This window comes from Stagnihabitans sp., from assembly GCF_964946895.1.
In genome coordinates, this window is sequence record NZ_CBBQHX010000007.1 from 111,748 (window position 1) to 164,906 (window position 53,159).

The window sequence follows — 53,159 nt, forward strand, 5'->3', positions numbered from 1 at the left end:
TTCGGCGTGGAAGCCGTAGGCGTTGGCGACGGAGGCGAAGTCGGGGTTGACCATGGTGGTGCCGAAGACGCGGGCTGGATATTGACGTTCCTGATGGGCGCGGATTGTGCCGTAGATGCCGTTGTCGAGGATCAGGATGATCGGTGCCGCACCGTGCTGCATGGCGGTCGCGAGTTCCTGACAATTCATCTGGAAATCGCCGTCGCCCGCAAAGCACAAGGCCATGCGTTCGGGTGCGGCGATCTTGGCAGCAATCGCAGCAGGTACGCCGTAACCCATGGCGCCCGACTGCGGCGCCAGCAGGCGCATCTTGGGGCCGAAGTGAAGATGGCGGCTGGGCCAGGCGGCAAAGTTGCCAGCACCATTTGTCAGGATCACGTCCTCGGGCAGGTTGGCATCCAGATAGGCCATGACCTGTGCCATATCTACAGGTGAGGGTTGCGCCGGGGCGATGAAGGCCTTGTCATATCCTGCACGGGCGGCAGCGCGCCACTCTGCCCATGGTCCGGAAACAGGCTCCAGACAGGCGGAAAACGCGTTCGGCCCGGCCTGGATTGGCAAGGCGGCGATGTAGATCTTGCCGAGCTCATCGGTCGAGGGATGGACGTGGATCAGGGTCTGTGCGGGCAAGGGAACGGAGAGCAGCGTATAGGCACCCGTCGTCATCTCATCCATCCGCAGGTTGAGGGCCAGGATCACGTCGGCAGCCTTGATCAGGTCCGCCACATGCGGCCACATGCCCACACCAGCCTCGCCCGAGAAGACCGGAGAGTGGTTGTCGATGGCATCTTGGCAGCGAAATGCCGTGATAACCGGGATGTTGGAGCCCTCCGCGAAGGCCTGCAGGGCCGTCTTGCCCTGCACGGTCCAGCCGGTTCCACCTGTGATGATCAGCGGGCGTTCAGCGTTTGACAGCAGTGTCAAGGCTTCAGCCAGCGCATCGACATCTGGGGCGGCGGCGGCGATGGCGGGCATGTGCGCAGTCAGGGGGCCGACCTCGGACAATTCGGCCAGCATATCCTCGGGCAGGGAAATCACCACCGGACCGGGGCGGCCCGATATGGCGGTTTTCCACGCTCGGGCGACATGTTCGGGAATGCGGGCGGTGTCGGTGATCTCGACTGCATACTTGGCGATAGAGCCGAAGACGGCGCGGTAATCGACCTCTTGAAAGCTTTCACGTTCACGGTCAGCGCGCGCGATTTGGCCGACTAACAGCAGCATCGGCGTCGAATCCTGCATCGCCGTATGGACGCCGATCATCGCATTCGAGGCGCCGGGGCCACGGGTCACCATGCAGATCCCCGGTTCTCCGGTCAGCTTGCCATAGGCGGCGGCCATGAAGCTGGCACCGCCTTCGTTCCGGCACAGGATGTAGTCGAACTGGCCCGCTGTGTCGTGCATGGCGTCAAGGACGGCGAGATAACTTTCGCCCGGTACGCCAAAGGCCGTCTTTGCGCCCAAGGCCACCAAGGATTGCACCAGTATCTGCCCGCCGTTCCGCATCGCTAGCCTCCAAATTGCGGGGCGATCATGCGGCGGCGTTCTGCCAGTGTCGAGGTACGAAAAGGCCGGGGCAATCGCTTGCCCCGGCCATAATGTCGCGTGAAGCTTACGCTTTGCCCCACAGCTTGGCATAGGCGTCGCGATAGCCATTGCCCGGGTCGAAGGTGTTCTTGTCGCCGCCGTCAAAGGCCACGTTGTCCTTGGTGACGACGTGCAGCGGTGAGGTGTAGCCGGACCACTTTGCGCCATTCAGTGCGCGGTTCAACTCGTCTACCAACTGCCAGCCTTGCAGGTTCAGCGGTTCCGCCACCGTCACAGCCTGATATTGGCCGGAGCGGATGCGCTGGTAGGCCGACTCAGACCCATCGCCCGCTGCAACCGCCTTCGGAGCGCCGTCGCCTGCGATGCCGGCAGCGGCCAAGGCGGGGCCCATGAAGTCAAAGTAGATGTCGTTGATCGCCAAGGCGTGGGTCCACTTGGCGCCGTACTTCTGGAGGAGCGAAGTCGTCAGCGGCCCCATCCGGTTCGAGGTGTCGGCGATTGGCGTATCGACATATTCCAGCACGGTGCCGCCCAGTTCCTCGATCGTCGCCTTGATCTTGTCGGCCTTGGCGATGGCAATGGCATAGGTCGAGTCGGTGAAGATCACGACGCCGGGCTTGCCGTTTGCATCGACGAAAGCCCACTTTGCGGCGGCGGCAGAAACTTCCATCGGGTCGGTGGAGACGTTGGCGAAGACGCCGCTCTTGTCATCCGGGCCGATGACCGGGCCTGCGTGCCACGACACCAGCGGTATCTTTGCGGCTTTGGCCTGATCCAGCGAGGCCTGTTGTTCCACCGCGTCAAAGCCAGTGATCACAATACCATCGGGTTTCAGTGCCAAGGCCTGCCCGAAGATGGCCGCGCGGTTCTGCACGGAACCAGCGCCATCCAGCGCCGTCACGGTCCAGCCGATCTTGCCAGCCGCTTCGGTGATGCCGTTCACGACGCCCAGAATGCCGCCGTTCTTCATGTCGGCCGCCAGAACGACGATCTTCTTGCCCTCAGCCGCCTTCGGGCCATCCGTCGGGCCATCCCAAGTGGTGACTTTGGTGCCGTACTTCTCGACATAGGCCTTGGCGTCCGCAATCGCGTCGGCAAAGACCGGCGATGCGGCGACAAGTGCCAGAAGCGAGACGGTAAAGGTTCTTCTGTTCAGCATGGTGTCCTCCCGTGGATTGCTGAGTTATTTAGACTTCGCGCCTTTCTTGCGTTGCGCGTAGCCGGCGATGCCGATGGCGATCAGCAGGGTAGAGCCGTTGAACATAGGCTCGACCCAGAAGCTGCCGCCGAATTGTTGAATGCCAGAGATGCCGATGGCGAGGATCATCACGCCAACGATGGTGCCCCAGACGTTGACCCGTCCGGGCTTGATGGTGGTGGAGCCGAGGAAGGCGCCGACGAGGGCCGGCAGCAGGAACTCCAGCCCGACCGAGGCTTGGCCGATGCGCAGCTTGGAGGCCAAAAGAACCCCCGCCAAGGCCGTCATGGTGCCGGATGTGATGAAGGCGCCGATGACGAACTTGCGTGTCGGGATACCGTTCAGCTCCGCCGCACGTTGGTTCGCCCCGATCGCATACAGGTAGCGCCCGATGGGCGTGTATTCCAGGATGACCCAAAGTGCGAAGGTGATGACCACGACGTAGTAGGCCGTGATCGGCAGGCCGAAGATGAAGGTGCCCGACAGGGCATAGAACCCGTCCGGCAGTTGCCCCACCATCTGCCGGCCACCGGTGTGCCACAAGGCCAACGCGTACAGGATGGTGCCGGTGCCGAGTGTGGCGATGAAGCTGTCGATCCGGGCGACTTCAACCAGAATGCCGTTCAGGATGCCCGTGATGACGCCCAAAGCCAGCACGATCAGCACGACGACAGGCCACGGAATGCCGAACATGGTCTGCAGGCTGATCGCAAGGATGTGCCACAGCACGATGCCATAGCCCACCGTCAGGTCGATCCGGCCTGCCACCATCGGCACCATCGCGGCCAAAGACAGCAAGGCGATGATCGCCTTGTCCGACAGGATTGCGCGCAGGTTCAGCAGGGTCGGGAAGGTGTCGGGCAACAGGAGCGAGAACAGGATCAGCAGGAAGAACATCAGGATGACAAGGCCGTAGGTCGGCGCCAGCCGCAGGGCCTTGGCGCCTGAAGACAGGCCTTTCAGCTCGTCCTTCGTGGGTTCTACGGCGTGCGATTCAATTCCGGGCATGGCGACCTCAGGCAGCTTCACCGGCCGAAGCGGCCTGGATCAGGGATTCGGTGGAAAGTTCAACGCCGGTCAGCTCCGCCACGGGCAAGCCACGGGAAAAGACGATGGCGCGGTGACAGATGGCGGCGATTTCCTCGAAATCGGTGGAGACGACAAGGACACCCATGCCGGAAGCAAGGGCTTGGTAGAGCAGGTGATAGATCTCGGCCTTGGCGCCCACGTCGACGCCAGCCGTCGGGTCCTCGGTGATCAGCAAACGACGCCCGGTGTCGAGCCATCGTCCGACGACAACCTTCTGCTGATTGCCTCCGGACAGGGCCTCGATGGTTAAGGTCGGGTCATTCGGCGACAGGCCCACGCGTTTGCCGATGGCATGTGCCATCTGGTCCTCCCGCTTTGCGGGCAAGAAGGACAGCAGCTTGCGACCGGCGGCCGAGGGGTTGATGAAGGCATTCTCACGGATCGTCAGGCCCGGAGCCACGCTTTCGCCAACACGGTCCTTTGCGACCAACCCGATGCCAGACTGCATGGCGGACTGCGCATTGGTCAGATCCGGCGCCTTTCCGTCCAGAGTGATGGTCCCGGCATGGGGAATCACTCCGAACAGTGCACGGCCGATGTCCTCGTGCCCCGCGCCACGCAAGCCTGCCAATCCAAGCAGTTCGCCGCGTTTGATGTCAAAGCTGACCGGCCCGACGGCAGGCGTGGCCAATCCCTGCACCCGAAGGATCGCGGGGCCGTCCTGCACCGGCGGGCGGTTGATCTCGCGCGCCTTGCGACCGACGATCAGGGACACCAGTTCCTCGGGCGTCGTGTGTTCGATGGGCCTCATGCCGACCATCTGCCCATCGCGCAGGACGGCCACTCGGTCAGCGATGCGGAAGATTTCATCCAGACGGTGCGAGACATAGATCATCCCCACGCCTTGCGTTTTCAGCGGTCTCAGGGCCGAAAACAGGCGCTCTACCTCATCTGCCGGAAGGCTGGCGGTGGGTTCGTCCAGCACCAAATAGTCGCATTCGGCAGCCAAAGCGCGGGCGATTGCAACCAGCGATTTCTGGGTCCGCGACAGGCTTTGCACGCGGGCGGTGGCTGGGAAATCGGCCTCGACCAGTTTCAGGGCTTTGTCGGCCATCGCCTCGGTCGCGGGCCAGTCGATACGGCGACCCTTCTTGGCATAGCCTAGGGACAGGGCGATATTCTCAGCCACCGACATCCACTCGATAAGGCCAAGGTCTTGGTGGATGAAGGCGACCTTCTGGCCGCCGGAACGCCCGGCCTCATGGGCATAGGGCACGCCGTCGATGAAGACCCCGCCCTGGTCAGGCCGGTGAATGCCGCCCAGCACTTTGATGAGGGTCGATTTGCCCGCACCATTCTCCCCAAGCAGCGCCACGATCTCGCCACGCGCCACCTTCAGCGAGACGCTCTTCAGCGCCTGCGTGCCGCCAAAGCTCTTGACCACGCGGTCGAAGAACAGGCCGTCGGTGGACGGTTGCATCGAAGGTCTCCTCCCCAGGAAACGATTTCCGGCTGCTTATGGTGCGGTTTACCGGTAACGTAGCCAAGGTGGCCCCGACTCGACCGGGTTGTCAAGAAGAAAAGTTATCGATAACAATTCTGTCGCAGGGGGCAGGATGGAACGCAAGGGCAAGGCCAATCTGGAGGACATTGCCAAGGTCACCGGCGTGTCGAAGATGACCGTCAGCCGGGTGCTGCGCGGCGGTCAGGGCTTTTCGGATGAGACACGGGACAGGGTCATCGCGGCAGCGGATCGGATGGGATATGTGCCCAACCGGCTGGCGGCGGCCTTCAACTCGGTTCAGGCGAGCACTTTGGTCGGGATTTGCGTGCCCCGCCTGACGTCTGGCCTGTTTGGCCATGTGCTGGACGGCGTTGACCGCGCGCTCACTCGGCTGGGTTATCAGGTAATGATCGGATGCAACAATCACCAACCGCAAGAGGAAGAGGCATGGCTGCGGCAAGTGGTGTCGTGGCGGCCGGCGGGGGTGATCCTGTCCGGCCGCAGCCATACGTCGGGCGCGGTGGAACTGCTGCAGAATGCGGGCATGCCGGTGGTAGAGATCTGGGACCTGACGACCTCTCCGATCGACATGTCAGTGGGCTTTTCGCATTATGATTGCGGGGTGGAGATCGGGCAGTTTCTCGTGCGAAAAGGCAGACGCAGAGCCGGATATGTCGGGGCCTCGTCACGGGCCGATGTCATGGGACAGGCGCGGATGGAGGGATTTTCGGCTGCACTGGCCAGGGCCGGGTTTACTTTGGTGGACCGGGAGGTGCTGCTGGACAGTCCGGGCTTCTACGCGGGCTACTACGGGCTGGAAACACTGCTGACGCGCCGTCCGGACCTGGACGTGGTCTATTTCCACAATGACGAGATGGCGATCGGCGGTTTGGCCTATTGCCAGAGCCGCAGCATACGGGTGCCGGAGGATTTGGGCATCGTCGGCTGGGGCGGAATGGAGGCGGCCTCGGTTCTGCCAAAGCGGCTCACGACGACCGTGGTGCCGACGACCCTGATCGGCAAATTGGCGGCCGAGGCCCTGGTCGCACGGCTCAAGGGCGAACCGGTGCAGGACGTGACGGTGATTGCAACGCGGTTGGTGCCCGGCGAGACGGGATAGGCCCCTTGGCCAGCCGCCGGGGGACTTCGCGTCCCCCGGACACCCTGTGGGATATTTATGAACACATGAAATCAGGAAAAGGCGATTTGCGCTTTCATGGCCTGACTGCGGTCGGACGCGAGTTTGAAGGCGTCCTCGGCGGCAGAGAGGGGGATGGTGTGGGTGATCAGGGGTTTGACGTCGATCAGGCACTGTTGCATCAGCCTGACGCCCACCGCGAATTCGGGGTGGAAGCGGAAGGACCCGCGGAGTTCCAGTTCTTTGGCCGTGATGGCCTGGACGGGCACGGTCATGTCGCCACCGAGGCCGAGTTGCAGGATCACCCCGCGCGGACGGAGCGCCGCGATGCCGGCGGCGAGGGCCGGCGCTGCACCGGAGCATTCGTAAAGGACATCGAAATGGCCTTTGTCGGCGCTGTAATGCGCCAAGGCATCCGGCTGTTTCGCCGTATTGATCACGCGGTCGGCGCCAACCTTGGCGGCGAGCGACAGGGTGAAATCGGACAAATCAACAGCGACGATTTCGGCGGCCCCAGCTCGGCGCGCGGCGAGGATGGACAGCACGCCGATCGGGCCGCAACCGGTGATGAGGACCTTCTTGCCCAGCATTCCGCCAGCGCGGGTGGTGGCGTGCAGGGTGACGGCAAGGGGTTCGCCCATGGCGGCCTCACCTGCAGAAAGTCCGGTGGCGTCGACACACTGGCTGGCATCTGCCACAAGGTATTCCCGGAAGGCGCCCTGGATGTGCGGGAAGGGCATGGCTGAGCCGTAAAACCGCATGTTCAGGCACTGATTTGGCAGGCCCTCCAGGCAATAACGGCAGGCGCGACAGGGGCGGCTGGGGGAGACGGCGACGAGTTGGCCTTGGGTGAAGCCGGTGACCCCGGCGCCGATGGCATCGACATATGCCGAGACCTCGTGGCCGAGGATCATCGGCTCCTTGAGCCGCACGGTGCCGAAGCCGCCGTGGTTGTAATAGTGCAGGTCCGATCCGCAAACACCTCCGGTGGCGAGACGCAGGCCAAGTTGGCCGGGACCGGGGGTTTCCGGGGCGTGGTCTTCGATGCGAAGGTCGTGTGCGGCGTGGATGACGATGCTTTTCATGTCAGATCACCGGGGTCAGCAGGGGTTTTCCTGCGAAATGAGCCGTCAGGTTGTCCCGCATCAACTGTCCCATCGCCTTGCGCGTCTCGACTGTGCCGGAAGCATGGTGAGGTTGCAGCAGGACATTGGACAAGGCGAGGAAGCGGGGGTTCAGATGGGGCTCGCCCTCGAAGACATCCAGAGCTGCGCCGCCGAGACGGCCCGCTTCCAAGGCCTCCAGCAAGGCGGTTTCGTCAATATTGGACGCACGGGAGATGTTGACCAGCAAACCTTGAGGGCCAAGTGCGGCAAGGACCTTTGCGCTTACAATGTGGCGCGTTTCGGCATTGGCAAGCGCGGTGACAATCAGCACATCCGACCGCGCGGCCAGCGCCTCGGGATCGGCAATGTAGGTGTAGGGCACGTCCTTGGCGCTACGGGCGGAATAGGCAATGTCCATCCCGAAGCCCTCCAGCCGCTTGGCAACTTCGACACCAATACGGCCCAAGCCAAGGATCCCGGCCTTCAAGCCCGTTACGCGCCGCTGAAGCGGGAAGTTGCCCTTCGTCCAGTCGGTCCGTGCGAAGGCCTCGGCCTTGACGATGCCGCGGGCGAGGGCAATGACCATCCCCACTGCCAGATCGGCACAGTCGTCCGTCAAGACATCGGGCGTGTTGGTGACCCGGATGCCACGCGCCTTGCAGGCCGGTAGGTCAACCGAGTCATAGCCGACGCCATAGATGCTGATCACTTCCAGTTTCGGGCATGCCGCGATGATGGCGGCCGATGCCCCGACACCGCCATTTGTGGCGATGGCGCGTATCCCTGGCCCGACAGCTGCCAAAAAGGCCGCTTTATCCGAAGCGCTGAAGTAGGGCTGCATCATGAAAGCGGCCTCAAGCGGGGTCTGATCCCACTCCGGATAAGACCCCAGTTGCAGCACGTGCGGTTTTGTCATCTCATTCCCTCGGTCAGGCCGCTTGACAGGCGTTGTTATCGATAACATAAACCGAGGACACATCGGCTGTCGAGAGCCAATAGGAGGGTGCAATGAGCATCAAGCTGTTCGATCTTACCGGAAAGCGTGCGCTGGTGACCGGGTCATCGCAAGGCATCGGCTTTGCTCTGGCCAAGGGGCTGGCGGCGGCGGGGGCCGGTGTCGTTCTGAACGGCAGAGATCGCAGCAAGTTGGCAGACGCCGCAGCGCTGATTGCCGGCGCCCACACTTTGGCCTTTGATGCGACCAAACATGACGAGGTTCGCGCTGCGGTTGACGCGTTTGAAGCCCAAGTCGGTCCGATCGATATTCTGATCAACAATGCCGGGATGCAGCACCGCTCCCCCTTGGAGGACTTTCCGCCCGAAGCGTTCGAGCGCTTGCTGCAGACCAATATCGCCAGCGTGTTCCATGTTGGTCAAGCGGTGGCGCGGCACATGATCGGCCGCAAGCAGGGCAAGATCATCAATATCGCTTCGGTCCAGACTGCCTTGGCGCGGCCTTCGATTGCCCCCTATACGGCAACCAAGGGCGCGGTCGGGAACCTGACCAAGGGCATGGCGACAGACTGGGCGAAGTATGGGCTGAACTGCAACGCCATAGCACCTGGCTATTTTGACACGCCTTTGAACGCGGCTCTGGTCGCGGATCCGACGTTTTCGGCGTGGTTGGAAAAGCGGACGCCCGCGGGACGCTGGGGCAATGTCGAGGAGTTGGTGGGCGCTGCGATCTTTCTGTCGTCGGATGCTGCGACCTTCGTCAATGGGCATATCTTGTACGTCGATGGCGGGATTACCGCGTCGCTATGACGCTGCGGGTGGTCATCATGGGCGTCTCGGGCTGCGGGAAATCCTCGGTAGGCGAGGGGCTGTCTGCGCGCTTGGGCGTTCCCTACCGGGACGGTGATGATCTGCACCCGCCCCAGAATGTCACCAAGATGCGCGCGGGCATTCCCCTGACGGATGCGGATCGCAGGCCTTGGCTTGACAGCGTTGCAGGGGTTCTGGCCGACGAGGCGCCGGTCATCGTCGGCTGTTCAGCCTTGAAGCGGATCTACCGCGACCGGATCCGTGCTGCCGGAGCGGTAACGTTTGTCCACCTGGTGGGCAGTCGCGATCTGATCGCGGCCCGCATGGCACAGCGCCAAGGTCACTACATGCCGTTGGCCCTGCTTGACAGCCAATTCGCTGCCCTGGAACCGCCGGGGCCGGATGAAGCGATGGCCATTTCAATCGACCAGACACTGGATCAGATCTTGGATGAGATCCTGCAGAAAGTGGTTCTATGACGGCCAGAAAGCCTCCGACGATGGCTGATGTGGCACGGGTGGCGGGGGTTTCGCCGATGACGGTCAGCCGGGCGTTCAAAAGCGATGCCTCAGTCAGTGCGGCACGTCGTGAGGCGATCTTGGCCGTGGCGGAGGAGTTGGGCTACGTCTTCGACTCCACCGCCTCCAATTTGCGGTCGCAGAAAAGCGATTTTGTGGCGGTGACGGTACCGTCGATCAACAATGCAAACTTCGCCGACACCGTGCGCGGGTTGACGGACGGTCTCAAGGACCGCGGCTTGCAGATCCTGCTTGGCTCCACCGACTACGACATGGCCGAGGAAGAACGGCTTGTGGAACAGTTCCTTCGACGCAGGCCCGAGGCGATTGTGATCACCGGGGGCAAGCATAGTGACCGATGCCGGCGGCTGTTGTCGGCAGCAGGTGTGCCCGTGGTGGAGACGTGGGATCTGCCTGAAGCGCCGATTGGTCATGTCGTAGGCTTTTCCAACGCGGCGGCAGTTCGGGGCATGGTGGATCATTTTGTCGCCAAAGGCCTGACGCGGATTGCCTTTCTGGGTGGTGACGTGGGGCAGGATACCCGGGGCGCAGATCGAAGGCTTGGGTTCATCACCGCCATGCAGGCAAATGGTTTGCCGGCAGATCGCCTGATCGCAGCGGGTCCGCCGCCAATTTCGATGCGTGAGGGCGCGGATGCCATGGCGCGGCTTCTGGCCACCCTGCCTGATACCGAAGCGGTGATCTGCGTTTCTGACCTGTCCGCCTTCGGGGCTTTGAGCGAATGCCAACGGCGCGGTGTTGCGGTACCGGGGCAGATCAGCTTGGCGGGGTTTGGGGATTATGAGATTGGAAGCGTCTCTGTTCCGGCCCTGTCGACAATCAATCCCTTCCCGCGCCAGATCGGCAGCCGGACGGCCCAACTGATTCTGGATGTGCTGGACGGCCGCCAAACAACGCCCGCCCGGATTGAAATCCTCCCCGACCTGCTGATCCGGGACAGCAGTGTCTAGACCTGCAGCCAACGACCTTCGGTCGAGGAACGTTGGATCGCCTCGACCAGCGACTGAATCCGCAGGCCTTTGCGGAAGTTGAAGGGTTCGGGCGCTCCGGCGATGGCGTTGACGTAACCTGCGACCTCAATGGCTTTCAGGTCGTTGAAACCGATCTGATGGCCAGCGGCGACGCAGAACAGACCATAGGGTGTATGGTCTGGGCCAGCCTCGATCCGGCGGAAGCCTTGCCGGCCCTTGGCGTCTGCGGTCGAGAAATAGTGCAATTCGTTGAAGTGTTCCTGACTGAACGACAGCGCGCCCTTCGAGCCATAAATCTCAAAATCATGCTGCATCTTGCGCCCGGTCGAAATCCAGTTGCCTTCAATCGACCCGGATGCCCCGTTCTCAAACCGCAGGAAGGCGCGGCCCAAGTCATCAACCTCCACCGCTTTGCGGCCGCCCTTGCCGTCGGGCCGTTCGGCAATAACGGTGACACAATCGCCCATGACACAGGTGATCGGGCCGACCAGAAACTCTGCCGTGGCCAAGGCATGAGAACCGATGTCTGCCAGCGCGCCACCGCCTGCCGGATCGTGGCGGAAGGTGAAGGGGCCGTTTTCGTCAACCATATAGTCTTCGGTGTGCAGCCCACGGTACCCGCGAATCTCGCCCAGTTCTCCGGCGGCGATCATCTCACGCGCCAGGCTGAACATTGGGTTGCACAGGTAGTTGAAGCCGACTTGCGTTTTCACGGCGGCGGCCTCGGCGGCCAGCGCCATTTCCAAGGCGTCACTGGCCAGGGGGGCCAACGGCTTTTCGCAATAGACGTGCTTGCCCGCTGCAATCGCCTCCAGCGACATCACCTTGTGAAGCGCATTCGGTGCCGTGATCGAGACCACGTCAATCGACGTATCCGCGATGATGTCGCGCCAGTCCGTCGTATGGCCTGCAAAGCCGAAGGCCCGGGCGGCGCGCGCGGCGCTTTCTTCGGTCACATCGGCCACCGTGACCAATTCCAGATCATAGGGCAGGTCGAACACCCGTGGGGCGCTGGCGAAGCCAAAGGCGTGGGCCTTGCCCATGAAGCCGGTGCCGATCAGGCCGATGCGAAGTTTTGGTTTGGTCATGATAGCCCCCTTTTCATGCCGCATTGGGAACAGGCGAAGGGACCCTTCTGTCAAGCAGTCCCGCGCCCGCCATGAGGGTTATTCGTCATCTGTCCGGTCTATCTGGCAATGCCGCCCGGGGCGGTCTAGGGTTGGCTGGCAGGAAGAAGAGGTTGTGCGACATGAACCGGATGGATGGCAAAGTCTGCATTGTGACCGGGGCGACGCAGGGTCTGGGCATGGCCATCGCGCGCCGTCTTGCTGCCGCCGGAGCCGCCGGGGTTGTGGTGACAGGGCGCAACCTGCGCCGTGGCGAGGCAGTTTCCAAGGCGCTGACTGCCGATTTCGGTGTTGAGGCACGCTTCATCCGGGCCGATTTTGCGCGGGTTGACGACTGCCGCCATGCCATTGCCGAGACGGACCGAATGTTTGGCCGTCTGGACGTGCTGGTGAATGCTGGTGCCTCCACCGATCGCGGCACAATCCTAGACACCTCGCCAGAGCAGTTCGACCGCATCTTCAACACTAATGTTCGCGGTCCCTATTTCCTGATGCAGGAGGCGATCAAACTGATGATCCGCGAGGGCACCGAGGGCGCTATCTGTAACATCGGCTCGATTTCGGCGCTGTCGGGCCAGCCGTTCATCAACGCTTACTGTGCGTCAAAAGGCGCCTTGACCACGCTGACCGCCAATACCGCCTTTTCGGTCATGGCCAATCGGATTCGTGTCAATCAGTTGAACGTCGGCTGGATGGCGTCCGATCACGAGCGCGAAATACAGGTGGCCCAGTCTGGTGATCCGGATTGGGAGGCCAAGGCAGGCGAAAAGCTGCCTTTCGGCCGGCTGGTTGATCCCGAAGAGGCAGCGCGGGCCGTGAACTTTCTGGTCTCCAGTGATGCGGGTCTGATGACCGGGGCCATTGTGAACTTCGACCAGTCAGTTTGGGGCGCCGTGGCCGGGGGAATGCCGGTGCCCGATGGCCCGATGCGACTGGTCTGACCCCAAGTCACATTTACATCTCTGCATATCAGCGTATTCTCAGGGCGGGTTTCATACGGGAAATGGCAAGATGACCGCGCCGGTACCCAGCAGTTTTGCGCAAAATGGACAACATGAGGCCCTGCCTCGTGCGGTCGCCTTTCTGAAAGTGCTGGGCCATGAGGGCCGATTGGAAATCCTTTGCCATCTGATTGACCGATCCTGCAGCGTGGGCGAGTTGATCGTGGCGACCGGTGCCTCGCAACCGGCGGTCTCGCAGCAGTTGATGCGGCTGCGCGCCGAGGGGCTGGTCAGGACAGAGCGGCAGGGAAAAAGTGTGCTGTACTCGATTGCGCGGCCAGAAATCGGCAAGGTCGTTGCCGCCCTTCGGGACGCATTCTGCGCCCCAGCCTAGCTGATGCAGGAGTTCCGCCTATCGTGCTTGGTTTGAGGTGTAGGCGTTCAGCGCTGCCTCTGCCTCGGCCCAAAGCGCGGCGGTTTTTTCGCTGACAAGCGCGGTTGCGGCGGCGATATTCCCTTCGCGGCACAGGTTTTCAGCTTTGGCAAAATGGCGATGCAGGGCGACGGTGCCCACCATCGCCGATGCCCCGGCCCCCTCATGGCAAACTGCAATCAGCTTTGGCGATCCTTCTGGTGTGCAAGCGACTTGCAGCCGCGTCTGCAGGTCCGCAAAATCGGAGGTGTAGCGGGCAATCATCCGGGCCAGACCCGCAGCGCCAAGCCCGTCGCGCAGGTCCTCCAGCCGTTCGATACTCACCGCATCCGATGGCGTCGCCGGCGGAAGTTGCGGCCCCTCCGGCTCTGCGACCAGTGCCGCCCGCAGGTCTCGGACGGTGATCGGCTTGGTCAGGCAGCCATCCATGCCGGCTTCCTTGAACCGTTGCAAATCGGCTGGCAACGAGTGTGCCGTGACGGCGACGATCCGGCTTTTGGTGGACTGGCCTTCCATCCGGATCAAGGATGTGGCGGTAAGCCCGTCCATCAGCGGCATCGAGATGTCCATCAGGATCACGTCGAAATGGTGGGCGCGCGCCAGTTCCATGCCTTTGCCGCCATCATCGGCAAGCGTGACGCGGTGCCCCAGTTGCAACAGCATTTCTTCCAGCACGATGCGGTTCGTCGGGTTGTCTTCAACGACAAGCACGTCAAAGTTTGTCAGCTGATCGTCCTTGCCGGTCTTGGCAAAGGCCGCGGCGGTCTGATCCTCCGCGATGGTCAGCGGCAGGCGCATCCAGAAACAACTGCCTTCGCCAAGTTCGCTTTCAACGCCGACCTCTCCACCCATGGCGTGGGCCAGTCGGCGCGAAATCGCGAGGCCCAGTCCGGTGCCGGCACCCGTGCGGCCATAGGAGGGGTCCACCATAACAAAGTCATCAAAGACCCGCTCTTGATCGGCTTCAGCAATTCCAATCCCGCTGTCGGTCACCCGCACTTCGATGACAGAGGTCGAGCCGAGGCGTTCCTGTTCTTCGACCTCCACCGAGATCTCGCCTTCATCCGTGAATTTGATGGCATTCGACAGAAAGTTCTGGATGATTTGGCCAATGCGGAAGGCGTCGCCGTGCAGCCTTGGCAAGGGCGTCAAGGCGTGCAGCGTCAGTGTGGTTCCGTTGACGCCAGCCATATGGCCCAGCGTCACGACAAAGTTCTGCAACATTTCGACCATGTCGAAATCTTCCAGCGTCAGATGCATCTGGCCCGCTTCAATCTTCGAAATGTCGAGCACGTCGTTGGCATGGCGCAGCAGTTGCCGTGCCGAAGATTCAGCCAGATCAAGGAAGCGCTTCTGTTTTTCGTCTACCGCCATCCCGCTGGCAATCTCCAGCGCCGCCATCACCCCGTTCAACGGGGTGCGCATTTCGTGGCTCATCACGGCCATGAAGTTCGTTTTGGCCTGCTCTGCCGCCAGCGCTTCATCGCGTGCCGTCAGCAGCGACCGTTCCGCCGCCACCCGGCCTGAGATATCCCGCAGGAATGCGATGAAGATCAGCCCATCGTCGGTGTTGTGGCTGGCGATCGCAAGTTCGATCGGGAATTCTGCTCCGCCTTTGCGCATGGCGATCATTTCAAACCGGCCCGAGTTCACGACCCGAAAACTGCCATAGCGCTTCATGCGCGCCATGCCAGCCTCGTGACTTCCACGGGCGCCGGGCGGAATGATCAGATCCGAAAGTGATGCCCCCAGGGCTTCTTCCCTTGTGTAGCCGAACTGCTGAGAGGCGGCCTCGTTGAAGGCGATGATGCGGCCATCCATCCCGGCAACAATGATTGCGTCGAGTGAGGTGCCGACGGTCGCTGCCAGGCGCGACGACAATCGTGCCGTCTCAGCCGCGCGGCGTTCCGCAAGCCGGTTCAGCCACAGCACCAGCGCATTCATCAGGATCAGCGCGATCAGAACGATTCCCGCAGCCCAGGCCACCTGCTGCACCAAGGCGGTAAAGGCCGACCGGCGCAGGTCGGCCAGCGCTGCGTATTTGTCCACGATCTTCACGGACATGTCGCGCAAGTCTTCGCGCAGGGACGTGGCCTTCTGCGCAATGCTTGGCAAGGCCGCCCGCAGGTCCGCGTCGCTGGAGTCAATCAGCGGGGTTATGTCCGAGAGGAAATCCTCCAGTCGGACATTCATCGGGTTCACGACATCCTGCAGCCCAAGCTGAACGAACATCTTGCCTTTGATGGCAGACTGGGCCCGGCTGTAGAACAGGTCAAAACGCTTGCGCAATTCGGTCAGCGGCAGGTTGGGCTCAGCCTGCGCCAATTCCGCTTCGCTTTCGAAGCGGACGGCGTCGAGTTCAAGCTGCGTGACGTTCCAGTGGATATTATCCACGGGCTCTTCCTGAAACGCCTGCAATTCACTGCGCAGGCGAACCCCCAGCACCAGAACGACCGCAACAGCGGCGGCAGCGAAAACCATGATCGCAGGCTGCAAAGCCCGTGCCAAAGCGGCCAAACGAGGTGTGCTCTTGGCCATGTCATTCGCTCCGCTTGGGCGGATCACTCTCCGAATTCGATGCGGTCCAGTTGCCAGATCGAGCGGGCATAGGCCACCTCGGTCCGATAATCAGCATTGGCGTCGTAGGGATAGACCAGCCAAACCGGGCCCTTGTCGCGCAGGGACATGGGCTTTCCGTCCATCAGATAGGCCAACATCGGGCCATCATCCTTGACGTCCGCCATCGGCATGGAGATCTGGTAGTCGTTCAGCGCTGTCAGCTTGATCGTGGTTCCGGTGGCGCCCACCGCTGCAATGTAGTCTTTCAAAAGCACGCCCTGAAAGGTCGGCGTACCATCGGTCCAGGTGGTTGACGTGGTGAAGCTGTGTTGCGGCAAAGCGGCCAGTTGCGCCTCATCCAGCTTGAGCATCCCACCCGCATTTGTCTTCGCGATGGTGCCGGACGCCGTCAACAGAACATCGCCCTTGGGCGCTGCGAAGTCATCGGCCATGGCCAAAGAAGCCGTCAAAACCAGCGTCGCGCAAGCAAGCGCCATCGGAAATTTCTTCAAAACTTGGAGCATGTGCCAAACCTCCGTTCGCGAACCAAATCTCACCCAAATTACCATCCGGAAGCGTTTACGTCGCTGGTTCATTGGGGGTGGAACCTACCCTTTCGGGTATAACTATCCGTTCGGATAGATGGGCGTTAGAAGATCCCGGCTTCCTTGGCAATCATGGCCGCATGGGTGCGATTCTTGGCGTCAATCTTGCGGTAAAGCGTCTTGATGTGCAGTTTCACGGTCACTTCCTGCAAGTCCAGCTCGCGCGCGATTTCCTTGTTCGCCAGCCCCCGGCACAGCCGCTTCAGAACATCCAGTTCGCGCGGGGTCAGTGTTGCGCCTGCGACGGTGATCTGCTGCTGATCCTGCGGTGACATCATGCTGATCGGGGCATAAACCTCACCGGCAGCCATAAAACGCACGGCGGCAATCAAGGACCGGGTCGACATTGTCTTGGGCAGAAAACCTGCGGCGCCTTCTGACAGGGCCTGTTCCGCCACGCTGCGCGGTGCCGTACCCGACAGGATGGCAACTGGTTTGGCACCCTGCAATTTCTTCATCGCAGCCAGCCCGGCCAGCCCGTTCATGCCCGGCATCATGTAATCCAGCAAGACCAGATCAAACGGCCCACTCTTGCGCACCACCTCAACCGAGGAGGGGAAATCCGAAGCGACAGAAACTTCTACGCCGTCTTCCTGGCGCAAGAACGCTGCAATTGTGTCCCGTACAAGTTCCTGATCATCGACAAGCAAAATTCTCACGAACACCTCTTTCGGCCAGCACGCTGCATACGAACTATATAACACTGCGACCCTACAGCCGACAAAGGGATAACAGCAAGCCAAGCCAACATGGATGATCGCCGGCTGTCACCAATATGCGTCTTATCTGGATATCCGCCAAAAGCAATACGCGGATGAGCCCGCTATGCTTGGGGTATGCCTTACTGGAACCCGGCATCTCTGGCGATCATTGTCGCCTGGGTTCGGTTGCGGGCGTTTACTTTAACGCAGATTGACTTGACGTGGACTTTGACGGTCGTCTCGTGAACCCCAAGCGATGCCGCGATTTCCAGATTGGTCATCCCGCGGCAGACGTGACGCAGCACAACAGTCTCGCGTTGCGACAGAGTCGGTAAAGCTAACGACGGCTGCTTGATCTTTGTTCCCAATATAAAATGCGGCGGCGCATATTTCTCTCCGGCGAGGATCAGGCGCAATGCTTCAATCAACAATTTTGTGCCCATCGTCTTGGGCAAGAAACCCGAGGCCCCAACCTGAAAGGCTTGTTCGACCATCGAAGGGGGCATGTTCCCCGAAATCATCGCGACCGGCTTGTCACCCTGTCTTGCGACCATTTCTGACAGGCCTTGCAGTCCGGCCATCCCTGGCATCTGGAAGTCCAGCAGGACCAGATCAAACGGGCCATTGATCCCGACTGCATTCAGCGCCGCGGGTAAATCGTGAACCCCAAGCACCTCAAAGCCGGTCACCTTCTTGATGAAGTTGGCAAGGGCGTCGCGCACAAGTTCGTGATCGTCGGCGAGCAGGATGTGCATTTGTGTTCTTTCAGGCGTGATGACCAAGGCCGTCCCCGGGCCGTGCCCCGGTGTGATGCGCATGGCGCGGGGGTCCTGGCGGGATCAGTAAGCGCCACGGCCGGTGAAGACGGCCTCGAAGGTCCGCAGCAGGATGATCAGGTCTGCCAGCAAACTGCCATTGCGGGCATATTGAATGTCCAGTTCAACCATCTCGTCGAACCCGATTTCAGCCCGGCCCGACACTTGCCACAGGCCGGTGATGCCCGGCAGGACCGACAGACGTTGCAAGGCGCGGGCCGGGTAGGCGGCAACTTCCGAAGGCAAGGCGGGACGCGGGCCAACCAGCGACATGTCACCCTTCAGAACGTTGAAGACCTGCGGCAGCTCATCCAGCGAAAGCCGGCGCAACCAGCGGCCAACCGGAGTGATGCGGGGATCGTTCTTTGCCTTGAAGCAAATGCCTTGGCGGTCAGAGGTGGCCAGAAGTGCGGCGCGGCGGGTTTCGGCATCCATGTACATCGAACGGAATTTGTAGATGGCAAAAGGTGCCCCATTCTTGCCGATCCGCGTTTGCACGAACATCACCGGACCAGCCGAGGTGAACTTCACCAAAGCCGCGATGATCACGAACACAGGCGCCAGCAATGCAAGGATGATCAGCCCAAGAGTCAGATCAAGTGGTCGTTTCCAGGGTTGAACCGAATGCGCCGCCGAGGCGGGGGTGTTTTGGAAAGCGTGTTGCAAGGTGTGCATTTGGTTTTCGTCCTTCTTCGGCGATGCCGGGTCATTTCGCGTCAGGGACGATATAAATCTTAAGTTTATCCAAAACTTCCTAGCAAAGGGACAGAACGCCCTTCCGCTTGAGACCGCCCCTACCCCAAAGGATAATACCCCCTGTCACTCCGTAGGGAGCCCTTGAACAATTCGGGCTGAAGCGTCGCGACTCACCCGGTAGAAAGTTGAAAAGCCTAATCAAATCCCGTTGGTGGGTTCAAAATCAAAACACCATCACCGGCTCTGGTGATGGCGTTTTCGATGATCCACTGGGTCTTTGGGTCTAGAGACCGGGATCATCCGGATTGGCGTCCTGAAAGGTCAGGACGCCGCCTTGCCGGGGCAGACTGTCCAATTTGCCGATCTGGCCTGCGATGCTGGCTTTCCGATCCTTCGGTCGTACCTCTGCAACGGCAAGATCCGACACCGAAAGCAGCAATTCGGTCGAAACACTTTCCGAGAGTGAGCCGCATAGCAGAATGACAAGCTCGTAGGGTCCTTTGATGCCCGCCAGCGCCGAGCGGACCCGACCCACCCCGATTTCGGTATCGGCCATACCGCTTTTGCGGCCGACGGGCAGGATATCCAGATAGCCCGACGTCCCATAGGGAACTACGGTGCAATCCTTGCCCTCCAGGGCATCACGCCAACCCGGCGATTCGTGGTGGCCCAAAGTCTCGGTCAAAGAGCCGGCCTTGGCGTCGGCATCGATCAACAAGGTGCGACTGCGCGCCTCGCTGAAGCTGACGGCCAGCGACAGGGCGAGGTCGACGGGCGTCCCCCGGTCCATGCGGGTGACCGCGATGACCCTGGTGGCATCCTGCAAGGGCGGCACGCGCAAGGGATGCAGTTGCAAGGCATTGCGCAGACGGTCAGCCTGCGCCTTTTCGCCCTTTCCGCGGGGAGCGATGGTCTTGATTGGTGCCAGGTGGGAAAAGCGCTTTAGATTGTCCGAATAATGGAGCCGCCTGCTGATCAGACCCCTCACAAGGCTGAATGCCAGCGAGAGGAACACGCCAGCGCCCAGACCGGCCGCAGAGCGCACCTTGGTGTTGTCGGCTGCTGGCTTGTCCGGCACAGCTGGCGGTGACATCAGGACCGAATAACCCGGCAGGGCTTTTCCCGTCTCGACCGTGATCACTTCGATGCCCTGCCGGGTTTCTTCCAGCAGTTTCGCCACATTGTCGGCTTCGGTGCGCAGCGCGTCCAGCTGTATCATGCGGTTATTCAGATCCCGCGCTTCGGACTTGGCTGTTTCCAGTTGGGTGGTCACCTTGTCCAACAGGGCCTGAATTTCGGCAACACTTTGGGTGGCATTGGCTGCGGTCGTATCGGTCAACGCGCCGGTCTGGCCCAGAACCTTGATCTGTTCGCGCCGATCCGTCATCGATTGGTCGATGACGGCCAGTTCTTTCATCTTGTCTTGCACCTGCGAGGAGGTTTCCGGATAGCGGTCTTTAAGCGTGGACAGTTCGGCTTCACGCTTGGCGCGCTCAAAGTTCAGATCGGCCAAAGCACGGTCCAGCAGGGTGGAGCGCAGAATGTCCTGATTGGCCATATCCGCCGAGGATGCCCCGGCCTTGGCTTTCATGGAGGCCAGCGTGCCCTCAACCTCGTCCTTTCGGGCCGCGATCTCGTCAATCTTGGCAACTTTGTCGGCATGGGCCTTGCTGAGCGAATCGACACCGTATTCGCCGCCGACTTCCAGCATCTTGGCTTCGTTGTCCGCCTGACGCGCGACAAGTTGCTTTTCGCGGGCCTGCAGTTCGCTCAGACGCACGGCGCTGCTCGTGGCTTCGGTTTCGGCATGCAACGCCAGATAGGCCTCTGCGACGGCTTGCAGCTTTTGGGCGGCGAAGGTCGCGCTTTTCGACCTTGTCGTCAGGGTGATCAGGCTGTCGGCACGCTTGATGTCGATCGAACCGCCAAGTTCCGCCGAGGTCATCTTGCCGGTTTCGGCAGGGTATTGCGTCTGAAGGGAAAGCGTCGCGCGATCCATGATCGGCGGTGAGCCGATGTAGCTCGTCTCGGCCTTCACATAGGTGTCAAAGGTCTTGAGCACCGAATCGTCGCCGGTTCGATACAGCACGCTGGCCTCTTGCGGATAGACCCGCACAATGGCCTGACTTTCGTAAAGCTGGGCGCCGCTGATGTAGCCGAGGCTTCCCAAAAGCGGGCCAAGGACGGCAGCCCCCATCGCCACATGTTTCCAACGTCCCCGCATCGCGCGAACAACTGAACTCATCGGGTTCTGTTCGACCGGAAGCTGAGCGGGGGCGGGAACGAAGGGGTCAAAATCGGCGGCATCCGAAAAGCTGGGGCCAGCCAAAGCGGAACCAAATGCCGTCATTTGAGGCGCGCCTCCGAGGTGCGGTTTCCGGTATCACGCTCCCAAGCGGTTTGTGCCGCAGGGCTTTCGCGCGTCAATTGCCAGCGCACAAGCGTCATCACGCCGATGTAGATCACCATCCCTGGCCACAGCAGCGGGCGTCGAAGGGCTTGCGACAGCATCATGGCCACGCTGTTTTCCGACGAGGTCTGCCCCACGACCGCCCGAACAGCCCGCGCCCCCCGAAGCGAGCGACGGCGCAGGCGGATCAGTGTGGCCAGATCCTTCGGGGCGCGGGCAAAGAAGCGGCTGCTGGGAACATAGGCCCGCTCGGCCGGGGCGAAGGCGCGCCGCACCCATTCATCGTCGGCGGTCACACGGGGCAAGGGGAATATCCGCGCCGCTCCCTGCGCCGAAAGCGCGAACATCCCGCCGAACTTGCCCTTGGCAAAGTAGGGGTTCAGCGCCCAAGCCTCATAGAACGCCCGCACGGCCCAGGAAGACCCACCCACATCAGGCACCATCTGACCGCAGGATGCATGCGCAGCACCGTTGCGCAAAGGGGCGATCAGATCCAGAATCTCGCCCGCAGTCACCACCAGATCGGCATCCAGACAGACCACCGGTTGCCCGGGCACCGCGGATCTGTAACCAAGGTTCATCGCATTGGCTTTGCCGCCTTCGGGCGTTTCCAGAACCAGCGCAGTGGGGATTGCCCTGCGGGCCACCTCTGCCGTGTGATCGGTGCAGGCATTGGCAATCACAATCACCCGCAGAAGCCCCTCGGCGCTGACCCGGGACAGTCGGGTCAACAAGGGGGCGATCACGTTGGCTTCGTTCCAGGCAGGGATCAGGACAGTGGCAAGCGGCGTCATGTGCGGGTCTCCTGCGGAGCAGTGGCAAAGATGAAATTCTTCAGGTTTGCAATCAACTGAGGCGAGGCTACGGCAGAGCCCGCCTGCGTCTGCGCCGGTTGTTCCAGAAGGCGGTCCAGCGCCGAGGCCAGATCGGTTTCGTTCTGAACGACCGTCACATTGGGCAAGGTTGCCATTTCCGCGGCGGTGTCCTGCTGGTGGTTATTGCGATGCTCGCCAAGTGCGGCGCGGCGCGGCATCAAGATGATGGGCTTGCCCAGTTCAGTGGCCGACAGGATGCTGCCCATCCCTGCATGGGCCACAATCACCCGGGCCGTCTTGAACGCCTGATCAAACGCGTTGTGGCCAAGGCTCTCGGCGCAGTCCAGATGGGCGAATTGCCTGTCGGTGCGACCGGTTTGCGCCTTGACCACGACCTTGGGATGGGCGGCGGCCCACGCGTCCAAAGCGCCCAGCAGGCGATCAAATGGCAATTGGGTGCCAACGGTTGCGAAGACCATCACAGCACCGATCCCCAGAATTCAGCGCCGCTTTGCCGGGCGACCATAGGCCACTGCGAGACTACTTTGTCGGCCACACCCTGACACATACGTGCCGTCACGGACAACTGTCGGGCATTGGCGATGGAATCGACGAACAGCGTGCGGGCTCCCAGCATCCGGGCAAACCGTATGGCAAAATATCCGCCCGCCGCCCCGGTTGAGACGACAACATCCGGGCGGACCTTCACCACGATCACCAGCAGCCGCAGCGCCGCCAGCGCCAGCCTGATCTTGGTGTCCTTGTTGGCGTCGGGATAGACGTGCACCGGGCAGGGATGCACCGTCATCGCTGCCGTGGCATCGACCGTGGCATACTGCACGTCAGCCCCGGCAAACGCCGGGCGCAGCCTCAGAAGTTGCACCCAATGGCCGCCGCCTGAGGCGACAGCCAGGACACGAGGGGTCTTGCGGGTCTGACGGCGGAATAGCATGGCGGTGCACTCGATTCACGAAGGTGTTGTCGAGTGTCATTCATATCCAGATGGCGTATCTAACGGGTGGCCGCAGCGGGGTAAGCCGACTGAACGCTTGGGAGGATTCCTACCCTATAGAGTAGGTTTCTGCAGGCCCTACTTCAGAAGGTCTTGATAAAGCGCCAGAAGCCGATCCGCCTTGGCGGACCACAGCCCCTCGGCCACCACTTTGGCGCGGGCATTGCGGCCCAGGGTGTCCAGCAAGCCAGGCTGGCTGGCGCAAAGCCGGATTTTTGCCGCAATATCCTTGGCGAACTGCGCGGGCGTCGTCACCGGGATGCGGAACCCACAGGTGTCGTCCACAATGAAATCCGGCCCGCCCCGCGCGGCGGTGATGATCGGCATGGCATTGCGCATGGCCTCGTACAGCACACCGCCAGCAGGTTCGCGGAACGATGGGAACAGGAAGGCGTCATGGGTGCGGTACAGTTCTTCGATATGGGGGCGGGGTTGCTGGCCCAGAAAGGCCACGCGGTCCACAATGCCCAGACGCTTGGCCTCGGCCCGGCAGAGGGCGATTTCCTCGCCCGCGCCCGCGCTGGTCAGGGTGACGCCCGGCAGGTCCTTCAGATGCGCCAAGGCGCGTACGGCATCGCGCAGGCCCTTGGTGCGCACCCCGCGACCGACATGCAGCAGGCGCAGCTTGCCCGGTTCAACGGGCAGACGCGGCGGGTCAGGTGCATCATCTATGCCCAATTCCAGTAACGGCTCGAACCGCTGAAGGCTGATGGCACCCAGAACCTCTTCGACATAGGGCGCCACACCCAAAATGCAGGCAGCATTGGCATAACTGGCCCGAAGGCCGGGGTCCCAGCGGAAGCGCAAGGCATCCAGCGCCCGCAGTCGCGTGAACAGCGGGGCAGATCCCGCCTCGGACCGGAACGCCTCCGGCGTGTCCAAGGCGCCTCCAAGCGGACCGATGATACAGGGAATGTCGAAGTGCCGCAGCGGCGAGGCATAACGCGCGGCCTGCGGCATCAATTGATGGGTCACGTCAAACCTTTCGCCTTTGGCAACGGCTGCCTTCAGCCAGACTTTCACCTTATGGGCGAACAGCGGCCAAGCCGGTTTCAGCATGGCGTTCAGACGTTCGTGGCGGCGGACGAAGGCCGGTTCCGGCCATGTCACAACGCGCACTGCCGGCAACTGATCCGCCAAGGACCGGCGGCCCGGTCGTTCAAAGGACAGCACGGTCAGGTCAACCTTCCGGGCCAACGCCTCGGCCCATTTGAACGCGACATAGGCCTCGCCAACATCGGTGCCATCCACGTTCGGGGCAATCAGCAGAACCTTCATGCCCGCGCCCCCTTGGGCCGGGGCCAGGCCTTGCCCATGCCCGACACCACGCTGCGGAAATGCCGGGCCCTCTCTCGCGCCGCAGTCTTGCCACCGACCGCAAGCACGGTCCAGGCGATGCTGCGCGACAGGTTGAACGTGGCCAGCAACGCATAGCAGGCCAGCCCCGCGATGATTCCGCCATGCTTTCTGTGCAGCCGCACGGTGCCTTCAGTCAGCATGATGTCGCGCTTGTGGTTCAGGCTTTTGACCGAGCCGCCACCAAAATGGGTGATCTCGCCCACGGGGGCGAAGATGACCTTCCAACCCGCATTTGCAAAGCGGCGGCACCAATCGGTTTCTTCGCCGTAAAAGAAGAATGCGTCGTCCAGCAGTCCCACCTGCCGCACGGCGGCCGCTCGCACGAACATCGCGCAGCCGGAAATCACCTCCACCTCCCGCTGATCCCGCCGGTCCCAGCTTTCCAGACGGTAGACGTCGAACAGGGCAATCCGGGTCAGGCCCAGCATCTGGAACGTCAGGTTGCGCAGCGTCGGGAATTTGGTCGAGGACACCTGCATCGTTCCATCCCGGTTCAGAATGCGCGGACCCATCACGGCCACGTTCGGATGGCGGTCCAGCCAAGTGACGGCATCGGGCAAGACCGAGCCATGCACCAGCGTATCGGTGTTCAAAAGCAACACGTGCCGCCCCTTTGCCCGCGCCAAGGCCAGGTTGTTCGCCGCCGCAAAACCAAGGTTGCTATCGTTGGCGATGGTTTTCACTTCGGGAAACACGCGCGCCAGCATCTCCAGCGAACCATCGGAGGAGGCGTTGTCGACCACGATGATTTCGGCCTTCAAAGACCCCAAACCGGCGAAAACGGTATGAAGACAATCGCGCAGCAGAACACGCGTGTTCCAGTTCACGATGATGATGGAAAGATCCATGGTGCTATCCTTTCAGAAGAAACGCGTGACGGCACCCGGAAGGGCCGGTTGAAAAGGGGTTGCGATGCGGCCCGGTCGGCTCAGGCCAAAGTCTCGCTTGATGGCGCCGTCGGGCAAAGGCGCATCCACCAGCCAGACGCCCGACCCGATCAGGAAGATGAACAGCACGAACAACGCGTTCCACAGATGCACCGTCGCCGCTGCGACCGAGATGCCGAACAGCGTGAAGGCCCAGGCATGGCGGGCGTTGCGCCAGGTCTGCGGCAGGCCCTTGCGCTGCCCGGCCTTCCAGATCAGCCCGATCAGAAGCGTCACCAGCAGGAAGAACGCAGGCAGCCCATAGCGGCAGGCGACGACCAGCCAGAAATTGTCCATGCTGTCGGACATGTAGGACGGCCGGATCCAGTCCCCCAACCCGATCCCGAAGATCGGATGCCGCCACACCTCGGCCGAGCCGAACTGGAAGATCAGGATGCGGTTGTAGCCCGACACGGCCGAGAAGGTCAGGTAGGTGACGAAAACCTGAAACGGGTTTCGCGTGGACAGCGTGTCGATGCCCACGTAAAGCGCGGCAAAAAGCCCGGCGAGCATCTTCCAGCGCCCATCGGTCTTGCCCAGAGCCCGTTGCCAGATGGCCACGAAAAGCTGCAGCAGAAGCACCGTGTATGGCCCGCCCGAGGCTGAAAAGAAGGCCGCCATGATCACCCCAAGCACTTGGCTCATGCCTTTGAAGTTCAACAGCCTGCGCTCGGCGATCACGAAATAGGCCATCGAGAAGGCTGCGGCGGAGAAGACGCCGTAAAGGATCGGATGGTCGAACGGCCCGAAGGCGCGGGTCAGCCCCATGCGTTTGTCGATATAGGGGGCCATCGGGCCACCCACCACCTTGACGATGCCATCATGCAGGATGTGGATGCCGGTCACCGCCTCTGGCAGGGTGAAGAACACCATCACGCAGGTGGCACCCACATAGAACTTGGCCACGGCATAGAAATCTTCATAACTGCGCACGTAGATCCGCCCGACCAGGTACGACCCCAGGAACTCGATCACGTAGATCCCGCCCGATTGCGTGCCTTGACCTGCGCCGCCCCAGACCTCCAGTGCCAGAAAGCACCAGGCCGAATGTGCGATGGCAAGCCAGTCAAAGACGTTGATCTTGCCGCGCTTGCCCGAGATCAGGGCCGTCAGCATCGGGTACAGGGCAAACAGCAGCACAAAGCGATAGACCGACAACCGCAGCCCGGCAAGGTTGACCGAAACCGAGGTCGGCAGCATCATCCCGAAGAAGAATAGCGTCACCACCAAGGGCGCGCCGAGGAACCTACGGATCTTCATCTGGTTGCCGGGAAGGGCTGCGGCGCGGGTTGTCATCGCTCAGACGGCCTTCGAACGCAGGGGTAGCGCGGGATGTTCCACCAAAGACCAGCTGGCCCGCGCAATCGGCAGTGTGCAGACCACAGACAAGACAGCAAGCTGAACGGGGGTGACCTGTGGCAGCAAGCTTGCCAGGGTCTGCGCAACCGGCCAACCATAGATATAGACGCCGTAAGAGACATCCTCGCGCAGGTTCAGCACCGGCGTGCGGTAGGCCAGCAACAGGATGGCGTAGCAGAAGGCCATCGTTCCTATCACTTCGCCAAGGGGCGTGTCGCTGGCAATCCTTGCAGCCAAGACCGGCAGCAGGAGAAGGGCCGGGTGCAGGGCAAGAACCTCGCGGAACCGCCACGCCGCCATGCCAAGGCTGAACGCCAAAAACAACGGAGCGAACGTGGCCAGGCGGTCCGGCAGGATTGGCGCAAAGATGGCCAGACCCATGGCCACCGCCAGCAGGGCCTCTGCCCCGATGGAGGAGCGCAGCAGCCCGAGGCGCACCGTCACAAAGCAGATGAAATAGGCGGCCACCTCGTATTGCAGGCTCCATAGTGGGCCATTGACGGCATGCGGATAGGGATTGGCACCGTATGCCCCGGTGATCTGATGCTCGATCCCCACCAGGCTCAGGCCGCGCAAGACAAAGCGGACCGCCTCAACCGCGTTTGGCGTGCCGCCTGACAAGACGGCCAACCCCAGCGAGACCAGCAGCGCCACGGTCAGACCGGGCACAATGCGACGGATACGGGCGGTCCAGAAGGCTATGGCGGACCGGCGCTCGGCGCTTTGGAGGATCAGAAAGCCGGACAGGAAGAAGAAGACCACCAGGGCCCAGCCACCCAATGAGCGCCCGGTCACCTCTTGCAGAGGTTCGGGCGTCCCGATGCCCAAGGCTAGGGGCCAGGCGTGGCTGACGATGACCGACACGGCGGCGATCAGGCGCAGCAGGTCCAGATTGTTGCCCTTGCGGGCCGATATGGCGTCTGAAAGGGTCATGTCTGCCCTCCGATCACCACCGGACGCCACAGCTTGGCGCGCAGGATGCGCTTGGCGGTTCCCGCGAGGGATTGCAGTTTTTCCTTGGCCGGCAGGCGCAACCACAGGGGCAGCAGGGACAGGCCCTTTTCCTGCGGCACCGGCAGCCCGAAGGCCCGCATGATCAGGCGGCGGCCAAAGACGGCTCCTTGGCTGGCCAAAAGGTTCGGTTGCGCGCGCGCGATCACCGCGCGGTCGCCCCGTGTGGCAACCAGAACCCCAGCCGAAATCGCTGCCTCGATCAGGCGCAGGCCGGCTGGCGTACGGGCGATGATCAGTGACCGTCCCGCATCGACATTCCCCGCCGGAGGATTGTGCCACGGATCCCCGACCGAGATATCGGCGAAGGCACCCGTGTGGTCGGTGCAGATCCGGCAGCGCCAGCGGCGTTCCGATTGCAGGATGCGGCCCCAGCCTTCGGCATAGGGGATGCCCGCTGAGGTCACCTCACCCGTCTCGGTCAGATATTTTGCCTGCATCAGGCCGGGCCAGCCGTCGCCGCGATAGCGCAACTCGGTCAGCCTGGCTTTGGCGGGCACGCCCAGACGCGCCAGCAGTTTGTCGGTCGCTACCAGATTGGGCGCTCCGGCGCAGAAGATCCCTATTGTCACGGCCAGTTTATCGCCCATCCCGGCCTTGTGAACCGATGCCACGTCGCAGGGTTTGCCCACGAAGACCACCGGCTGATCCAAGGCGGCAATTGTCCCAATCGCTTCCGCAGCACTTGCCTGCGCATAGCGCGACCCCGCACCGCGCATCAGGCCCTCGCGGGTCGTGCTGATCACCGCCTCATTGAAACGCGGGTCGTCTTGACGCGCACGGACATGGGCCACGCCCCCCGCCGCCCCTGATTGCAGGGCAAACAGCGCCAAAGCCGTCACCGCTCCGCCCGAGGAGCTGCGGTGGCGCACGTCGTCATCGGCGGCATAACCCTCCCAAGTCGCCAGAACCGGACCCCAGGTGGCGTCGACCGCATCCTTGCGCGGAAAGGTGGTGTAGTCGACCGCCACCCCGGCGCAGAGCTTGATGGCAGCTTCGGCGGCCGTTTGGCCATCGACATCGGCGCGCACCACGGGACGGCGGCCGTTGATCGGGTCATCGACCATCTTGATGAAGTCCGGGAAGGCGCCCGCGCAGGCACCACAGCCGGTGCACAGGTTGCAGGCAACGGCTTTGGTGATCGGATCGGTGTTCACAGCAGGGCCTCTTCGGAAATCGGCTGGAAGCTCAATTGCAGCAGGAAGTGCGCGCGCAGGGTTGCGAGCATTTCGCCGATCATGGCGGCCATGGCGACCATCAGCAGCGGCTGACCCATGGCGGCCAGACCCATGGCTGGCACCAGGGCCAGCGCACGCCAGAAGTTGGCCCGGGCCGGATCCCCCGTGCGCCCCGAGGCCACGGCGGTTTGCGAATGCGGAGTGCGCAGGATGCGGAAGGCGGCGGCCAGACCCAGCGCCAGCGCCAGCGCGAAGGAGGGCCGGAATTGCGCCCCATAAACCAGCGCGATGGCATAGGGTGCCAGCACTGCGAAGCCTAAGGCAAAGGCTCCCGCCAGGGCGATATGCACTTTGACCGCCGCAGCCACCACGGGCCGCAAAGTGTCGTTGTGCAACGCCACCCGCAACCGCGGCGCCAGAAGCGAGCCTGCAGCCCGTCCTGCGATCTGGGCCGGAAGGCTGGCCAGCTGCAGGGCGACGCCGTAGATGCCGACCTCCGCCCAGCCAAACCACCCCGCCACGATCAGACGGTCGGCCTGAAAGGTCAGGAACATCAGGAAAGCGTTGACCACCAAGGGCGTGCCAAAGCGGGCGGCGCGGTCAAGGATCATCTTGTCGAAGTGCATCGACCAGCGGCGATGCGCCACCAGATGCGACAGCAGGACCTGCGCCGCCGCCTGAACCAGCAAGGCCACCAGCATCGCCCGATGGTCCGGCACCAGATGCCCGATCAACGGCAGCGACACCAGCATCAGCAAGACTGACCCGCCCTCCACCAGTGCCAACGGCAGGTAAGAGAAGTTCCGCTCGGCCAGACGGTAATCGAGGTTGAGGAAGGCCCGCATCATTGGGATAAGGGCAAGCGCCATGTATTCGCCAAGGCTCGCCCCGTCCGGCAGCAGGTAGGCCATCGGAAAGGCCAAGCCCAGCAACATCACCGCCATCGCAAGGCCGCGCAGAAACGCGGCGCCCTGCAAGGCTGACAAGAAGCGCGGATCGTCGCCATCACGAGAGGTCATCAGCAAACGCTCGACCCCGATGTCGCTGATCATCTCGGTCAGGCGCAGCACCAAAACCAACACCATGGCGCGGCCCAGTTCCTCTGGCCCCGTGGCCCAAGCCAGCACGACAGATCGCAGCATGGCCCCGATTTCAGCCAGAAAAGGTACCGACCATGCCAAAGAGCGACCAATGAAACCAACCGACATCTCAGGCCCCGATCTGCGCGGCGATCGCGTCCATTTGCGCCTCGGCCCGCTGCTGCAGATCCGACACCAATCCCGCCAGTCTCAACTTGGTGTCCGCCCGGTTTGCGACAGAGATCGCCATCGTACGCGCCAGGGTGGCCGTATCCATCTGGCGCAGATCGGCCACATGGTCGCCTATGCCGCATTGATCGAACACACCCGCCGCCTTGTCGGAATACCCCAGACCCAGCGTCGGGGTGCCCGAGGAAAAGGCCCCGATCGTGGCATGCATCCGGGCCCCGGCGAACCAATCCAGCCGGGCCAGAATCCACTTCAGTTCCATCGCGTTGGGGCGGCTTTCGATGATCTCGATCCGGTCGGCATAGTCTGCACCCAGCCGCGCCTTCAGCTGACGCGAGGCGGTCAGATCACTTTCCGGCGCACCCTCGGCCTGATGGACATGCGGCACCAGCAAAAGCCGCATGGTCGGGTTGAGGTTCAGAATGGCCCGGCAAGCCACCTCAAGCTGGCGGTCATGCCGGTCAGTCAGCCGGAAGGTCTTTTGCGCGGCAATCGGGTCCATCGCCAACAGGCCCGACACGTTGAGGCCGATCACCGGGAATTCGCGCTGGCCGTTCAGCCAGCCAAGAACCACCTCGGACAGACCGGACTTCGGTGCCACCTGTGGCAGGGCCACGGCCATATCCAGACCGAGCCGGTGCTTCTGCGGGTTGAAATCCTGCCCCAGCATGTCTTGCATGAAGGTGAGGCTGCCCTTGTCGCGCAGCCAAACGGCGTCGGCGGCCTTGAGCACCTCAATCGCTTCGGCCCGGCATTCGGCCGTGTGGAACGGTCCGAGGGTCTGGGGCAGCAGGATCAGCGTCTTGCCCGAATCCAATGCCAGCTGTTTGGACAGAACCATCGTGCGAAAGCGCTTGGGTCCATAAAGATCGGTAAAACTGTCGCCGCCCGAAACGTCCAGAATGGCCTTGCTGCGCGCGATCACCCGTGCCGTCGGCGAGTGAAGCCCACCCATCCGGGCCAGCGCCCGCACCCCCACAAGATTCTCGGACCGCCAATACCGGCGCGTGTTGCTGAGCCCGATCAGGTCAACCCGGGCAAAGCCCCAGTCCGCTTTCCGGTGGCCCCGGCCGTGGTCTGCCACCGCCACGGACCCGATGTTGCGGGCGCTCAGACCGGCGACGGCTGACATGCACAGGGCGCTAACCCCTTGGTTGCCCGTATCCGGCGCAGCGTTCAGAATGGAGATCATTTTCTTTTCGGACTTTATGTTTGTGTTCCGGGCTGCAATACCAGTGAGGACTTGAGGTGTCTGCTGATAGGCGGGATAGCGCGGAAGCCGAACGGCGCTTTGACCTGTCCACGCGAAGTAAGGGCTATACGGATGAGTAGGTTTCTGCGTTGGGAATGCGTGGCCGCGCTGCTGTTTGTGCTGTCGGCCTGTGTCCCGCAAGTGCCGCCCGACCTTCCCAAGATCGCAGGCCCCGAAACGGCGGGCGTCGTCCAGCGAATTCCGGTCAACGCAGCCCCAACGGCCTTGGCCCATACGCCTGTCTGTGGCGGGGCGAAGCTTGCCACCAGTGTCAAATCGTCCAGCAAGGGCGGTTATGCCCCACCCGGCGGCTATCTGGTCGGGCCGGGGGACAATCTGAAGTTCAACGTCTTTGGCGAACCCGGCATGACCGATATCACCGCCCGCGTTGATGATGCGGGCTATGTTCAGCTGCCGATGGTGGAACTGGTTCAGGTGGCGGGAAAGACGACGCGCGATATACAGGCTCAGTTGAAAGAGGCGTACAAGGCCAATCTCATCAACCCCTGGGTCACGGTCGAACTTGTCGAGGCGCAAAGTGCGCCGATGTATTTCCTGGGTGAATTCAACCAGTCCGGCGTAAAGTACATGAGCGGCGCAACCGATATCCTGCAGGCTTTGGCCTTGGCCGGAGGGTTGTCCCCCGACGCCTATCTGCCCGGCGCGCGGCTGTTGCGCGACAACCATGTCTGCACGGTTGACCTTAACGCCCTGCTGCACAACGGTGATTTCAGCCAGAACGTCTGGATCAAGCCGCGCGATGTGATCTTCGCTCCGCGCAAAGAGGATATGTCGGTCTATGTGCTGGGTGCCGTGGGGTCTCCGCAGGCGGTGCCTTATGGCGCGGCGGGACGCACCCTGTTGCAGGTTCTCTCCATGGCGGGCGGGCCCGTCGCCGGGGTGGCGCAGTTGCAAGGCATCCGCATCGTGCGCAGCAATTCTCCAACGACCGGAGAGTTGATCGTGTTCGACGCCCGCAAAGCCTTGTCGGGCCGTGGCCTTGATCTGCCACTGGAGCCCGGCGACGTGGTTTACGTTCCCTCCTCTGAAATCGGCGACTGGAACTCTGCCGTGGCGCAGATCCTGCCCAGCTTGCAGTTGCTGGGCGGCATCCTGACCCCGATCAACCTGATCCAGAACCTGAACGGCAACTAAGCCACTGGCCGATTAACGGCTGCATGAACCCTGGCGCCGCCGCCAAGGTGCTGCAGGGGGCATGCCTCCATCTCAGCTTGAACGAACCGGTTGGCCAGCCCCCGCGCAACCCGGTGCCACCCCAGTTTCTTTGATCCGGCGTGGCAGCGTCCCCTGCGCGGCAACACCATGGCCACCGCCAAGGCAAAGGTTGGCAAGTCGGAGACTGAGAAAAGCAAAAGCCGTGTAACCATTTGGTTACACGGCTTTGTCTGCGATATTGGTGCCCGGAAGAGGACTCGAACCTCCACGTCTTGCAACACTGGTACCTGAAACCAGCGCGTCTACCAATTCCGCCATCCGGGCGTATCGTGGGGCGGGGTTTAGCTGTGCCTGTCGGGGGTGTCAACGGGGTGAAATCGAAAAAATCGCATCCGTGAATGGTCTTGCTGGCAGAACGTGGCGCCTGTATTCAGACGTCGTCTTCAAACCGGTCTTTCGGCCCGGTATTTGGAAAAGCGCAGCAGTCACGAGGGCCCTATGAGCAAACTGGTCACGATCTTTGGCGGTTCCGGGTTTGTCGGTCGCTACATCGCTCGCAAGATGGCGAAAGAGGGTTGGCGCGTGCGGGTTGCGGTTCGCCGCCCGAACGAGGCGCTGTTCGTCCGTGGCTATGGCGCCGTGGGCCAGGTGGAACCGGTGTTCTGCAACATCCGCGATGATGCCTCGGTTGCCAACGCGCTGGTGGGTGCGGATGCGGCGGTCAACTGCGTGGGCACCTTTGATGCCAGTGGGTCGAACAACTTTGACGCCGTGCAGGCGGAAGGGGCTGAGCGCGTCGCCCGGCTTGCGGCCAAGGCTGGGCTGGCGACCTTGGTGCATCTGTCTGCGATCGGCGCCGATGTGAAAGCCGCCTCCAACTATGCCCGCAGCAAGGGCGAAGGCGAGGCTGCCGTTCTGGCTGCATTCCCCAAGGCCTTGATTTTGCGCCCTTCGGTCGTCTTTGGTAGCGAGGATGGCTTCTTCAACCGTTTTGCCGGGATGAGCCGTCTGGGCCTGATCCTGCCGCTGATTGGCGGCAAGACGCGGTTCCAGCCGGTCTATGTACAGGACGTGGCCGCTGCCGCTGTGAAGGGCGTGCTGGGTCAGGCCTCTGGCATCTATGAACTGGGCGGTCCGGATGCCGAGACGCTGAGCATGCTGATCGGTCAGGTCCTTGCCGTGATCCAACGTCGCAGGCTGGTGCTGAACATGCCGTTCTGGGTCGGCTCTGCCATCGCGGCGGCGGTTGGCTTTGCTTCGGCCCTGACGCTGGGGCTGTTCCCCAACAAGATCATCACTCTGGATCAGGTGCGCCAGCTCAAGCATGACAATGTGGTGTCGGCCGGGGCCAAGACCCTTGCCGACCTGGGAATTGAAGCGACGAATTTCGGCGCGGTCATCCCGGAATATCTGTGGCGTTATCGCGAATCTGGTCAGTTCGCCGCGATCCGCGATTCGGCCAAGAACCTGAAAAAGGCGTAACTCTGCGTCAGGCGCAACCAAGGGGACCGATGTGTCTTATCTGAACGATGTCCTTTTGGGGGTGATCGAGGGGATCACCGAGTTTCTTCCGATTTCCTCCACCGGGCACCTGCTTTTGGCAGAGCACTGGCTGGGCGCGCGGTCAGAGACCTATAACATCGTGATTCAAGCGGGTGCGATTCTGGCGGTGACGCTGATCTACTGGCGGCGGATCGTCGATCTGCTGCTGGGGTGGGGCGATGCCGAGAACCGTGATTATCTGATCAAGCTGATCATCGCCTTTCTGATCACGGCCGTTCTTGGGCTGGTCGTCAAGAAGCTGGGCGTTGAACTTCCCTCGACAATTCAACCGATTGCCTGGGCCTTGGTGATTGGTGGGGGGTGGATGATCCTGGCGGAAACGCTGGCCGCCAAGCAGGCAGACCGCACCGCGATTACCGTGCGGGTGGCGATTGCGGTGGGCTTGGCGCAGATTGTGGCGGGCGTGTTTCCCGGCACGTCGCGCTCTGCCGCCACGATCTTCGTGGCGATGCTGGTCGGCACGTCGAACCGGGCGGCGGCGACGGAGTTTGCGTTTCTGGTCGGGATTCCCACCATGTACGCCGCGAGCGGGTATGAACTGCTCAAGCAGATGAAGGGTGGCGTGGCGGAGGATTGGACGGGGTTGGGCATCGCCTTCGTCGTGTCGACCATCACGGCCTTTGTCGCGGTGAAATGGCTGCTGACCTACATCCGCAGCCACCGCTTTACCGCCTTCGCGATCTATCGCATCCTGTTCGGGGGCCTGCTTTTGGTGCTGACAGCCACGGGATTGGTCGTCTGACCCCCGCGAATCGCCCCTGATTTGGGGGCAAAGGGGGCGCAAGGCTGCTGATAGGTATCGATAGCTGACCTAATTTCCGCCTGTTTTTGCATCGACAGGTGAAAATCTTGCCGGAAATGCTTTTATAGGTCAATACTGCTGACTTTTATTCCCGTGCGGGGCGGGGTATCAAGCCGGACCCGAGCGGGAAGATGGGAGCGCTATCAAATGGCCGTGCAACGCATGCTGAAATTCGTGTCCTTGGGCAAGGAGACGCCCGAGAAGCGCCCGGCCAATCTACGCGCCGAAGACTTCCACGAGATTTACCGCCAGTTCGCCGCCAACAAGGCCGCCGAGCAGGCCAGTCGCTGCAGCCAGTGCGGCGTGCCCTATTGCCAAAGCCATTGCCCGCTGCACAACAACATCCCCGATTGGCTGCGGCTGACGGCGGAAGGGCGGTTGCAGGAGGCTTACGAGTTGAGCCAAGCCACCAACACCTTCCCCGAGATTTGCGGCCGCATCTGCCCGCAGGATCGCCTGTGCGAGGGCAACTGTGTCATCGAACAATCGGGCCACGGCACGGTGACGATTGGCGCGGTGGAGAAATATCTGACCGACCTCGCCTGGGAAAACGGCTGGGTTGCGCCGATCAAGGCGGGTGTGGAACGCGGCGAGTCGGTGGGGATCATCGGCGCAGGTCCGGGCGGATTGGCGGCAGCGGATGTGCTGCGGCGGGCGGGCGTGCAGGTCACGGTCTATGACCGCTATGACCGCGCGGGCGGGCTGCTGACCTATGGCATCCCCGGCTTCAAGCTGGAGAAACCCGTTGTGATGCAACGGGTTGAGCAGTTGGAGGCGGCGGGCGTGCAGTTCGTGCTGAACTGCCGCGTGGGCGAGGATCTGTCGTTTGACGCGATCCGGGGCCGCCATGACGCGGTGCTGATTGCGACGGGCGTCTACAAGTCGCGCGACATTGCGGCGCCGGGTGTCGGCGCGCAGGGCGTGGTGAAGGCGCTGGACTATCTGACGGCCAGCAACCGCAAGTCGTTTGGCGATGACGTGGCCGAGTTTGACAGTGGCGAATTGAATGCCGAGGGCAAGCGCGTGATCGTCATTGGTGGCGGCGATACGGCGATGGACTGCGTGCGCACGGCGATCCGGCAGGGGGCAACCTCGGTCAAGTGTTTGTACCGCCGCGACCGCGCCAACATGCCGGGCAGCCAGCGCGAAGTGCAGAACGCGGAAGAGGAAGGTGTTGAATTCGTTTGGCTTTCCGCACCGAAGGGCTTCACCGGTGGCGCTGTTGTCGATGGCGTGATCGTGCAGAAGATGCGGCTTGGCGCACCGGATGCATCGGGCCGGCAGATGCCGGAACTGATCGAGGATGCCGATTACCGCGAACCTGCCGATCTGGTGGTGCAGGCCCTGGGCTTTGAGCCGGAAGACCTGCCGGGGCTTTGGGGTGTCAAGGAACTGGCCGTGACCCGCTGGGGCACGATCAAGGCCGATTTCCGCAGCCATGCCACCAATCTGCCGGGCGTCTATGCGGCAGGCGACATCGTGCGGGGGGCTTCGCTGGTGGTTTGGGCGATCCGCGATGGGCGTGAAGCAGCCGATGCGATCCTGTCCTATCTGGCCCAAGCGGCGGTTGTTGCGGCAGAATAAAGCGGAGGGGCCGCGTCGGGTTTGTGTAGTTCTTTTGTAGCTACAAACGCCCTACACGCCCGGAGCGCAGGAAAAGGCCCGGTTGGCGTTGGTCAGACAATCTGACCTTTCACGTGGAGAAGGCGATGCGAAAATCTGCTCTGCTGTCCTTGTCTTTGGGCCTGCCGCTGCTGGGGGCCGGGCTGCCGGCCTGTGCGGCGGATCTGGTCCAGCGGGACCCGGCCTGTTCGCATATTGCGACGGTGCAGTACCTCGATTGCGAGGTGGCGGTGCTGTACTCGTGCCCGGCGCCCAAGGGGCTGGCCGCACCGCTGATCCGCGAAGAGGCCTATACCGCCGACGGCTATGATCACTTCGAGGTCGATACCGCCAATGGCGGCATGGTGGTGACGGGCGACGCGGCCGGCAGCTATGTCATCCGCACCGACACCGCGACGCTGAAGGAAACCAGGATGGCCGATGTCGAGGCGCAGGGCCACGGCACCTTCACGGCCAAAGGCTCTTTGACCATGATGGGGATGAAGAAGCCTGCGACGCAGAAGATCATGATCAAGGCGACGGGGGCAACCTCGGTGCTGAGCGGGTTGCCGACGGTGGAGTTCATGGCCGATGTGGCCATCAACCTGCCGCAGCCGATGGGGCCGACGACCAGCACGGCCAAGGCCTATCTGGTGCCCAGCCTTGGCGTCTATCTGGCCGGCGAAGAGACCGCCGGAACCTTCTTCAAGGCTGACGATACGCCGCATCGGCCGATGGCGGTGGTGCAACCCGGTCAGCCCGGCTTTGACGTCACCAAGCCGGGCTTCTGTGGCGGCAGCCTGAGCCTGCTTTTCACCCCTGACCCCTTGAATGGAATGCCAGCATGAAGCGCCTTGTCCTTCCCCTGCTTTTCCTTGCCGTCCCCGTCCTTGCCGTTCCAGCCATGGCCGGGACCTTCACGCCGCCCAAGGGCTGCACCACGCATCTGACGGTGCAGTCGCGCGGCTGCATCGTGTCGCATTTCTACACCTGCGAGGGCGATGCCAAGGGGGACCAGTGGCGCGCCGATTATGATGCGAATGGCCCGTTCTTCCTGTCCAAGATCGACAGCGAGGCGGAGTGGCTGGAAAGCTATGAAAGCGGGGCCGGCACCAAAGAGGTGATGGACCCCAACCCCAAGGACCCGGCGTCTTTCTCGGAGCTGGTGGCCAAGGGGTTGGACACGTTCGACTTCGCGCTGAGCAAGGACAATGGCGAGCATTCGACGATCAAGGGTTTTGACAAGCTGACCGGGACGAGTGCGACGATTGACGGCGTGAAGCTGAAGCAGACCGAATACGAATACACCCAGACCGACGACAAGGGGAATGTCATGCGCCATTCCAAGGGGCATGAGTTTATCTCGGAGGAATGGCGGACCTTCTTTTCGGGCCATTCCGAGTGGGAGGCGGCCGATGGCACCTGGACGCCGTCCGAGAATGCCCCCGTGGCGTTCATCCTGCCGGGCAAGCCGGGGTTTGCCTCGACCATTCCGCTGTTTGAATGCGATGACCAGATGTCGGCCCTGGATGATGGCACCTTGAAGGCGCTGAACCAGTCACAGAATTGATGGAGACGAAGGCCCAAGCCATGGCGACGCAAGACCTCAGCCTGTTGTGGGAGAGTGATGACCTTCTGGTGAAATGCCAGGCGGGCAGCGGGTTCCACTTGAGTGTCAGCTTCTCGGGCATCGGGTATAATGAGGGTGACGAGCAGAAGCCGGAGTTTCTGGCGACCGCCTCGGCCGGGCATGTGAACCATGTGCTGACGATCATCGACCGCAAACGCTCGTGGTATTCGACCCAAGGGGTGCAGGACCGGATCGTGGCGATTGTGCGCCAGTATATTGCCGACCATGCGATCACGCAGGTGGATTGCATCGGCAACAGCATGGGCGGATTTGGCGCGCTGGCCTTTGCCGCCCGGTTGGGTGCTGCGTTTGCCATCGCGCTGGCGCCGCAATTCTCGATGGACCCGGCGGTGATTGCGGACCGGCGGTGGGAGAGGTTCCGGCCTTTCATGCGGCCGTCCACCATGCCGCGTCTGGCGGATGAAATGACGGACGATGTGCGCTATTATCTGTTCTTCGGAGATCAGGCGCCCAAAGACCTGCAGCACTGCAAGATGTTCGCCGATGAAGGCCGTGCCAAGATCACCCTGCTGCGCGACACCGACCACCACGTTGGCAACAAGCTGCGCGATTTGCAGCTTTTGCAACCGATCAAGACAGCCATTGCCAACAAGAACCACGCCCGTCTGGCGGCACTTCTTGCTCCCTATGTGACAGCAAGCCCCCAGTTCGACTGAAAGGATGAAAGCCATGACCAAGTATGACGAAGCCTGGGTTGCCGCCGAGGAAACCAAGCGGGCGTGGATGGACGCCAACAGCCTGTACAAGACCGAGGATGAGCATTCGTCCTGCGGCGTCGGGTTGGTTGTGTCGATTTCGGGCAAGCCGTCGCGCAAGGTCGTGGAAAACGGCATCATGGCGCTGAAGGCGGTCTGGCATCGCGGGGCTGTCGATGCCGATGGCAAGACCGGGGATGGTGCGGGGATTCACGTGCAGATTCCGGTGCGGTTCTTCTATGATCAGGTGCGCCGGACGGGGCATGAACCCGACCTGAACAAGCTGATCGCCGTGGGGCAGGTCTTCCTGCCGCGCACGGACTTCGGCGCGCAGGAGCGGTGCCGGACCATTGTCGAGACGGAAGTCTTGCGGATGGGGCATTATATCTATGGCTGGCGTCATGTGCCCTCGGACATTTCGGTGTTGGGGGAGAAGGCGCTGGCGACGCGGCCGGAGATTGAGCAGATCCTGATCCGCTGTGAAAATGGCGCGGATGCCGAGCAGTTCGAGCGCGAGTTGTACATCATCCGCCGCCGGATCGAGAAGGCGGCGAATGCTGCCGGGATTCAGGGGCTGTATCTGTGCTCGCTGTCCTGCCGTTCCATCATCTACAAGGGGATGATGCTGGCCGAGCAGGTCGCGACGTTCTATCCCGACCTGATGGATGAACGCTTTGAAAGCGCCTTCGCCATCTATCACCAGCGTTATTCCACCAACACCTTCCCGCAGTGGTGGCTGGCGCAGCCGTTCCGCATGTTGGCCCATAACGGTGAGATCAACACGCTGAAGGGCAACGTCAACTGGATGAAGAGCCACGAGATCCGGATGGCCTCGTCCGCCTTTGGCGATATGGCTGAGGATATCAAGCCGATCATTCCGGGGGGCACGAGTGACTCGGGCGCTTTGGATGCGGTGTTTGAAGTGCTGGTGCGGTCGGGGCGGAATGCGCCGATGGCCAAGACCATGCTGGTGCCGGAGGCTTGGTCGAAGACGACCACCAACATGCCCAAGGCTTGGGCGGACATGTATTCCTATTGCAACTCTGTCATCGAGCCTTGGGATGGTCCGGCGGCTTTGGCGATGACGGATGGGCGTTGGGTTTGTGGCGGGTTGGACCGCAACGGCTTGCGGCCGATGCGCTATGTCGTGACCGGGGATGGGCTGCTGATTGCAGGGTCCGAAGCGGGTATGGTGCCGGTGGATGAGGCGACCGTTCGGGAGAAGGGCGCGCTTGGGCCGGGGCAGATGATTGCCGTCGACATGCAGGAAGGCCGCCTGTTCCGCGATGTGGAGTTGAAGGACAAGCTGGCGAGCGCGCAGCCCTATGGCGACTGGATCGAGAAGATCGTCGATCTGAACGCCCTGCTGCGCGATGTGCCGGAAGCGCCGATCTACACCGGGGCCGAGTTGCGCCGCCGTCAGATTGCGGCGGGCTATACGCTGGAGGAGCTGGAACAGGTTCTGGTGCCGATGGCGGAAGACGGCAAGGAAATGATCGCCTCGATGGGCGATGATACGCCTGCCGCCGTGCTGTCGCAGGTGTACCGGCCTTTGAGCCATTTCTTCCGGCAGAACTTCTCTCAGGTTACCAACCCGCCGATCGACAGCTTGCGCGAAGGCCGGGTGATGAGCCTGAAGACGCGGTTTGGCAATTTGCGGAATGTGCTGGATGAGAACTCCAGCCAGACCGAGATTCTGGTGCTGGAAAGCCCGTTCCTGGCCAATGGCGAGTTCAAGGTGCTGGTGGAGCGGTTTGGCGAGCAGGTGGCGTTCATTGACTGCACCTTCCCGGCTGGATCAAGCCATGACGCTTTGCGTCTGGGGTTGGAGCGGATCCGGGCAGAGGCTGAGGATGCGGTGCGGTCTGGCGCTGGGCAACTGGTGCTGACGGACGAGCATCAGTCGGAAGCCAAGGTGGCGATGCCGATGATCCTGGCGACCTCAGCCGTGCATTCGTGGCTGACGCGGAAGGGGCTGCGGACGTTCTGTTCGATCAACGTGCGGTCGGCCGAGTGCATTGACCCGCATTACTTCGCGGTGCTGATCGGGTCGGGGGCGACCACGGTGAACCCGTATGTGGCTGAGGATTCGGTGGCGGACCGGGTGTCGCGGGGGTTGATCGAAGGAAGCCTGATCGACGCCATGCGGCGCTATCGGGATGCCATCGACGCGGGTCTGTTGAAGATCATGTCGAAGATGGGGATTTCGGTCATTTCGTCCTATCGCGGCGGGTTGAACTTTGAAGCTGTCGGGCTGTCGCGCGCCATGGTGGCGGAGTATTTCCCGGGGATGCAGAGCCGGATTTCGGGGATTGGTCTGAACGGGATTCAGCTGAAGTGCGAAGAGGTGCACGCCAAGGGCTGGCTGTCGCAGACCGACGTGCTGCCGGTGGGGGGCTTTTACAAGGCGCGTCGCAGTGGCGAGAAGCACGCTTGGGAAGCGCAGACGATGCATATGCTGCAGTCGGCCTGTGACCGGGCCAGCTATGACATCTGGAAGCAGTACTCGGCTGCGATGCGGGCCAATCCGCCGATCCACATCCGGGATTTGCTGGACATCAAGAGCTTGGGCAAGGCGGTGCCGATTGAGGAGGTGGAAAGCATCACCTCGATCCGCAAGCGCTTTGTGACGCCGGGGATGTCGCTTGGGGCGCTGTCGCCTGAGGCGCACAAGACGCTGAACGTGGCGATGAACCGGATTGGCGCGAAGAGCGACTCGGGCGAGGGTGGCGAAGATCCGGCGCACTTCCTGCCGGAAGCGAATGGCGACAACCCGAGTGCGAAGATCAAGCAGGTGGCGTCCGGGCGTTTTGGCGTGACGGCGGAGTATCTGAACGCTTGCGAAGAGCTTGAGATCAAGGTGGCCCAAGGAGCGAAGCCCGGTGAGGGCGGGCAGTTGCCGGGGATGAAGGTCACGGCGCTGATCGCTCGGTTGCGGCATTCGACGCCGGGGGTGACGCTGATTTCGCCGCCGCCGCACCATGATATCTACTCGATCGAAGACCTGGCGCAGCTGATCTATGACCTGAAGCAGATCAACCCGCGGGCCAAGGTGACGGTGAAGCTGGTATCGTCTTCCGGTGTGGGGACGATTGCGGCTGGCGTGGCCAAGGCCAAGGCGGATGTGATCCTGATTTCTGGGCACAATGGCGGCACCGGGGCTTCTCCGGGGACCAGCATCAAGTATGCCGGTCTGCCGTGGGAGATGGGTCTGACCGAGGCGCATCAGGTTCTGGCGATGAACAACCTGCGCGAGCGGGTGACGCTGCGCACCGATGGCGGGCTGCGCACCGGGCGTGACGTGGTGATGGCGGCGATGATGGGGGCCGAGGAATATGGCATCGGCACCGCTGCGCTGATCGCCATGGGCTGCATCATGGTGCGCCAGTGCCAAAGCAACACCTGCCCGGTGGGGGTGTGTACGCAGAACGAAAGCCTGCGGGCGAAGTTCACCGGGTCGGCGGACAAGGTCGTCAACCTGATCACCTTCTATGCGCAGGAAGTGCGGGAGATTTTGGCGAGCATTGGCGCGCGGTCGATGGACGAGATCATCGGGCGGGCGGATTTGCTGAGCCAGATTTCCCGTGGTTCGGCCCACTTGGATGACCTTGACCTGAACCCGCTGTTGATCCTTGTCGATAGCACGCAGCGCATCACCTATGACCGCTCCAAGCCGCGCAATGCGGTGCCGGATACGCTGGATGCGGAAATCATCCGCGATGGCGCCCGGTTCTTTGAGGACGGCGAGAAGATGCAGCTGTCCTATGCGGTCAGGAACACGCACCGGACCATCGGGACGCGGGCGTCCAGCCATATCGTCAAGAAGTTCGGGATGCGGAACTCCCTGCAATCTGATCATCTTACGGTAAAGCTGTCCGGCTCTTGCGGGCAATCGCTGGGGGCGTTCGGGGTGCGCGGCCTGAAGATCGAAGTGCAGGGCGATGCCAACGACTATGTCGGCAAGGGCCTGTCGGGCGGCACGATTGTGGTGCGGCCGTCGATGACCTCTCCGCTGAAGGCGGAAGAGAACACGATCATCGGGAACACCGTGCTCTATGGGGCGACGGATGGCTATCTCTATGCCTCGGGTCGCGCCGGGGAGCGGTTTGCCGTGCGCAACTCGGGCGCCAAGGTGGTGGTCGAGGGCTGCGGGTCGAACGGGTGCGAGTATATGACCGGCGGCGTGGCGGTTATCCTTGGGCGGATCGGGGCGAACTTTGGCGCGGGCATGACGGGGGGCATGGCCTATGTCTATGACCCGCAAGGCGTGGCCGAAGAGTTCATGAACCTTGAGACGATCCTGACCTGTGGTCTGGGCCACCCGCATTGGGAGGGCCAGTTGAAGGGCCTGATCGAGGCGCATGTGGCAGAAACCGGGTCGCGTCATGCGGCGCGGATCCTGTCGAACTGGAGCGACGAGCGGCGGAACTTCCTGCAGGTCTGCCCGATCGAGATGGTCAACCGCCTGCCGCACCCGTTGAGCGACGAGGCGGTCAAGGTTCCGGCCGAATAAGCCAGAACCAGCCGATCTGACGAAAATACGCCCGCTGCGCCCGTCGCAGCGGGCGTATTTGTGACCCGGCCTGCTTATCTAACTTGGATCAAGGACGGACGCCGCGCGTCGTGCGACAGGTCCTTCAACCAAGGAGATAGCCATGTCTGATCTGATCGTCGTATCCTTTGACCAGGACGCCACCGCCTTTGAGATGCGGGCGGAGTTGGTGAAGCTGCAGAAGGAATATCTGCTGGAAATGGAAGACGTTGTCGTTGTCACCCGCAGTCTGGACAACAAGGTGCAACTGCATCAGGCGGCCAACCTGACGGCGATGGGGGCGGCCTCGGGCGGGTTCTGGGGGCTGTTGATCGGGATGATCTTCCTGAACCCCCTGGTCGGAGCGGTGCTGGGTGCGGGGGCCGGAGCGCTGTCGGGCAGCATGAGCGACGTTGGCATCAACGATGATTTCATGCGGGAATTGGGGCAGCGGCTGAAGCCGGGGACGGCGGCGGTTTTCCTGCTGGCGCGCAAGTTCAACGCCGAAAAGGTGGTGGAGCGTCTGGCGCAGTTCCGGGCCAAGGGGACGATCCTGCAGACCTCGCTCAGCCATGACGACGAAGCCACGCTGCGCGCTGCGCTGGAGCCGAAGGCCGCCTGAAAGGCTTGACCGCGCGCGAGGGCTGAGGCCTATGCTGCGGCATGGCCGAAAAGAAGACCCGAGCGAAGACACCTGATGCGACAGCCTTTACCCCGCGCCCCTTGTGGCGGCGGGGTCTGGGGTGGTTGGGGCGCGGCGTGGCGACGGTGTTTGGTTTCTATGTCCTTCTGATCTTTCTGTTTTCCTTTCTGCCGCCGCCGGGGAATATCTATCAGTGGCAGGAAAGCTGGCGTCTGGGCGGCATTCAGCGCGACTGGGTGCGCTGGGATCAGATAGCACCTGCGATGGGACGTTCGGCTGCGGCGGGGGAGGATGCGAACTTCTGCCTGCACTGGGGATTTGACATGACCCAGATCCGCGATGCCATCAAACATGGCGAACAGCGCGGCGCTTCCACCATCAGCCAGCAGGTGGTGAAGAACGTCTTCCTGTGGCAGGGACGGTCCTATCTGCGCAAGGCGATGGAGGCCGCTTTGACGCCGATTGTGGAACTGATGTGGTCCAAGCAACGGATTCTAGAGGTATATTTGAACGAGGCGGAATTTTCGGAGGGTGTCTTTGGCGTGCAGGCAGCGGCGCGGGTGCTGTTCAAGACCGATGCGGCGCATCTGAGCGCTGTGCAGGCGGCGCGGTTGGCGGCGGTTTTGCCCAACCCCAAGGACCGCCACGCCGCCAAACCCTCGGCCTTCGTGCGGGCCCATGCCGAAGAGATCATGTCGGGGGCTGACACGATTGAGGCGGATGGTCGCGCAGCCTGTTTTGAGACGGCGGATTGACCGGAGGGAGTTGAATTCCCGGTCCAAGCGTTGCATTGAAGGACGAAACCTGCCGCAGGACCCCATGATCCGACTGTATCATTTTCCGCTGTCGCCCTTCTGCCGCAAGGTGCGCTTGACGCTTGCCGAGAAGAAGCTTGAGGTGGAGCTGATCGAAGAACGCTATTGGGAGCAGAGCGCGGAATTCCTGCGCCGCAATCCGGCGGGCAAGGTGCCGGTCCTGAAGATCGACACGCGGATGCTGTCGGAAAGTCAGGCGATCTGCGAATATCTGGATGAAGCCTATCCGACCCCGGCGCTGATGCCGCGCGACATCGACACCCGCTATGAGGTGCGGCGGCTATGTGCTTGGTTTGATGACAAATTCCATAACGAAGTGACGTCGAAGCTGCTGTACGAGCGGGTCCACAAGAAGCTGATGGGTCAGGGCTATCCGGACAGCAAGAATGTGAAATCGGGCGCTGGGCGGATCAAGTACCACATTGATTATCTGGGCTGGCTGTTGGAGCAGCGCCGCTGGCTGGCGGGGGATGTGATGACGCTGGCAGATTTCTCGGCGGCGGCGCATCTGTCGTGTCTGGACTATATCTCGGACGTGGATTGGAACCGCAATCCGACGGTGAAGGACTGGTACGCCAAGATCAAATCGCGGCCATCGTTCCGGCCCTTGCTGTCGGATCAGATCCCGGGCTTCCCGCCGCCGGCGCATTACGCGGATCTGGATTTCTGACGGTAGGGTGGGGTTGAACCCCACCTTACGCGGCGTGCGGACTGAGGTAGGGTGGGGTTGAACCCCACCCTACGGGTCACTTGCCTGTGCTGCCAACCGCTTCCACCGGGCCGCCGGCCTCTTTCCAGTCCTTGAAGCCGCCGATGTTGAAGACCTGGGCATAGCCCAAGTCATGCAGCAGTTTGCCGGCCAGCGCCGAGCGGCTGCCGCCGGCGCAATGCAGGATCACCGGGCGGTCGGGGCGCAGTTCGGGGTCGTGCGAGGGCGAGGCGGGATCGGCCTTGAACTCCAGCGAGCCGCGCGGGATGTGGTGCGAGCCTGTGGCGCGGCCCATCTCGGCCAGTTCGTTTGCGTCGCGGACATCCAGCAGCAGGGCGCCCTTGGCCATCATCTCTTGCGCCTCGGCGGTGGAGATGCGGGGCACGACGGCATTGGCGGCGGCGACGAGGTCTTTGACGGTGACGGGCATTGCGGCCTCCTAAAGGTCGGGTTGATAGCGGACGTAGGCGAATTGGCTGCCATCTGGCGACCAGCTTGGCACGTTGATCGTGCCTTGTCCGCCGGTGAATTCCAGGATGCGGCGGCGGTTGCCGCCTTCGGGGTCCATCAGGACAAGGGCCACGGGCAGGTTGGCGGGGTGGCCGGTGGTGCCGGGCGGGTAGGCGAGGTAGACCACTGTCCGCCCATCGGGCGCGGGGTGGGGGAACCAGTTGACGTGATCGTCGGCAAAGAGTTTGCGCTGGGCGGAGCCATCGGTGTTCATCACCCAGATCTGGGCATGGCCGTCGCGGTCGCAGTTGTAGTAGATGCGGCTGCCATCGGCAGAAAAATCGGGGCCGTCGCAATGGCCTTCGCCCATCGTCAGGCGCGTTTCGGGGGAGCCGTCGAGGCGCATGGTGTAGACGTCGATCACCTTCTTTTCACCGCGTGCGGCGACGTAGGTGATGGTTTTGCCATCGGGCGACCAACCGTGCCACCAACTGGGCGAGTCGGTGGAGAGGAGCGTCGGCTCTCCCCCTTCGGCAGGCAGCAGGAAGATTTCCGAGCCGCGGCCGCGGTGGTTGGAGATGATGATGTTGCGGCCATCGGGCGAAATGCCATGGTCGTTGTTCAGCTTTTCGGCGGCGCCGGTCGGCACCGGGATCAGGCGCGGCGCATCGAGCGGCACGCGGTAAAGCTTGCCGCCGCCGTTGATCAGCAGGGTTTGGCCGGACGGGTCCCAATTGGGCGCCTCGATCACCGAGTCGTGGGTCAGGATTGTGCGCGCGGTGCCGGTGGCGAGGCTGTAGATTTCGAGAAAGCTTTTCATTCGCGGGCTTTGGGGGTCAGCAGTTTGGCGGGGCGCAGCGTCTCGGCCTGTTTGAAGAGGGCGAAGGTCTGGTTGACGTAGTTCACCACGCCGCTGATCTGGTCCATGTATTTGGTCAGTTCGGGGGTCCGCTCGGCCTCGACCACCTGGAAGGGACGCTCGGGGCCTTCGGCTTCGAACTGGCAGTAGAACAGCGGCTCGCCCCGGCGCAGGATGATGTCTTTTTCCGGTTCATGCCATTCGAAGGCCCACATCAGCGGGCGCGGCCAGGCGTTCAGCGGGAAGCGGCCGCCGAAGATGGTGCCGGGCAGGGGATTGGGGCGGTAGTGCGCGAAGGTGCCGATCTGGGAGACATAGACCAGCTCATCGGCGATGAAGCAGTAGGGAAGGGCAAGCTGGACGGTGGGACGGTCGGGGTAGCGCCACTCGGTTTCGTTGACCAGGGTCAGCAGTTCGTTGAGTTTGTTGGCGCGGACGGCGGAGGCGGTGCCTTGGCGGTTGATCAGGTGGGGTTTGCCCTTGTCGTCGCGGCCAAAGCCGATGTGCATGTCATAGGGGCATTTGATGACGAAGTAGCGGCTTTCCATCTGGATCACCGCCGGGCAGCGGCTGGCGGATTTGGCATGGGTCTTGTTGGTCTGGCGGAAGATCAGCCGCTCGGGCGCATCGAAGAGGACGGCAGCTTTGTCGGAGGTGAGGAACCAGCCGACGGTGACGGGGCCGGATTTGGGGCCCTCGTCCGGGCGATCGAATGCAACGGTGATTTCCATGAAATGCCCTCGGGTTTTCGGACAGTTGACCGCTGCGGGGGGCGGGTGTCAACGGGCGGCTGCGGTTGCGGCCTTATGTTGCACCAGGCTGGAGCCTGCGGTGGGGGTCAGGCGGGCGAAGACGAGGGCGGAACTGATCGACAGCACGGTGATGATGCCGAAGATGTAGGGGAAGTTGCCGATGTCGGTGGGGGAGGTGCCGCGCAGGGCGCCGGTCGCTTCAAGCCCCATGGCGGCGATGGTGATGCCGATCGAGCCGGAGAGTTGCTGCAGGACGGCGGTGAAGGAGGTGGCCGAGGAGAGGCGGGGGGCGGACACCTCGGCATAGGCGATGGCGTTGACAGCGGTGAATTGCAGCGAGCGGGAGAGGCCGCCGGCCAGCAGGACGGCCAGCATGATGATCACGGGCGTGGCGGGGGTGAACAGCGCGGGCCCGGCCAGCAGGACCGAGGAGACCAGCGCGTTGCCCATCAGGACGCCGCGGAAGCCGAAGCGGCGCAGCAGGGGTTGGGCGGCGAATTTCATCATCATGGCGCCCATGCCTGAGACGAAGGTCAGCGAGCCGGACTGAAAGGCCGAGAGGCCGAAGCCCAGCTGGAACATCAGCGGCAAGAGGAAGGGCAGGGCGCCGACGCCGACGCGGAACAGGGTGCCGGCGATGACGGAGATGCGGAAGGTGGGCAGGTTCAGAAGCCGCAGGTCGACCAGCGGGTCCGTGACCCGCAGGGCATGGCGGACGAAGGCAGCGGTCAGCGCCAGCCCGCCGCCGATCAGCAGAACCACCAGCCAGAGCGGCGCGAGGTTCAGCCCGGCCAAGGTGGCGCCGGTCAGGAAGGCCGCCAGACCGGGTCCGGCGAGCAGAAAACCCTTGCCGTCAAAGCGGGCGACGACCTCTTCGCGGATGTTGGGGATCATCAGGGTGGCGAGGATGACGCCCAGAACGGCGAGGGGAATGTTGATCCAGAAGATCCAGCGCCAGTGCCAGTAGGTGGTGATGTAGCCGCCGAGCGGCGGGCCCATGACCGGGCCGAGAAGGGCGGGGACCGTCAGCCAGGCCAGCGCGCCGACAAGGCCATCGCGCGGGACGGTGCGCAGCACGATCAGACGACCGACCGGCACCATCATCGAGCCGCCGATGCCTTGCAGGGTGCGGGCCAAAACCAGCTCCCACAGGTTTTGGCTGAGGCCGCAGGCGATGGAGCCCAAGGTGAAGACCACGATGGCCCAGCGAAAGATGGTTTTCGCGCCAAACCGGTCCGCTGCCCAGCCCGAGGCCGGGATGAAGACCGCCAGTGCCAGCAGATAGGAGGTCAGCACCAGCTTGAGGTGGATGGGATCGGTGGCCAGATCGACCGACATCGCGGGCAGCGAGGTGGAGAGGACCGAGGAGTCGATATTCTCCATCAGCAGGGCCACCGCGACGATGAGCGGCACGACGCGCGTCAGGCGCGGGGCGGAAAGGGTGATGAATGCCATGCACTGAATGTCCCGCATGCGGAGCGCGGGTGCAAGGGGGCGGTTGTCAGGTTTGCGTGAAAGGGGATTGTCAGGATTGGACCGTTCCAATATTGATCTGGTGCAGGATGGAACGGTCTAAATGCCCGATTGAAGTTGGGACTGGACCGGGGTGTGGAAATGGCGAGACTGGTCCTGCGGGCCGCGCAAGCGGGGGTTTCACACCCCCGCGCCCCCGTGGGATATTTTTGCCTGGATGAAAAGGAAGCAGGATGGCTGAGCCGGATATCATCATCATCGGGTCGGGGATGGGAGGGGCCAGTTTGGCGGCCTCGCTGGCGCCGTCGGGGAAGCGGATCCTGATTCTGGAGCGGGGGGATTGGTTGGCCGACAGCCCGCAGGCGCGGTCGGGGGCGGCGATTTTCGGCGGGTATTTCAAGAACGACGAGACGTGGGTGGATCAGCAGGGCAAGGAGTTCAGCCCGGGGAATTACTATTATCCGGGCGGGAATACGAAGTTTTACGGGGCGGTGCTGCTGCGCTATCGGGCGGAGGATTTTGCTCCGCTGCAGCATGTGGAAGGCAAGACGCCGGGCTGGCCGATTGACTACGGCGTGATGGAGCCGTGGTACGGGAAGGCGGAGAAGCTTTACAACGTGCGGGGGGCTTTGGGGTACGATGCGACCGAGCCGCCGCATTCGGAGCCTTATCCGTACCCTCCGGTCCCCGACGAGCCTGTGGTGGCGGATTTGAGGGACAGGCTGCGGGCGCAGGGGTTGCAGGTGGGGCCGGTGCCGTTGGGGGTGGATATTGAGAAGTGGCTGGCGGGCGGGCCGCAGACCTTTGACGGGTTTCCGAATACGCGCGGGGGGAAGATGGATGCCGAGACTTGCGGGCTGGCGGAGGCTTTGAAGTGGCCGAACGTGACCTTGCAGCGCAATTCGGAGGTGGTGAGGCTGCACGCCGAAGGCCGCAGGGTGACGGCGGTGGAATATGTGCGGGATGGGGTGGCCGAGAAGGTTTCGGCTCCGGTGATTTGCCTGTGTATGGGGGCGGTGAAGTCTTCGGCGATGCTGTTGACCTCGGCCAACGCGGATCATCCGAAGGGGTTGGGGAATTCGTCCGATCAGGTCGGGCGGAATTTCATGAACCATAACATCTCGGCCGTGTTGGCGTTCAGTCCGTTTCGGAAGAACACGAGCGTTTATGAGAAGACCATCCAGTTCAATGACTGGTATCTGGAAGGGGGGCCGGACAATCGGCCCTTGGGCAATGTGCAGATGCTGGGGCGGGTGACGGGGGATATTCTGGCGGCGGAGACGGGGTGGCCTTTGTGGCTGGCCAAGTATGTCGCGGATTACTCGATGCATTTGATGACGATGAGTGAGGACCTGCCGAAGCCGGAAAGTCGGGTGATGGTGAAGGATGGCAAGATCGTGCTGCATTGGGAGCGGAGCAATTTTGGCGCGCACCAGTATCTGAACGAGAAGCTGAAGTCTGCGTTGCGCAGGGCGGGGTGGCCGGTGGTGGTGTCAAAGACGTTTGAGCGCAAGTCGCCCAGCCATCAGTGCGGCACGGCGCGGATGGGGGTTGATCCGGCGGCGAGCGTCGTGGATGTGAACCTGAAGGCGCATGATCTGGACAATCTGTATGTGGTGGATGCCTCGGTCCTGCCGACCTCGGCTGCGGTCAATCCCAGCCTGACGATTGCGGCGCTGGCGCTGCGGGCGGGGCAGCATATTTTGGAGGCCGGCCTTGGAGTATGATTACATCATCATCGGCGGTGGGTCGGCGGGGGCGGTGCTGGCGGCTCGGTTGACCGAGGGCGCTGCGCGGGTGTTGCTGCTGGAGGCGGGGGGGCGGGATCGGCATCCGTTTTACCATGTGCCGGCGGGCTTTGCGAAGATGACCAAGGGGATTGGGTCGTGGGGGTGGTACAGTGTCCCCCAGCGGCACATGAAGGATATGGTGATCCGCTATACGCAGGCGAAGGTGATTGGCGGCGGGTCTTCGATCAACGCGCAGATTTATACGCGGGGGAATGCGCTGGATTATGACGAGTGGCGGCAGATGGGCTGTGGCGGCTGGGGGTACGAGGATGTGCTGCCGTATTTCCGCAAGGCCGAGGATAATGACACCTATGACAACCGCTATCATGGCAAGGGCGGGCCGTTGGGGGTGAGCCAGCCGCGGGCGCCGCTGCCCATTTGTGAGGCCTATTTTGCCGCCGCCGGGCAGATGGGGATTCCCCGGAATATGGATATGACGGGGGAGGTGCAGGATGGGGTTGGGTATTACCAACTGACGCAGAAGAATTACCGGCGGTCCTCGACGGCGGTGGCGTATCTGCGGGAGGCTGAGAAGCGGGCGAACCTGACGGTGCGGACGGGGTGTCAGGTTCGGCGGATTGTGGTGGAGGGTGGTCGGGCGGTTGGGGTGGAACTGGCCGGTGAGGGGGTTGTGCGCGGGGGGGAGGTTATTCTGTCCTCGGGGGCGATCGGGTCGCCTCGGCTGTTGCAGCTGTCGGGGATTGGGCCGGCGGATCATTTGCGGAGTTTGGGGATTCCGGTGGTGTTTGATGCGCCGGGGGTTGGGTCGAATTTGCAGGACCACGTGGATTTGTTTGTGATTGCGGAGTGTACGGGGCCGCATACCTATGACCGATTTTCGAAGCCGCATTTGTCGGCGCTCGCGGGGTTGCAGTATTTGCTGACACGGCGGGGGCCGGTGGCGTCGAGCTTGTTTGAGACGGGGGGGTTTTGGTATGCGGACCCGAATGCCCGCAGCCCGGATATTCAGCTGCATCTGGGGTTAGGGTCGGGGATAGAGTCTGGGGTTGCGGCGATGCCGCAGGGCGGGGTGACGTTGAACTCGGCCTATCTGCGGCCACGGTCGCGGGGGACGGTTAGGCTTGCCAGTGCGGACCCCTCCGTCGCGCCGTTGATTGATCCGAATTACTGGGCGGACCCTTATGACCGGGAGATGTCTATTCGCGGGTTGAAGCTGGCGCGGGAGATCATGTCTCAGGACGCTTTGAAGCCCTATGTGCTGGCGGAACGACTGCCGGGGCCGGAGGTGCGGACGGAAGAGGATTACTTCAACTACGCCTGCGCCCATGCCAAGACGGATCATCACCCGGCGGGGACCTGTCGGATGGGAAGTGATGCGGAGGCGGTGGTGGATACGCAACTGCGGTTTAATGGGATTGACGGGCTGCGGGTGGTGGATGCCTCGGTCATGCCGACAGTGGTCAGTTCCAATACCAATGCGGCGACCATCATGATTGCGGAGAAGGCGGCGGATATGATCAAGGGGGCGGCATGATCCGGCATATTGTTTTGGTGCGGTTTCGGGCGGAGGTGAGCGAGGCGGCGATTGCCGGGATCTTCGGCGCGCTGCCGAAGCTGGCGGCGCGGCTGGGGTTTTCGTTTGCCGCAGGGCGAAGCGAGAGCCCGGAGAAGATCGAGCGGGGCTATCTGCACGGGTTCACCATCGACTTCGCGTCATGGGCGGCGTTGCAGGCCTATGCCGACGACCCCGAGCACAAGGCCTTCGGCGGGCAACTGGTTGCGCATGCGCAGGGCGGGATCGAGGGCATTCTGGTGTTTGATCTGGATATGGGCTGAGCGATGCGCAGGCCGACCATCATCGACGTGGCCCGGGAGGCGGGGGTTTCCAAGTCCACCGTCAGTCTGGTCTTGCAGGAAAGCCCCTCGGTCCGGCCGCAAACGCGTGAGGCGGTGCGGGCGGTGATGGCCCGGCTGGGCTATGTGTACAACCGGAACGCGGCGAACCTGCGGTCTTCCAAGATCGGGCTGATCGGGTTGGTGATCAATGACCTGCGCAACCCGTTCTTTGCGGAGTTTGCCACGTCTTTGCAGATGGCTTTGGCGGCGCGGGGCTATGCCACGGTGATTTCCAACACGGATGAGGACCCGGCGTTGCAGGCGCAGGTTGTCGCCTCGATGATCGAGCATGGGGTGACGGCGGTGGTGATCTCTCCGGCCTATGGGCAGGAGGAGGCGACGTTCGGGCCGTTGAAGGCGGCGGGGGTGCCGGTGCTGCAGGTGCTGCGCAAGGTGGAGGCCATGGGCCAGCCCTTCCCGTTTGCCGCGCCGGATTATCGGCGCGGCGGGGAGTTGGCGGCGGAGCATCTGGTGGCGGCGGGGGCGCGCCGGATTGCCTTTGTGGGCGGGCTGGAGGGGCGGGCGGT

48 protein-coding genes and 1 tRNA gene (1 of these 49 running past the window's edge) are annotated in these 53,159 nt (G+C 62.5%); 21 read left to right on the forward strand and 28 right to left on the reverse strand.

Features of this window, described 5'->3' with window-relative positions:
- The 4 genes from AC1Y2B_RS06690 to AC1Y2B_RS06705 form a co-directional block, all read right to left on the reverse strand.
- On the reverse strand, nucleotides 1-1,506 hold the 5' portion of the coding sequence (locus AC1Y2B_RS06690; protein ID WP_482252288.1) for a thiamine pyrophosphate-dependent enzyme. The gene continues 165 nt to the left of window position 1, outside the view; 1,506 of the gene's 1,671 nt are visible here — the first part of the coding sequence; the start codon lies at nucleotides 1,504-1,506; the stop codon falls past the left edge of the window.
- A gap of 106 nt (nucleotides 1,507-1,612) precedes the next feature.
- Nucleotides 1,613-2,707: a substrate-binding domain-containing protein gene (locus AC1Y2B_RS06695; protein WP_482252289.1), complete on the reverse strand. Its 1,095-nt coding sequence runs from the start codon at nucleotides 2,705-2,707 to the stop codon at nucleotides 1,613-1,615.
- A 24-nt stretch (nucleotides 2,708-2,731) separates the two neighbouring features.
- Nucleotides 2,732-3,754, reverse strand: a complete 1,023-nt coding sequence (locus AC1Y2B_RS06700; RefSeq protein ID WP_482252290.1) for an ABC transporter permease — start codon at nucleotides 3,752-3,754, stop codon at nucleotides 2,732-2,734.
- Between the two features lie 7 nt (nucleotides 3,755-3,761).
- Nucleotides 3,762-5,255 (reverse strand): sugar ABC transporter ATP-binding protein, encoded by a 1,494-nt coding sequence (locus AC1Y2B_RS06705; protein ID WP_482252291.1) that lies wholly within the window; start codon nucleotides 5,253-5,255, stop codon nucleotides 3,762-3,764.
- A 136-nt stretch (nucleotides 5,256-5,391) separates the two neighbouring features.
- Between AC1Y2B_RS06705 and AC1Y2B_RS06710 the strand changes: the two genes are divergently transcribed.
- Complete coding sequence (locus AC1Y2B_RS06710) at nucleotides 5,392-6,399, forward strand: LacI family DNA-binding transcriptional regulator (RefSeq protein WP_482252292.1); 1,008 nt, start codon at nucleotides 5,392-5,394, stop codon at nucleotides 6,397-6,399.
- Between the two features lie 71 nt (nucleotides 6,400-6,470).
- Here AC1Y2B_RS06710 and AC1Y2B_RS06715 read toward each other — a convergent pair whose 3' ends face one another.
- Nucleotides 6,471-7,502: an L-idonate 5-dehydrogenase gene (locus tag AC1Y2B_RS06715; protein WP_482252293.1), complete on the reverse strand. Its 1,032-nt coding sequence runs from the start codon at nucleotides 7,500-7,502 to the stop codon at nucleotides 6,471-6,473.
- 1 nt (nucleotide 7,503) lies between these two features.
- Nucleotides 7,504-8,439 (reverse strand): 2-hydroxyacid dehydrogenase, encoded by a 936-nt coding sequence (locus tag AC1Y2B_RS06720; RefSeq protein WP_482252294.1) that lies wholly within the window; start codon nucleotides 8,437-8,439, stop codon nucleotides 7,504-7,506.
- Between the two features lie 92 nt (nucleotides 8,440-8,531).
- On the opposite strand from AC1Y2B_RS06720, the gene AC1Y2B_RS06725 reads away from it, so the two are divergent.
- From AC1Y2B_RS06725 to AC1Y2B_RS06735, 3 genes are read left to right on the forward strand one after another with little or no spacing between them, the layout of a single operon-like run.
- Nucleotides 8,532-9,287: an SDR family oxidoreductase gene (locus AC1Y2B_RS06725; RefSeq protein ID WP_482252295.1), complete on the forward strand. Its 756-nt coding sequence runs from the start codon at nucleotides 8,532-8,534 to the stop codon at nucleotides 9,285-9,287.
- The gene (locus AC1Y2B_RS06730; protein ID WP_482252296.1) at nucleotides 9,284-9,766 is read left to right on the forward strand and encodes a gluconokinase; all 483 of its coding nucleotides are present in this window, start codon (nucleotides 9,284-9,286) and stop codon (nucleotides 9,764-9,766) included. Before AC1Y2B_RS06725 ends, AC1Y2B_RS06730 begins: the two co-directional genes overlap by 4 nt.
- Complete coding sequence (locus AC1Y2B_RS06735; protein ID WP_482252297.1) at nucleotides 9,763-10,776, forward strand: LacI family DNA-binding transcriptional regulator; 1,014 nt, start codon at nucleotides 9,763-9,765, stop codon at nucleotides 10,774-10,776. Before AC1Y2B_RS06730 ends, AC1Y2B_RS06735 begins: the two co-directional genes overlap by 4 nt.
- Here the strand turns inward: AC1Y2B_RS06735 and AC1Y2B_RS06740 are convergent.
- Nucleotides 10,773-11,885 carry a Gfo/Idh/MocA family protein gene (locus AC1Y2B_RS06740; RefSeq protein WP_482252298.1) on the reverse strand — a complete coding sequence of 371 codons (1,113 nt, stop codon included), beginning with the start codon at nucleotides 11,883-11,885 and terminating at the stop codon, nucleotides 10,773-10,775. The two genes, AC1Y2B_RS06735 and AC1Y2B_RS06740, sit on opposite strands and share 4 nt — an antisense overlap.
- Nucleotides 11,886-12,046: 161 nt before the next feature.
- Between AC1Y2B_RS06740 and AC1Y2B_RS06745 the strand changes: the two genes are divergently transcribed.
- Both AC1Y2B_RS06745 and AC1Y2B_RS06750 read left to right on the forward strand, forming a co-directional pair.
- Entirely contained in the window at nucleotides 12,047-12,865 is an 819-nt protein-coding gene (locus AC1Y2B_RS06745) for an SDR family oxidoreductase (RefSeq protein ID WP_482252299.1), read from the forward strand.
- 70 nt (nucleotides 12,866-12,935) lie between these two features.
- Entirely contained in the window at nucleotides 12,936-13,259 is a 324-nt protein-coding gene (locus AC1Y2B_RS06750; protein WP_482252300.1) for an ArsR/SmtB family transcription factor, read from the forward strand.
- An 18-nt stretch (nucleotides 13,260-13,277) separates the two neighbouring features.
- Here the strand turns inward: AC1Y2B_RS06750 and AC1Y2B_RS06755 are convergent, their stop codons facing one another.
- The 16 genes from AC1Y2B_RS06755 to AC1Y2B_RS06830 all read right to left on the reverse strand — a co-directional run bounded on the left by AC1Y2B_RS06755 (nucleotide 13,278) and on the right by AC1Y2B_RS06830 (nucleotide 31,204).
- Entirely contained in the window at nucleotides 13,278-15,836 is a 2,559-nt protein-coding gene (locus AC1Y2B_RS06755) for a PAS domain-containing hybrid sensor histidine kinase/response regulator (RefSeq protein WP_482252301.1), read from the reverse strand.
- Between the two features lie 23 nt (nucleotides 15,837-15,859).
- Entirely contained in the window at nucleotides 15,860-16,354 is a 495-nt protein-coding gene (locus AC1Y2B_RS06760; RefSeq protein ID WP_482252302.1) for a putative pterin-binding protein, read from the reverse strand.
- 152 nt (nucleotides 16,355-16,506) lie between these two features.
- The gene (locus AC1Y2B_RS06765; RefSeq protein ID WP_482252303.1) at nucleotides 16,507-17,121 is read right to left on the reverse strand and encodes a response regulator; all 615 of its coding nucleotides are present in this window, start codon (nucleotides 17,119-17,121) and stop codon (nucleotides 16,507-16,509) included.
- A 182-nt stretch (nucleotides 17,122-17,303) separates the two neighbouring features.
- Entirely contained in the window at nucleotides 17,304-17,981 is a 678-nt protein-coding gene (locus AC1Y2B_RS06770; RefSeq protein ID WP_482252304.1) for a response regulator transcription factor, read from the reverse strand.
- Nucleotides 17,982-18,002: 21 nt separating this feature from the next.
- Entirely contained in the window at nucleotides 18,003-18,653 is a 651-nt protein-coding gene (locus AC1Y2B_RS06775) for a sugar transferase (protein ID WP_482252305.1), read from the reverse strand.
- Between the two features lie 304 nt (nucleotides 18,654-18,957).
- Nucleotides 18,958-21,024, reverse strand: coding sequence for a GumC family protein (locus AC1Y2B_RS06780; RefSeq protein WP_482252306.1), 2,067 nt, complete (start codon nucleotides 21,022-21,024; stop codon nucleotides 18,958-18,960).
- Complete coding sequence (locus tag AC1Y2B_RS06785; RefSeq protein ID WP_482252307.1) at nucleotides 21,021-21,878, reverse strand: glycosyltransferase family 2 protein; 858 nt, start codon at nucleotides 21,876-21,878, stop codon at nucleotides 21,021-21,023. The genes AC1Y2B_RS06780 and AC1Y2B_RS06785 overlap by 4 nt, the downstream gene beginning before the upstream one ends.
- Entirely contained in the window at nucleotides 21,875-22,378 is a 504-nt protein-coding gene (locus tag AC1Y2B_RS06790; RefSeq protein ID WP_482252308.1) for a glycosyltransferase, read from the reverse strand. The genes AC1Y2B_RS06785 and AC1Y2B_RS06790 overlap by 4 nt, the downstream gene beginning before the upstream one ends.
- Nucleotides 22,378-22,851: a UDP-N-acetylglucosamine--LPS N-acetylglucosamine transferase gene (locus tag AC1Y2B_RS06795; protein ID WP_482252309.1), complete on the reverse strand. Its 474-nt coding sequence runs from the start codon at nucleotides 22,849-22,851 to the stop codon at nucleotides 22,378-22,380. Before AC1Y2B_RS06795 ends, AC1Y2B_RS06790 begins: the two co-directional genes overlap by 1 nt.
- A 138-nt stretch (nucleotides 22,852-22,989) precedes the next feature.
- Complete coding sequence (locus AC1Y2B_RS06800; protein WP_482252310.1) at nucleotides 22,990-24,189, reverse strand: glycosyltransferase family 4 protein; 1,200 nt, start codon at nucleotides 24,187-24,189, stop codon at nucleotides 22,990-22,992.
- Complete coding sequence (locus tag AC1Y2B_RS06805; protein ID WP_482252311.1) at nucleotides 24,186-25,118, reverse strand: glycosyltransferase family 2 protein; 933 nt, start codon at nucleotides 25,116-25,118, stop codon at nucleotides 24,186-24,188. The genes AC1Y2B_RS06800 and AC1Y2B_RS06805 overlap by 4 nt, the downstream gene beginning before the upstream one ends.
- A 12-nt stretch (nucleotides 25,119-25,130) precedes the next feature.
- The gene (locus AC1Y2B_RS06810) at nucleotides 25,131-26,492 is read right to left on the reverse strand and encodes a hypothetical protein (RefSeq protein WP_482252312.1); all 1,362 of its coding nucleotides are present in this window, start codon (nucleotides 26,490-26,492) and stop codon (nucleotides 25,131-25,133) included.
- A gap of 3 nt (nucleotides 26,493-26,495) precedes the next feature.
- The gene (locus AC1Y2B_RS06815) at nucleotides 26,496-27,488 is read right to left on the reverse strand and encodes an acyltransferase family protein (RefSeq protein WP_482252313.1); all 993 of its coding nucleotides are present in this window, start codon (nucleotides 27,486-27,488) and stop codon (nucleotides 26,496-26,498) included.
- Nucleotides 27,485-28,723 carry a Coenzyme F420 hydrogenase/dehydrogenase, beta subunit C-terminal domain gene (locus AC1Y2B_RS06820; protein ID WP_482252314.1) on the reverse strand — a complete coding sequence of 413 codons (1,239 nt, stop codon included), beginning with the start codon at nucleotides 28,721-28,723 and terminating at the stop codon, nucleotides 27,485-27,487. The genes AC1Y2B_RS06815 and AC1Y2B_RS06820 overlap by 4 nt, the downstream gene beginning before the upstream one ends.
- A complete protein-coding gene (locus AC1Y2B_RS06825; RefSeq protein WP_482252315.1) occupies nucleotides 28,720-29,952 on the reverse strand; it encodes an oligosaccharide flippase family protein in 1,233 nt (410 codons plus the stop codon). Before AC1Y2B_RS06825 ends, AC1Y2B_RS06820 begins: the two co-directional genes overlap by 4 nt.
- Before the next feature lies 1 nt (nucleotide 29,953).
- Nucleotides 29,954-31,204, reverse strand: a complete 1,251-nt coding sequence (locus AC1Y2B_RS06830) for a polysaccharide pyruvyl transferase family protein (protein ID WP_482252316.1) — start codon at nucleotides 31,202-31,204, stop codon at nucleotides 29,954-29,956.
- 132 nt (nucleotides 31,205-31,336) lie between these two features.
- Here AC1Y2B_RS06830 and AC1Y2B_RS06835 point away from each other — a divergent pair, with 132 nt between their 5' ends.
- Nucleotides 31,337-32,419, forward strand: coding sequence for a polysaccharide biosynthesis/export family protein (locus AC1Y2B_RS06835; protein ID WP_482252317.1), 1,083 nt, complete (start codon nucleotides 31,337-31,339; stop codon nucleotides 32,417-32,419).
- A gap of 260 nt (nucleotides 32,420-32,679) precedes the next feature.
- Here the strand turns inward: AC1Y2B_RS06835 and AC1Y2B_RS06840 are convergent.
- Nucleotides 32,680-32,764, reverse strand: a tRNA-Leu gene (locus AC1Y2B_RS06840).
- Nucleotides 32,765-32,938: 174 nt separating this feature from the next.
- On the opposite strand from AC1Y2B_RS06840, the gene AC1Y2B_RS06845 reads away from it, so the two are divergent.
- The 10 genes from AC1Y2B_RS06845 (at nucleotide 32,939) to fzlA (ending at nucleotide 45,412) form a co-directional block, all read left to right on the forward strand.
- Entirely contained in the window at nucleotides 32,939-33,922 is a 984-nt protein-coding gene (locus AC1Y2B_RS06845; RefSeq protein WP_482252318.1) for a complex I NDUFA9 subunit family protein, read from the forward strand.
- Nucleotides 33,923-33,953: 31 nt separating this feature from the next.
- Nucleotides 33,954-34,745, forward strand: coding sequence for an undecaprenyl-diphosphate phosphatase (locus AC1Y2B_RS06850; protein ID WP_482252319.1), 792 nt, complete (start codon nucleotides 33,954-33,956; stop codon nucleotides 34,743-34,745).
- Between the two features lie 207 nt (nucleotides 34,746-34,952).
- Nucleotides 34,953-36,389 carry an NAD(P)-dependent oxidoreductase gene (locus AC1Y2B_RS06855; RefSeq protein WP_482252320.1) on the forward strand — a complete coding sequence of 479 codons (1,437 nt, stop codon included), beginning with the start codon at nucleotides 34,953-34,955 and terminating at the stop codon, nucleotides 36,387-36,389.
- A gap of 125 nt (nucleotides 36,390-36,514) precedes the next feature.
- On the forward strand, nucleotides 36,515-37,255 hold the full coding sequence (locus AC1Y2B_RS06860) for a hypothetical protein (RefSeq protein ID WP_482252321.1): 741 nt from the start codon (nucleotides 36,515-36,517) through the stop codon (nucleotides 37,253-37,255).
- A complete protein-coding gene (locus AC1Y2B_RS06865) occupies nucleotides 37,252-37,977 on the forward strand; it encodes a hypothetical protein (protein ID WP_482252322.1) in 726 nt (241 codons plus the stop codon). Before AC1Y2B_RS06860 ends, AC1Y2B_RS06865 begins: the two co-directional genes overlap by 4 nt.
- A gap of 20 nt (nucleotides 37,978-37,997) precedes the next feature.
- Nucleotides 37,998-38,714 (forward strand): alpha/beta fold hydrolase, encoded by a 717-nt coding sequence (locus AC1Y2B_RS06870; protein WP_482252323.1) that lies wholly within the window; start codon nucleotides 37,998-38,000, stop codon nucleotides 38,712-38,714.
- A 13-nt stretch (nucleotides 38,715-38,727) separates the two neighbouring features.
- On the forward strand, nucleotides 38,728-43,266 hold the full coding sequence (gltB, locus tag AC1Y2B_RS06875; RefSeq protein ID WP_482252324.1) for a glutamate synthase large subunit: 4,539 nt from the start codon (nucleotides 38,728-38,730) through the stop codon (nucleotides 43,264-43,266).
- Nucleotides 43,267-43,408: 142 nt separating this feature from the next.
- Entirely contained in the window at nucleotides 43,409-43,906 is a 498-nt protein-coding gene (locus tag AC1Y2B_RS06880; protein ID WP_482252325.1) for a DUF1269 domain-containing protein, read from the forward strand.
- 41 nt (nucleotides 43,907-43,947) lie between these two features.
- Nucleotides 43,948-44,682 carry a monofunctional biosynthetic peptidoglycan transglycosylase gene (gene mtgA / locus AC1Y2B_RS06885; protein ID WP_482252326.1) on the forward strand — a complete coding sequence of 245 codons (735 nt, stop codon included), beginning with the start codon at nucleotides 43,948-43,950 and terminating at the stop codon, nucleotides 44,680-44,682.
- A 64-nt stretch (nucleotides 44,683-44,746) separates the two neighbouring features.
- Nucleotides 44,747-45,412, forward strand: a complete 666-nt coding sequence (fzlA, locus tag AC1Y2B_RS06890; protein ID WP_482252327.1) for an FtsZ-binding protein FzlA — start codon at nucleotides 44,747-44,749, stop codon at nucleotides 45,410-45,412.
- A 76-nt stretch (nucleotides 45,413-45,488) separates the two neighbouring features.
- On the opposite strand, the gene AC1Y2B_RS06895 is transcribed toward fzlA, so the two are convergent.
- Genes AC1Y2B_RS06895 through AC1Y2B_RS06910 form a run of 4 tightly spaced genes read right to left on the reverse strand, consistent with a single transcriptional unit; the run spans nucleotide 45,489 to nucleotide 48,967 of the window.
- Nucleotides 45,489-45,881 (reverse strand): rhodanese-like domain-containing protein, encoded by a 393-nt coding sequence (locus tag AC1Y2B_RS06895; protein WP_482252328.1) that lies wholly within the window; start codon nucleotides 45,879-45,881, stop codon nucleotides 45,489-45,491.
- Between the two features lie 9 nt (nucleotides 45,882-45,890).
- On the reverse strand, nucleotides 45,891-46,721 hold the full coding sequence (locus AC1Y2B_RS06900) for a TolB family protein (protein WP_482252329.1): 831 nt from the start codon (nucleotides 46,719-46,721) through the stop codon (nucleotides 45,891-45,893).
- On the reverse strand, nucleotides 46,718-47,491 hold the full coding sequence (locus AC1Y2B_RS06905; protein WP_482252330.1) for a hypothetical protein: 774 nt from the start codon (nucleotides 47,489-47,491) through the stop codon (nucleotides 46,718-46,720). Before AC1Y2B_RS06905 ends, AC1Y2B_RS06900 begins: the two co-directional genes overlap by 4 nt.
- Nucleotides 47,492-47,539: 48 nt before the next feature.
- Entirely contained in the window at nucleotides 47,540-48,967 is a 1,428-nt protein-coding gene (locus AC1Y2B_RS06910) for an MFS transporter (RefSeq protein ID WP_482252331.1), read from the reverse strand.
- A gap of 251 nt (nucleotides 48,968-49,218) precedes the next feature.
- Between AC1Y2B_RS06910 and AC1Y2B_RS06915 the strand changes: the two genes are divergently transcribed.
- The 4 genes from AC1Y2B_RS06915 to AC1Y2B_RS06930 all read left to right on the forward strand — a co-directional run.
- Nucleotides 49,219-50,712 carry an FAD-dependent oxidoreductase gene (locus tag AC1Y2B_RS06915; RefSeq protein WP_482252332.1) on the forward strand — a complete coding sequence of 498 codons (1,494 nt, stop codon included), beginning with the start codon at nucleotides 49,219-49,221 and terminating at the stop codon, nucleotides 50,710-50,712.
- Nucleotides 50,702-52,270 (forward strand): GMC family oxidoreductase, encoded by a 1,569-nt coding sequence (locus AC1Y2B_RS06920; RefSeq protein ID WP_482252333.1) that lies wholly within the window; start codon nucleotides 50,702-50,704, stop codon nucleotides 52,268-52,270. Before AC1Y2B_RS06915 ends, AC1Y2B_RS06920 begins: the two co-directional genes overlap by 11 nt.
- Complete coding sequence (locus tag AC1Y2B_RS06925) at nucleotides 52,267-52,572, forward strand: Dabb family protein (protein ID WP_482252334.1); 306 nt, start codon at nucleotides 52,267-52,269, stop codon at nucleotides 52,570-52,572. The genes AC1Y2B_RS06920 and AC1Y2B_RS06925 overlap by 4 nt, the downstream gene beginning before the upstream one ends.
- A 3-nt stretch (nucleotides 52,573-52,575) precedes the next feature.
- Nucleotides 52,576-53,159: LacI family DNA-binding transcriptional regulator (locus tag AC1Y2B_RS06930; RefSeq protein WP_482252335.1), on the forward strand; the 584-nt coding region annotated here is incomplete at its 3' end.

Excerpts from the sequence above, each read along its gene's own strand:
- mtgA (WP_482252326.1), top strand. The coding sequence starts at position 43,948 with ATGGCCGAAAAGAAGACCCGAGCGAAGACACCTGATGCGACAGCCTTT.
- AC1Y2B_RS06825 (WP_482252315.1), bottom strand. The coding sequence starts at position 29,952 with ATGTCGGTTGGTTTCATTGGTCGCTCTTTGGCATGGTCGGTACCTTTT.
- AC1Y2B_RS06895 (WP_482252328.1), bottom strand. The coding sequence starts at position 45,881 with ATGCCCGTCACCGTCAAAGACCTCGTCGCCGCCGCCAATGCCGTCGTG.
- AC1Y2B_RS06915 (WP_482252332.1), top strand. The coding sequence starts at position 49,219 with ATGGCTGAGCCGGATATCATCATCATCGGGTCGGGGATGGGAGGGGCC.
- AC1Y2B_RS06925 (WP_482252334.1), top strand. The coding sequence starts at position 52,267 with ATGATCCGGCATATTGTTTTGGTGCGGTTTCGGGCGGAGGTGAGCGAG.
- AC1Y2B_RS06835 (WP_482252317.1), top strand. The coding sequence starts at position 31,337 with ATGAGTAGGTTTCTGCGTTGGGAATGCGTGGCCGCGCTGCTGTTTGTG.
- AC1Y2B_RS06755 (WP_482252301.1), bottom strand. The coding sequence starts at position 15,836 with ATGGCCAAGAGCACACCTCGTTTGGCCGCTTTGGCACGGGCTTTGCAG.
- AC1Y2B_RS06700 (WP_482252290.1), bottom strand. The coding sequence starts at position 3,754 with ATGCCCGGAATTGAATCGCACGCCGTAGAACCCACGAAGGACGAGCTG.
- AC1Y2B_RS06740 (WP_482252298.1), bottom strand. The coding sequence starts at position 11,885 with ATGACCAAACCAAAACTTCGCATCGGCCTGATCGGCACCGGCTTCATG.
- AC1Y2B_RS06795 (WP_482252309.1), bottom strand. The coding sequence starts at position 22,851 with ATGCTATTCCGCCGTCAGACCCGCAAGACCCCTCGTGTCCTGGCTGTC.
- AC1Y2B_RS06730 (WP_482252296.1), top strand. The coding sequence starts at position 9,284 with ATGACGCTGCGGGTGGTCATCATGGGCGTCTCGGGCTGCGGGAAATCC.
- AC1Y2B_RS06900 (WP_482252329.1), bottom strand. The coding sequence starts at position 46,721 with ATGAAAAGCTTTCTCGAAATCTACAGCCTCGCCACCGGCACCGCGCGC.
- AC1Y2B_RS06720 (WP_482252294.1), bottom strand. The coding sequence starts at position 8,439 with ATGACAAAACCGCACGTGCTGCAACTGGGGTCTTATCCGGAGTGGGAT.
- AC1Y2B_RS06770 (WP_482252304.1), bottom strand. The coding sequence starts at position 17,981 with ATGCGCATCACACCGGGGCACGGCCCGGGGACGGCCTTGGTCATCACG.
- AC1Y2B_RS06735 (WP_482252297.1), top strand. The coding sequence starts at position 9,763 with ATGACGGCCAGAAAGCCTCCGACGATGGCTGATGTGGCACGGGTGGCG.
- AC1Y2B_RS06855 (WP_482252320.1), top strand. The coding sequence starts at position 34,953 with ATGGCCGTGCAACGCATGCTGAAATTCGTGTCCTTGGGCAAGGAGACG.
- AC1Y2B_RS06800 (WP_482252310.1), bottom strand. The coding sequence starts at position 24,189 with ATGAAGGTTCTGCTGATTGCCCCGAACGTGGATGGCACCGATGTTGGC.
- AC1Y2B_RS06715 (WP_482252293.1), bottom strand. The coding sequence starts at position 7,502 with ATGAAAAGCATCGTCATCCACGCCGCACACGACCTTCGCATCGAAGAC.
- AC1Y2B_RS06790 (WP_482252308.1), bottom strand. The coding sequence starts at position 22,378 with ATGGTCTTCGCAACCGTTGGCACCCAATTGCCATTTGATCGCCTGCTG.
- AC1Y2B_RS06695 (WP_482252289.1), bottom strand. The coding sequence starts at position 2,707 with ATGCTGAACAGAAGAACCTTTACCGTCTCGCTTCTGGCACTTGTCGCC.
- AC1Y2B_RS06845 (WP_482252318.1), top strand. The coding sequence starts at position 32,939 with ATGAGCAAACTGGTCACGATCTTTGGCGGTTCCGGGTTTGTCGGTCGC.
- AC1Y2B_RS06870 (WP_482252323.1), top strand. The coding sequence starts at position 37,998 with ATGGCGACGCAAGACCTCAGCCTGTTGTGGGAGAGTGATGACCTTCTG.
- AC1Y2B_RS06865 (WP_482252322.1), top strand. The coding sequence starts at position 37,252 with ATGAAGCGCCTTGTCCTTCCCCTGCTTTTCCTTGCCGTCCCCGTCCTT.
- AC1Y2B_RS06780 (WP_482252306.1), bottom strand. The coding sequence starts at position 21,024 with ATGACGGCATTTGGTTCCGCTTTGGCTGGCCCCAGCTTTTCGGATGCC.
- AC1Y2B_RS06905 (WP_482252330.1), bottom strand. The coding sequence starts at position 47,491 with ATGGAAATCACCGTTGCATTCGATCGCCCGGACGAGGGCCCCAAATCC.
- AC1Y2B_RS06750 (WP_482252300.1), top strand. The coding sequence starts at position 12,936 with ATGACCGCGCCGGTACCCAGCAGTTTTGCGCAAAATGGACAACATGAG.
- AC1Y2B_RS06815 (WP_482252313.1), bottom strand. The coding sequence starts at position 27,488 with ATGACCCTTTCAGACGCCATATCGGCCCGCAAGGGCAACAATCTGGAC.
- gltB (WP_482252324.1), top strand. The coding sequence starts at position 38,728 with ATGACCAAGTATGACGAAGCCTGGGTTGCCGCCGAGGAAACCAAGCGG.
- fzlA (WP_482252327.1), top strand. The coding sequence starts at position 44,747 with ATGATCCGACTGTATCATTTTCCGCTGTCGCCCTTCTGCCGCAAGGTG.
- AC1Y2B_RS06810 (WP_482252312.1), bottom strand. The coding sequence starts at position 26,492 with ATGACAACCCGCGCCGCAGCCCTTCCCGGCAACCAGATGAAGATCCGT.
- AC1Y2B_RS06830 (WP_482252316.1), bottom strand. The coding sequence starts at position 31,204 with ATGATCTCCATTCTGAACGCTGCGCCGGATACGGGCAACCAAGGGGTT.
- AC1Y2B_RS06910 (WP_482252331.1), bottom strand. The coding sequence starts at position 48,967 with ATGGCATTCATCACCCTTTCCGCCCCGCGCCTGACGCGCGTCGTGCCG.
- AC1Y2B_RS06725 (WP_482252295.1), top strand. The coding sequence starts at position 8,532 with ATGAGCATCAAGCTGTTCGATCTTACCGGAAAGCGTGCGCTGGTGACC.
- AC1Y2B_RS06710 (WP_482252292.1), top strand. The coding sequence starts at position 5,392 with ATGGAACGCAAGGGCAAGGCCAATCTGGAGGACATTGCCAAGGTCACC.
- AC1Y2B_RS06805 (WP_482252311.1), bottom strand. The coding sequence starts at position 25,118 with ATGGATCTTTCCATCATCATCGTGAACTGGAACACGCGTGTTCTGCTG.
- AC1Y2B_RS06705 (WP_482252291.1), bottom strand. The coding sequence starts at position 5,255 with ATGCAACCGTCCACCGACGGCCTGTTCTTCGACCGCGTGGTCAAGAGC.
- AC1Y2B_RS06785 (WP_482252307.1), bottom strand. The coding sequence starts at position 21,878 with ATGACGCCGCTTGCCACTGTCCTGATCCCTGCCTGGAACGAAGCCAAC.
- AC1Y2B_RS06860 (WP_482252321.1), top strand. The coding sequence starts at position 36,515 with ATGCGAAAATCTGCTCTGCTGTCCTTGTCTTTGGGCCTGCCGCTGCTG.
- AC1Y2B_RS06880 (WP_482252325.1), top strand. The coding sequence starts at position 43,409 with ATGTCTGATCTGATCGTCGTATCCTTTGACCAGGACGCCACCGCCTTT.
- AC1Y2B_RS06775 (WP_482252305.1), bottom strand. The coding sequence starts at position 18,653 with ATGCACACCTTGCAACACGCTTTCCAAAACACCCCCGCCTCGGCGGCG.
- AC1Y2B_RS06745 (WP_482252299.1), top strand. The coding sequence starts at position 12,047 with ATGAACCGGATGGATGGCAAAGTCTGCATTGTGACCGGGGCGACGCAG.
- AC1Y2B_RS06760 (WP_482252302.1), bottom strand. The coding sequence starts at position 16,354 with ATGGCGCTTGCTTGCGCGACGCTGGTTTTGACGGCTTCTTTGGCCATG.